Origin of the sequence: Escherichia sp. SCLE84 (genome assembly GCF_012584495.1) — a bacterium.
GTDB lineage: Bacteria > Pseudomonadota > Gammaproteobacteria > Enterobacterales > Enterobacteriaceae > ECMA0423.
The window spans coordinates 4030409-4088079 of record NZ_CP051430.1 but is presented as its reverse complement, the minus strand read 5'-3'; the positions used below and the strand labels follow the sequence as shown (position 1 = coordinate 4088079).

The following is a 57671-nucleotide window of genomic DNA, read 5'->3' as shown; positions in this document are numbered from 1 at the left end:
CGCCACAAACAAATTAAAATCATTAATCCGCAACAAATCCCGCCAGAAATCGCGGCGTTAATTAATTAGGTATCCTATGCAAAAAGTTGTCCTCGCAACCGGCAATGCCGGTAAAGTGCGTGAGCTGGCGTCGCTGCTTAGCGACTTCGGTCTTGATATCGTGGCCCAAACAGACCTCGGCGTAGATTCCGCTGAAGAAACCGGCCTGACCTTTATCGAAAACGCGATTCTGAAAGCGCGCCATGCGGCAAAAGTGACCGGTTTACCGGCAATTGCCGACGACTCTGGTCTGGCGGTAGATGTGCTTGGCGGCGCGCCGGGCATTTACTCCGCGCGTTATTCCGGTGAAGACGCGACCGATCTAAAGAATCTGCAAAAACTGCTGGAAACACTGAAAGACGTACCGGATGACCAACGTCAGGCGCGTTTCCACTGCGTGCTGGTATATCTGCGTCACGCGGAAGATCCGACTCCGCTGGTATGCCACGGTAGCTGGCCGGGCGTGATTACTCGTGAACCAGCGGGCACTGGTGGCTTTGGTTATGATCCAATCTTCTTCGTACCTTCCGAAGGGAAAACCGCCGCCGAACTGACCCGCGAAGAAAAGAGCGCCATTTCCCACCGTGGTCAGGCATTGAAACTGCTGCTGGACGCTTTACGTAATGGTTAAATTACCGCCGCTGAGTCTCTACATTCACATCCCGTGGTGCGTGCAGAAATGCCCGTACTGCGATTTCAACTCTCACGCGTTGAAAGGAGAAGTGCCGCACGACGATTACGTTCAGCATCTGCTTTGCGATCTGGACAACGATGTGGCTTACGCTCAGGGCCGTGAAGTAAAGACAATCTTTATTGGCGGTGGTACGCCGAGCCTGCTTTCCGGCCCGGCGATGCAAACGCTGCTGGACGGCGTGCGTGCGCGTTTGCCGCTGGCAGCGGATGCAGAAATTACTATGGAAGCGAACCCTGGTACGGTAGAAGCCGATCGCTTTGTCGATTATCAGCGTGCTGGTGTGAACCGCATCTCTATTGGTGTGCAGAGTTTTAGCGAAGACAAGCTGAAACGACTTGGGCGTATTCATGGCCCGCAAGAAGCGAAACGCGCGGCAAAGCTGGCGAGCGGGCTGGGGCTGCGTAGCTTTAACCTCGATTTGATGCATGGACTACCGGATCAATCACTGGAAGAGGCGCTTGGCGATCTACGCCAGGCCATTGAACTGAATCCGCCGCATCTTTCCTGGTATCAACTGACCATCGAACCTAATACGCTGTTTGGTTCACGCCCGCCGGTACTGCCGGACGACGACGCGCTGTGGGATATATTCGAACAGGGGCATCAGTTATTAACCGCAGCGGGTTATCAGCAATATGAAACTTCCGCTTACGCCAAACCCAGTTATCAGTGCCAGCACAATCTCAACTACTGGCGCTTTGGCGACTACATCGGTATTGGCTGCGGCGCGCACGGCAAAGTGACCTTCCCGGATGGGCGCATTCTGCGTACCACTAAAACGCGTCATCCGCGTGGTTTTATGCAAGGAAGGTATCTGGAAAGCCAGCGTGATGTCGAAGCCGCAGATAAGCCGTTTGAGTTCTTTATGAATCGCTTCCGTCTGCTGGAGGCCGCGCCGCGCGTGGAGTTTATTGCGTATACCGGGCTTTGCGAAGATGTGATTCGCCCACAGTTAGACGAGGCGATTGCCCAGGGTTATCTCACCGAATGTGCGGATTACTGGCAGATAACGGAACATGGGAAGCTGTTTTTAAATTCGCTGCTGGAGCTTTTTCTGGCTGAGTAAACTTGTATTGCCGGATGCGGCGTGAACGCCTTATCCAGCCGACATGTGGCAGCGGTTGTAGGTCTGATAAGACGCGCAAGCGTCGCATCAGACGTTGATTGCCGGATGCGGGGTCAACGCCGCATCCTGCTACAAATCGTGCACTATATCAAACTTACTTAATCACCCCATTGCGCCGCAGTTGTTCGGTATCTTTTTTCCAGCGTTCATTAGCTTGGTTGATATCGTCAATTTTCATCAAAATCACGACTTTTTTACTGTTTATTTCTGAAACTTTCATCGTTAACGGATATTGCCCTTTTTCGAGCGTTACCCAGTCATCCTGCAATTTACGGCTGAGTTTTTGTGATTGCAGAAAAGTCTGTCGCCGTTGTTCGTTGATATCGAAATCTCGTTTCTGCTGAATCGGCACTTCATAACACTCTTCACTCTGTTTATGACATGCCGCAATCGCCGGTTGATAAACCTCTTTGTCATATTTAACCGCGAACGCCTCGCTATCGTTCTGTTTATTAAACTCATCACGCTGTTGGTGAATTTTTTTAAAGGCTTCTTCGCGGGTCATTTGCTTACCGTTTGCATCTTTTCCCCAATATGCATCCGCTGCTTTCTGCGCCGCCACCATTTGCTTATCAAGCGCTTTCACTTCCTTTTCCAGCGCAGGAATCGAGTTCTTCTGGGTATTCAACGCAGATTCAAGCTGACTAAAGCGATAATTGAAATCTTCGCTATTCACGATCAGATATTTATTATTCGTTTTGATATCGTCGACCACCCGCCCACGATCGCTGGCTGCCGCCTGAAAAGAGTAAAAGTTCACCGACCAGCCAGACGCGGGCGTTCCTTTACTGGTTAACATCGCCGAGAATTTTACCGGTTTATCTTTCGTCCAGGTCTGTTCGAGCAGTTCGTAATCTGCCAACTGACCGACCCAGGTATAGAGATCGTCACTGGAAGAGACATCGCCTTCCGCTGACCAGGTGGCCTGATTACCCTTAGCATCAAGATTTTTTAAGGTGATAGCATCAAGCTTGAGAATGCCGTGATACTGCTTTTTGAATTGATCTTTTAAGATATTTTCAGTTGGCGGTTCGCCATCTGCCCAGGCATTACCAGTCATCAACATAAGCAGTGCCGTGCCAACAATCCATTGCTTTTTCACCCGAAAAACCTCACGCGGAATAATTTATTCCGGTGATTATCATTAGGGTAATGAAAATTGGCAATGGACGTAAGTCTGAAGTGAAAAAGCCCCGGCACGATACCGGGGCGAGGTGATTAGTACTGATTGAAGATCTGCTGGATCTGCTGCGGATCTTTGGTTTGCGTCAGAGCCAGTTGCAGCAGAACGCGCGCTTTTTGCGGGTTCAGCGTGCCAGAGGCGACGAAGCCGTATTTCGCATCATCCACTTCGGCATCCTGAGTGGTAGCGCCCGTCGGTACGCGGGAAGAACGCACGACTGCAGTACCGTTTTTCGCGGCGGTCGCCAGCGTGTCGAACACAGATTTATACAGGTTGCCGTTACCCACACCAGCGCTAACGATGCCATCATAGCCCGCATCTACCAGTGCTTTAGCCGGAAGATCGGATGCGTTAGCGTAGTTATAAACAATGCCGACTTTCGGCAGTTCATTCAGCTTAGAGACATCGAATGGCGTGTCGCTGGTATGCTTACGTGCCGGGGTACGCTGGTAGTCAATCTTACCGTTGTGAATGTAACCCAGAGGACCGTAGTTAACAGACTTGAAGGTCGCTACGTCGGTGGTGTTGGTTTTGGTGACGTCACGGCCATCAAGCACGGTGTCATTCATCACTACCAGCACGCCACGGTTGGCGGAGGCTTTATCAGCTGCGGTCACTACCGCGTTATACAGGTTGAATGGACCGTCTGCGCTCATAGACGTGGACGGACGCATTGCGCCGACCATCACCACCGGTTTGTCGCATTTCACCGTCAGGTCGAGGAAGTAAGCAGTTTCTTCCATCGTGTCGGTACCGTGGGTAATGACGAAGCCGTCGGTCTTATCGCAGTCGGTGTTAATTTTTTTCGCCAGTGTCAGCCAGACATTATCGTTCATGTCCTGGGAGCCGATATTCACTACCTGCTCGCCTTTAACGTTCGCAATGTCCTTCAGTTGCGGCACCGCATTAACCAGATTTTCTACGCCAACTTTACCCGCTGTGTAGTTAGATTTGGTTGCGGAGTCACCACCACCGGCAATGGTCCCGCCGGTTGCTAAAATGGTGATATTGGGTAATGCCAATGCTGCACCACTAAAACCCATAACCAGTGCGGCAAGTGCCGTCTTTTTGAAAAACTCCATTTCATTCCTCCAGTTACGTGAACGCTACGCATTATCCCTTAGCTTTGTATGGGAAATTTGACGTTAAACAATTTACAACGTGAATATATTTTGGAGATCTACAAAGTTAGAGGCAGGTAACAAAACGAAGAATTAAACGGCATAAAAAAGTATTATACCGTCTTAAAATAGAGGATTATTTTAAATTCCCGACCAGGGCTTTGCGGCTATCTTCCAGAGTCACAACACGGCTACAAACATCTTTGCCAAACTGCTGGAAATCTTTTTCCTGCTTTTTCCACTCGGTTTGGATTGAGGATTGCAGCCCCCCCAGGCTTCCCAGCACATTCTGTAATGGGTTACCGCCGCTTTTCAGCACCGCTTTCGCGCCCATTTCATTAATGCTGTCCTGTAAAATTCCGCCCATTGCCTGATTCACTAATTGCTGGCCTTCGGCGCGAACCTGATCAATGGCTTTATAGTGAAACGTCAGGCCATCGCTGCGCGTTTCGATAATGCGGTTCATCTGCTCTTTCAGCTGCGCATCAAGTTTGGTCAGACGGCTGCGCATTTTGCTGCTTTCGCCCATCTCCTGAACGATAATTTTATCCAGAGCAATACGGGCTTTCTCGACGCGGCTTTTCGCGCCTTCATCAATCCACGGCAGCGTGCTACGTAGTTCAGCCTGATAATCCTTCGCCTGCTCGCGCTGGGCGGCATTCAGGGAATATTGCTTACCGTTATACATCACGTTGCCGTCTGGCGTGATCACCAGATTGCCGTTTTCGCCCTTCACCTGCACGGTTTGCGGGCTGACAATCACATCGTCACGCGGCGTGACGCTGCACTGGTAGTCGGCGTGAGCGGTCATTGCCGTCACTGAAAGTGCTGCCGCCAGCAGCATTTTGCGCATCATAGTCTTCCCTCAAGAACAAATCAGGCCAGCATTTGCTGGCCCCAGATTGATAACAAAGTACGCGTTTTCCATGCCGGATGCGGCGTAAACGCCTTATCCGGCCTACTCGATCGTGCATCTTTCCAGGCATGATAAGCGTAGCGCATCAGGCAGTTTTGCATTTGTCATCGCCCGTATGCTTTCTTAGTCCCACCAAACGTCGAAAAGTTCGCTGGTGCGTACCTCATCCAGTTTGCGCTCTTCCAGCCACTTACGCACAATTGCCTGATGTTCTTCGGTGCATTTGCCGATTTCCTGCATGCAGATCAGACCTTCCCAGGCCAGATAACCGCTGCCGTCAAAGGCCAGTTTGTTCGGTTCGATAACCTCGTTAATAAAATCATCAACGGTTTTATCAATCTGTTCTTCCGATGTACCTTCCGGGAATCGCCATGCCACCGAAAATCCTAATTCCTGGAATTCGTCGATGTGCATTTTTTTACGCAGACGACGGCTACGGTTCTTTGCCATTATTTCACCCTCTCGAACATTAAGTCCCATACTCCGTGACCAAGACGATGACCACGTTGTTCAAATTTCGTCACTGGACGTGATGCCGGACGCGGTACGTAATCATTGCTCTCTGACAGGTTTTTATAACCGTCAATAGAAGACATCACTTCAAGCATATGTTCCGCATAAGGTTCCCAGTCGGTCGCCATATGGAATACGCCCCCCAGCTGCAGTTTGCTTTTTACCAGTTCGGCAAACGGCACCTGAACGATACGGCGTTTATTATGGCGCGCTTTGTGCCACGGGTCAGGGAAAAAGAGCTGCACCATGCGCAATGAATTGTCAGGAATCATTTTATGCAGCACTTCAACCGCATCGTGACACATCACGCGCAGGTTGCTTAAGCCCTCTTCATGCGCAGAAGCCAGGCACGCACCAACGCCCGGTGAATGCACTTCAATGCCGAGGAAGTCCTGCTCGGGGCGATCTTTAGCCATTGCCACCAGCGACGCCCCCATGCCAAAACCAATCTCAAGCGTCACCGGCGCTTCACGGCCAAAAAGCGCGGGGAAATCCAGCATATCTTCGCTGAACTCAACGCCCATCACCGGCCAGTAGTTTTCCAGCGCATGTTCCTGGCCTTTGGTCAGTCGCCCCTGGCGGCGCACAAAACTACGGATACGGCGCAGTGGGCGGCCGTTTTCATCAAATTCCGGTGAAATGACGTCGTTTTTCATAAAGATTTAGTCGCTTGTGAAAGTGTTCTGAAAACGGGCATTATCCAAAGTTAGTTGCCGGATGCAAGCATGATAAGGCCGTGGCTGCGGAAAGTTCCGGTTTACACCCTGCCGTCGCTGTGCTGCAATCTTGCCCCCAACAACAGTGAATTCGGTGACCATGCAAGCGTCGCAATTTTCAGCCCAGGTTCTGGACTGGTACGATAAATACGGGCGAAAAACTCTGCCCTGGCAAATTGACAAGACGCCCTACAAAGTATGGCTCTCAGAAGTGATGTTGCAACAAACTCAGGTTGCGACCGTTATCCCCTATTTTGAACGCTTTATGGCGCGCTTCCCGACGGTGACCGATCTCGCCAATGCGCCGCTCGACGAAGTTCTCCACTTGTGGACCGGGCTTGGCTATTACGCCCGCGCGCGCAATCTGCATAAAGCGGCACAACAAGTGGCGACCTTACACGGCGGTAAATTCCCGGAAACCTTTGAGGAAGTTGCAGCACTGCCGGGCGTCGGGCGTTCCACCGCAGGCGCGATTCTCTCGCTTTCTCTGGGTAAGCACTTTCCGATTCTCGACGGTAACGTCAAACGCGTGCTGGCGCGCTGCTATGCTGTAAGCGGCTGGCCTGGGAAAAAAGAGGTCGAGAATAAATTATGGAGTTTAAGCGAGCAGGTGACGCCCGCGGTCGGCGTGGAACGGTTTAATCAGGCGATGATGGATTTGGGCGCGATGATTTGTACGCGCTCGAAACCGAAATGTTCGCTCTGTCCGCTACAAAACGGATGTATTGCCGCCGCCAACAATAGCTGGTCGCTTTATCCGGGCAAAAAACCGAAACAGACGCTGCCGGAGCGCACCGGCTACTTTTTGCTATTACAGCACGAAGATGAAGTATTGCTGGCGCAGCGTCCGCCGAGCGGATTGTGGGGCGGTTTATACTGTTTCCCGCAGTTTGCCGACGAAGAAAGTTTGCGGCATTGGCTGGCGCAACGGCAGATTGCTGCCGATAACCTGACGCAGCTGACCGCGTTTCGCCATACCTTCAGCCATTTCCACTTAGATATTGTGCCTATGTGGCTTCCCGTGTCGTCATTCACCGGCTGCATGGATGAAGGCAATGCGCTCTGGTATAACTTAGCGCAACCGCCGTCAGTTGGCCTGGCGGCTCCCGTGGAGCGTTTGTTACAGCAGTTACGCACTGGCGCGCCGGTTTAGCGCGTGAGTCGATAAAGAGGATGATTTATGAGCAGAACGATTTTTTGTACTTTCCTGCAACGTGAAGCAGAAGGTCAGGATTTTCAGCTGTACCCCGGCGAGCTGGGAAAACGCATCTATAACGAGATCTCCAAAGAAGCCTGGGCGCAGTGGCAGCACAAACAAACCATGCTGATTAATGAAAAGAAACTCAACATGATGAATGCCGAGCACCGCAAGCTGCTTGAGCAGGAGATGGTCAACTTCCTGTTCGAGGGTAAAGAGGTGCATATCGAGGGCTATACGCCGGAAGATAAAAAATAAAAACAGTGCCGGAGCACGCCTCCGGCAACTTGCATAAAAACAAACACAACACGCACCCGGAATGATGAAAAAATATCTCGCGCTGGCTTTGATTGCGCCGTTGCTCATCTCCTGTTCGACGACCAAAAAAGGCGATACCTATAACGAAGCCTGGGTCAAAGATACCAACGGTTTTGATATTCTGATGGGGCAATTTGCCCACAATATTGAGAACATCTGGGGATTCAAAGAGGTGGTGATCGCCGGTCCTAAGGACTACGTGAAATACACCGATCAATATCAGACCCGCAGCCACATCAACTTCGATGACGGTACGATTACTATCGAAACTATCGCCGGGACAGAACCTGCCGCGCATTTGCGCCGGGCAATTATCAAAACGTTGCTGATGGGTGACGATCCGAGTTCGGTCGATCTCTATTCCGACGTTGATGATATTACGATTTCGAAAGAACCTTTCCTTTACGGTCAGGTGGTGGACAACACCGGGCAGCCGATTCGCTGGGAAGGTCGCGCAAGCAACTTCGCGGATTATCTGCTGAAAAACCGTCTGCAAAGCCGCAGTAACGGGCTGCGTATCATCTACAGCGTCACCATTAACATGGTACCGAACCACCTTGATAAACGTGCGCACAAATATCTCGGCATGGTCCGCCAGGCGTCACGGAAATATGGCGTTGATGAGTCGCTGATTCTGGCAATTATGCAGACCGAATCTTCCTTTAACCCGTATGCGGTCAGCCGTTCCGATGCGCTGGGATTAATGCAGGTGGTACAACATACTGCCGGGAAAGATGTGTTCCGCTCGCAGGGGAAATCCGGCACGCCGAGCCGCAGTTTCTTGTTTGATCCTGCCAGCAATATTGATACCGGCACCGCGTATCTGGCGATGCTGAACAATGTTTATCTCGGCGGAATTGATAACCCAACATCGCGGCGTTATGCCGTCATCACCGCCTATAACGGCGGCGCAGGCAGCGTGCTGCGAGTCTTTTCGAATGATAAGATTCAGGCTGCCAATATTATTAACACCATGACGCCGGGCGATGTTTATCAGACGCTGACGACCCGCCATCCCTCTGCGGAATCTCGCCGTTATCTTTATAAAGTGAATACCGCGCAAAAATCCTACCGCCGCCGATAATTCCATTAACCGCCCCTGACGATGCTCAGGGGCAAAAATGTTATCCACATCACAATTTCGTTTTGCAAATTGGGAATGTTTGCAATTATTTGCCACAGGTAACAAAAAACCAGTCCGCGAAGTTGATAGAATCCCATCATCTCGCACGGTCAAATGTGCTTTTTCAAACACTCATCCGCATCACGATGTGAGGAAATTAACATGAATCTTAAGCTGCAGCTGAAAATCCTCTCTTTTCTGCAGTTCTGTCTGTGGGGAAGTTGGCTGACGACCCTCGGCTCCTATATGTTTGTTACCCTGAAGTTCGACGGTGCTTCTATTGGCGCAGTTTATAGCTCACTGGGTATCGCCGCGGTCTTTATGCCTGCGCTGCTGGGGATTGTGGCCGACAAATGGTTAAGTGCGAAATGGGTATATGCCATTTGCCACACCATTGGCGCTATCACGCTGTTCATGGCGGCACAGGTCACGACACCGGAGGCGATGTTCCTTGTGATATTGATTAACTCGTTTGCTTATATGCCAACGCTTGGGTTAATCAACACCATCTCTTACTATCGCCTGCAAAATGCCGGGATGGATATCGTTACTGACTTCCCGCCAATCCGTATCTGGGGCACCATCGGCTTTATCATGGCAATGTGGGTGGTGAGCCTGTCTGGCTTCGAATTAAGCCACATGCAGCTGTATATTGGCGCAGCACTTTCCGCCATTCTGGTTCTGTTTACCCTGACTCTGCCGCATATTCCGGTTGCTAAACAGCAAGCGAATCAGAGCTGGACAACCCTGCTGGGCCTCGATGCATTCGCGCTGTTTAAAAACAAGCGTATGGCAATCTTCTTTATCTTCTCAATGCTGCTGGGCGCGGAACTGCAGATTACCAACATGTTCGGTAATACCTTCCTGCACAGCTTCGACAAAGATCCGATGTTTGCCAGCAGCTTTATTGTGCAGCATGCGTCAATCATCATGTCGATTTCGCAGATCTCTGAAACCCTGTTCATTCTGACCATCCCGTTCTTCTTAAGCCGCTACGGTATTAAGAACGTAATGATGATCAGTATTGTGGCGTGGATCCTGCGTTTTGCGCTGTTTGCTTACGGCGACCCGACTCCGTTCGGTACTGTACTGCTGGTACTGTCGATGATCGTTTACGGTTGCGCATTCGACTTCTTCAACATCTCTGGTTCGGTGTTTGTCGAAAAAGAAGTTAGCCCGGCAATTCGCGCCAGTGCACAAGGGATGTTCCTGATGATGACTAACGGCTTCGGCTGTATCCTCGGCGGCATCGTGAGCGGTAAAGTTGTTGAGATGTACACCCAAAACGGCATTACCGACTGGCAGACCGTATGGTTGATTTTCGCTGGTTACTCCGTGGTTCTGGCCTTCGCGTTCATGGCGATGTTCAAATATAAACACGTTCGTGTCCCGACAGGCACACAGACGGTTAGCCACTAATTACGCAAAGAAAAACGGGTCGCCAGAAGGTGACCCGTTTTTTTTATTCTTACTTCAACACATAACCGTACAACCGTTTCATGCCATCCGCATCGGTTTCGCTATAAACACCTTGCAGCTCCGGCGAAAATCCCGGCAACAAATTCACCCCTTCTTCCAGTGCAAGGAAATAACGTTGAACCGCCCCACCCCAGACTTCCCCGGGTACCACGCAAAGCACGCCAGGTGGATAAGGCAACGCCCCTTCTGCCGCAATTCGCCCTTCGGCATCACGAATCCGCACCAACTCCACTTCACCGCGAATATAAGCGCTATGCGCATCCTGGGGGTTCATCACCACTGACGGGAAACTCTGCTGGCGGAACATCGCTTTTTGTAGGTCTTTGACGTCGAAACTGACATACAGATCGTGCATCTCCTGACACAACTGGCGCAGGGTGTAGTCGCGATAGCGCACCGGATATTTGTTATAAACGCTCGGCAACACCTCAGCCAGCGGCGAGTCATCCTCAATATGCTGTTCAAATTGCGCCAGCATCGCCACCAGTTGTGCCAGCTTCTCGTGGCTTTCCGCCGGAGTTAATAAGAACAGAATGGAGTTGAGATCGCACTTCTCCGGCACAATGCCGTTCTCACGCAGATAGTGCGCCAGAATCGTCGCCGGAACGCCAAAGTCGCTATATTCGCCAGTTTCGGCATTGATACCTGGTGTAGTGAGTAACAGCTTGCACGGATCAACAAAATACTGATCCGCGGCATATCCTTCAAAGCCGTGCCACTTCGCCCCCGGCTCAAAACTGAAAAAACGGCGGTCGCTGGCTAACACAGATGTCGGATAATCCTGCCACAATTTGCCATCAACAACGGGCGGGATAAACGGGCGGAACAGCTTACAGCGCGCAAGAATAGCCTTGCGCGACTCAATACCCAACTCAACGCACTCAGCCCACAGCCGACGCCCACTCTCCCCTTCATGAATTTTGGCGTTAACATCCAGTGCAGCAAACAGCGGATAGAAAGGGCTGGTAGAAGCATGGAGCATAAAGGCGTTATTCAACCGCTTATGCGGGCAAAAACGCGCCTGTCCGCGGATATGGTTATCTTTTTTATGGATCTGCGACGTCTGTGAGAATCCAGCCTGCTGTTTGTGCACCGACTGGGTCACAAAAATCCCCGGATCGTTTTCGTTAAGTTCTAACAGCAGCGGCGAGCTATCCGCCATCATCGGGATAAATTGTTCGTAACCGACCCACGCGGAATCAAACAGAATGTAATCACACAGATGCCCAACGGTATCGATCACCTGACGGGCGTTATAGACAGTTCCGTCATAGGTTCCCAGCTGAATAATCGCCAGGCGAAACGGGCGCGGCAGCTCGGCTTTTTCTGGCGCAACGTCGCGAATTTGCTGGCGCAGATACTCTTCATTAAAACAGTGCGCATCAATACCGCCAATGAAACCAAACGGGTTGCGTGAAGCTTCCAGATAGACCGGCGTCGCCCCCGCCTGAATCAGCGCGCCGTGATGATTCGACTTATGGTTGTTACGGTCGAAAAGCACCAGATCGCCACGCGTTAACAGCGCATTCGTCACCACTTTATTCGCTGCCGATGTGCCGTTCAGCACAAAATAGGTTTTATCGGCATGAAAGACTTTGGCTGCGAATTTCTGCGCATCTTTCGCCGATCCTTCATGAATAAGCAGATCGCCCAATTTTACGTCAGCGTTACACATATCGGCGCGAAAGACGTTCTCACCAAAGAAATCGTAAAAATGGCGTCCGGCAGGATGCTTTTTAAAAAACGCACCATGTTGATGTCCAGGGCAAGCAAAGGTGCTGTTGCCCATCTCAACGTACTGCGTCAGCGTGTCATAAAACGGTGGCAGCAAATTCTCTTCATACTGACAGGCTGCGGATTCCAGCTCCAGCCACTGCTGCTCGTTGCCGTTGATTACCGCCGTAACGCCCGCAGGTAATTCAACAGCATGTTCGGAATACAAAAACACCGGTAGATGAAAACCGGTGCGCTTAAGCAACGCAAGAATGCCACTGCGACTATCCGCAGCGGTAATGACGACTGCCGCGACGTCCGTAAAATCAGTATCTCCCAACGCCACCACGCGACGATGAGAAGAAAGTCGGGATACCAGTTCACTACTGGCGGCAATATTCATTGATTTCATAAGCGCAAACCCGTTTCGGGGAAGTAAGAATACCGGACAAGGTGGAAAACCCTGCCCCATGAGATATGGGTCAAACTGGTCACCAGCTCCGACCGCCAGACATCAGTAAAAGCAGAAACGCTCTGATTTTACTGTTGTCCTGCAGTGAGCGTGCGTTAACTTCACCGCATGAGCAGTAACATAGAAAGGGAAACGTTTCGCGCGAAACGGCGATAAGCGAGAGAATGTAAGGAGATGGCGTGCATCGGGCAAACTCCGTACAGAGAGGAGAAAATTCGCGCAATCATGGCACCTTTCGCTAAAGCGTGCAAGCCAGGACTTTGCGACCAGACAAGCCATCAACAAGGCAAAAAGTTCATAATAAGAAAATCAAACAATACAGCTAACAGGAACTCTTGTGGTCATCGGCCCTTTTATCAACGCTAGTGCAGTCTTACTGGGTGGCGTTCTCGGCGCACTGCTCAGCCAACGCTTACCGGAACGTATCCGCGTCTCCATGACATCTATTTTTGGTCTGGCATCGCTGGGGATTGGTATTTTACTGGTTGTGAAATGCGCCAACCTTCCAGCGATGGTTTTAGCTACGCTACTTGGCGCTCTAATTGGCGAAATTTGTTTGCTGGAGAAAGGTGTCAATACAGCAGTCGCCAAAGCACAAAATCTGTTTCGTCACTCACGTAAGAAGCCAGCGCATGAATCTTTTATTCAGAATTATGTCGCGATTATTGTCCTGTTTTGCGCCAGCGGCACCGGGATCTTCGGGGCGATGAACGAAGGGATGACCGGCGATCCGAGTATTTTAATCGCCAAGTCATTTCTTGATTTCTTTACGGCGATGATCTTCGCCTGCTCGCTGGGTATTGCGGTGTCGGTAATTAGTATCCCATTACTGATCATCCAGTTAACGCTGGCGTGGGCTGCCGCGCTGATATTACCGCTGACCACACCGTCGATGATGGCAGACTTCAGCGCCGTAGGCGGTTTATTGCTGCTGGCAACCGGATTACGCATCTGTGGCATTAAAATGTTCCCGGTGGTCAACATGCTTCCAGCACTCCTTCTGGCAATGCCGCTTTCCGCCGCCTGGACCGCCTGGTTTGCCTGACAATGCGTGCAATAGCGGCAAAGTGATGATAGATTGTGCAGTCTGCAGTAAATTGAAGAAATTTGATTGACGAGACGAGGCGAATCAGGTTTAATGCGCCCCGTTGCCCGGATAGCTCAGTCGGTAGAGCAGGGGATTGAAAATCCCCGTGTCCTTGGTTCGATTCCGAGTCCGGGCACCACTAATTCTTAAGAACCCGCCCACAAGGCGGGTTTTTGCTTTTGGATCTGACAATAACCTTCACGAAAAAAGTTTGCTTATAAAGTCTGGGGGAATTACTCTCGCCACGTTAACGAGAGTAATTTTATTGATACTAATCTCCTGATACTTTACCCCCGTCCAAACTCCAGCCGCTGCACATTCACCATCCCAGTCTTCTCAGCAGCACTGGCATCAATTTGTGTCACCCGCAGCGCATACTTTTCATCCAGCGCGTTTAACCAGTTCAGCAGGTCATTAAACACCACCGGATCTATCCAGACCTGAATATTCTCCCCACGCTCGGCTATCCGCTTGATGACTACCGAGTGCGCGGAAGCGCTGTCACTGATAACCCGCGATACCTGCGCAGGCGTTGTTGTGGCGGATTTTCGCGCCGCCATAATATCCGGCGCGGCGCTCCTCAGTCTGGTGTTCATCGCCACCAGTTGCTGCAACATTGTCTCCTGTTGTTCTATCCGTTCGCTCAACGGCTGCCAGATGAGGACGTAATATCCGACGCTAAACAGGAACACCACCGCTGCCAGTAACATGCCCTTTTCACGCGGAGAACGCCCCGCCAGGTGTTGTGCCAGCCAGTGTTCGCCACGGCTTAACTGGCGTTCACGCCATTGCTGAAAATAGTGAATAAATTTATCGCGTAACATGTTATTTCCTCCGCAACGTTACGCCGCCGGAAACCGCATCACCCTCTTTCTGTAATGCGTCCTGTTGCACAACATAATCGGTTGCCAGTGCACTACGCAGTTTGTCGAAACTGGCAAAGTTAGCAGCCCGCAACTGGAGGTGAAGCGTCTGGCGTTTTTGATCAAAGGTGAAACCACGCATTTCGATGTCGGAAAGTGACGCTGATTTCAGGGTGCTGGCTATCGCTGACAACTCGGCGAGCAGCCGGGTATCGTCGGCCTGTGGGCGATATTTTTTCAGCGCCATCGTCACCTGAGAGCGTAAATTCACAATCCGCTTCTGCTCCGGGAACAACGTTAAGAACTGTTCCTCCGCCTGGGTGCGGCTTTGCGCCACCTGTTCGCTGACGCTCCATAACGTCACGCCCCGCTCCACTGCCAGCGCAACCAGAATCAGCAATATCGGCAGAATCATCACCCGCCAGCGCGCCCACTGTTTTCGGTAGCTGACGCGAGGCTGCCACGGCCCTGTCAGCAGGTTCCCTTCCGGTTCGCCATAAGTGGTAATGGCGGGCAGAGCTGTAACGGTCAGGCGTTCAGCGTCTGCGCCAGCCCATGCTGATAGCTTTTCCGGTGCAATGCCGACTACGGTTAGCGAAAGCGGTAAATCCTGCTCATTGAGCTGGGCGCGGAACATGACCGGAGCCAGCGCCAGCCCGGCGCTCCATCCCCGGCATTCATCGATGCGGCAGATAACCCGTTGCGCATCGCAAGCTATAAACCCACAAGGAATGGACATCCAGTCCGGCGCGACGGTAGCGCGGGTGATGCCGTTTTCCTGCAACCACTGCGCAATGTTGCGCATATGCTGTTGGTGAATCACTGCTACGGTTGCCAGTTGCTGGTCGATATTCAACGGGGCGAAATGCAGTTCATCGATATCCTGGTTCAGCTCTTCTTCCAGTAAGGCGGGCAGAATGGTCGGTATCTGCTTACGGGCGACATCAGGCAGTTCAACCTGCCAGACGCTGATCCATTCGCCGGGAATGTAGAGTCGAATCGCATCGGTTTGCAGCCATTGCTGGAGCTGTTCGTTAGCAACGTCAGACCAGATACCGTGCTCCACATCGGGTGTACGGCGCTGCCAATGGATGGGATCAGCGGCGCAAAGCGGGAAAAAAATCTCAAGGATGGAACTCACTCACTTTCTCCTGTCTGATGCCAGAGAACCGAAAAGTGTTGTGGGCCCATGCGGACAATTAACGAGTTCATCGTCAGTTCAATCTCATTCACGGTGATATCTGAACGCAGCCAGAAGTAATTGCTGTCCACGCTCAGGACGGTTTTTAGCTGTTTTTTAGTACGCTCATCGACGTCAGCAAGTAGCGGCTGTGCAAGAAACTGATCGATATCTTCCCAGCCCTTCGCCGGACGTTGTTGTAATAACGCCCGCGCCTGAACAGGGCTTAACCACGGGTCAAACAGCGCCTCAAGAATCACACTTTGCGTGACGTCTAAAGTATTGATGTTGATTTGCTGGCGGGTCATCGGCAGCGCACAGACCAGCGGTTTCAGTTTTTGATAAAGCCCGGCGTCCATTCCCTGCACCACGCGCATCTCACTGATATCAGCCAGCGGTTGATTCGCGGCGTAGAAAGGCACCGAACGGGCGAGATACTCGCTGTCTTCACGGCCCAGACGCGTCTGCACGCTGCGGTCCTCGTCAATAAACTCCCACAGGCTTTCGGCTATCAGTTCGGCCCGATAAGCAGGCACATCCAGGCGCGAGATCAGGGCAATCAACTGTTGTACCGCAAGCGGACGCGACGCCGTTGTCGGCTGAGCAAGGGCATTCAGGTTAAAGCAAGCCTGTGCGTCACGCAGGGTGACCGCAATTTGCCCCTGCGGCAGAGGGAAGAAACGAGGGCCGGATGCCCACGGCTGTGCCAGATGCACGCGCTTTTCATTTTTCAGGCTCAGACTGAGCGCGCTCAGCGCCAGGCTTTCCGCACTGGCGCTGTACCACAGCGCCTGCTGGTACTCCTGCTGGCTGCGCGTTCGCCCAAGTTGTTGCTGCATCCGCCCGGAAAGCGTGATGGTTACCAGCATCATAACCGCCAGCAATACCAGCACCACGACCAGTGCCATTCCGCGTTTTGGTGGTGAGGTGATCATGATAATTGCGGCCCGCGTAACAACCAGATGCGTTCAATCTCGCCCCATTGCGGCGAATGCAGAGTCATGCGCACTGCCACAGGGATCGCCTGTACTGACGACCAGCTCTCCTGCCAGCGCGTACCATCATAGAACTGCAAACGGAGCGAATCCGCCGGAATCAACTTTTGCATTGTCGGCTTCACGCTGCCTGCGGCATCGGTCAGCGGCCAGGCTAACCGTTCGAGATAACCGTCATGAATGCGGTAACCGACGGTGAGCAGATTGCTGCGTGGCAGACGCATCAACGGGTTAACCACGCCGCCGCGCACAAAGCGCATGCCTTCACTCTCAGACGCCAGCACGCCAGCGCCCGCCAGTAACGCTGGTTCACGCTGGCCCTGTTCGCCTCTTACCGGACGCGGCATCATTTGTGTCAGATCGTGGGTCAGAAAACTCATCGTTTGCTGCATGAGGTTTAGTTTTTGATCATGTCCGGCGACGGCGTTATTCACGCGTGTGACACCGTTTGTCACCTGCTGCGCCATCAGTACCAGCGAGGCAAAAATGGCAATTGCCACCAACATTTCCAGTAACGTGAAACCAGCGCGAGCCCTTCTCACTGTTGGCCTCCCACGGCGCTAAACCAGGCGCGTCGTGACTGAATCACCGACGAAAAGTCTTCGTGAAGGCTGACTTCAATATCCACCGCCTGGAGCAGCGCGTTGCCTGTATTCAATGGGATTGTTCGCCAGTACCAGCGGCTTCCTGCCATATCGCTCTCGCCCTGATGCCTGACCGCCCGCTGCTCACGGGTCATCAGGTAGAGCAGCGCAGTCTGGTTTTCAGCTACCCAGCCCGCTACCGTTTTTTCCTCAAGAACGTGCTGATTACTCAGCGCACCGCTGGCAATCTGTAACACCGCCGTGGCAGCCAGCGCAAAAATCGCCAGCGCGAGCATCACTTCCAGCAAGGTAAATCCGCGCTTCATGGCATCCTCTCATCACATTGATTGAGGGATAACGCGCCATCGTGTGCCAGCTTTACCGCCCAACATGCGTTTTGCGCCGCCGAGTAGAAGCGCAGCGTAAACGGCGTGGCGGGTTCAAAAGGCGAAAAACGGATCTGCGGCGTCTTCTTTTTCGCCTCTTTTTGCAGCTCCAGTTCAATATCGTGCAGCGTCAGGCGACGACGTTGCAGCTCCAGCGCATACTCCTTCTGCCAGATATCACTTCCGGGTTGTAACAGCATCTGCACCTGTTTTGGCACCGTAACCTGTGCCGATAACCGGGTCGCGGAAACGGGCAACCACTGCCCCTGACGACGCTGCATAAACTGATAGCCAGGCGCGTCGATTAGCACACCGAGTGTCTGCCCTTCAATCACTGCCCTGTCCTTAAACTGCGCAAAGCGAGTCAGAAAATCCTGTGCCGCTTTTTTCGCGGGCGGTTCAGAATCGGTCGCAAACGTCTGTACCACGCCCGAACTGGCAAGGCCGATAAGGAAAATCACCAACATGATTTCCAGAAGTGTGAATCCGCGTTCAGGCACTGCTTACTGAAACTCCTGCAAATTCCAGTTACCGATATCTGCGCCAGCGCCTTCCCCGTTTTCCTGACCATCCGCCCCCAGGGTATAAACATCAAACAGTCCTTTTTCACCCGGGCTGAGATACTGATAATCATTGCCCCACGGATCCTTTGGCAGTCGTTTGATGTATCCACCAGTACGGTAGTTGCGGGAGTCCGCCATATTGGCTGGCTGCTGGATCAGCGCCTCAAGCCCCTGTTCTGTGGTCGGATAACGCCCGTTATCCAGTCGGTACATATCCAGCGCATTCTCCAGCGCCACGATATCGCTGATGGCTTTTTGCCGATCCGCTTTCTCTTTATTGCCCAACAGGTTAGGCACCACCAGACTTGCCAGGACGCCAAGAATAACAATCACCACCATCACTTCCAGCAGGGTAAAACCTGCCCGTGGTTTTTGTGTGCGGGATAACGAATACATGTGATAACTCCGTAAATTACATTCCAACCATATTGTTCAGTTGCAGCATCGGCTCAAGGATGGCGATGACGATAAACAGCACCACGCCCGCCATCATCACCACCAGCGCCGGTTCAAACAGCCCTAACGCCAGCCCCACCTGGGTATCAAATTCCCGTTCCTGGTTGACTGCGGCCTGCTCAAGCATGGTTTCCAGTTCGCCGCTCTGTTCGCCGGAGGCGATCATGTACAGCATCATCGGCGGGAACAGGCGCAACTCCGCCAGCGCGGCGCGCAGACTGCTTCCTTCGCGGACGCGATCTGCCGCCAGCAGTAGTTGTTGTTCGACATAGCGATTTGCCGACACGGCGGCAGCGGTCTGAATACCTTCCAGTAGCGGAACACTGCTGGCGGTGAGGATGCTTAAGGTGCGGGAAAAACGCGCCGTATTCAGCCCGCGCGCAACACGCCCCGTCACAGGCAGGCGCAGCACGGTTTGATCCCAGCGCAGGCGCATAGCAGGATTTTTAAGTAGCCGTTGCCCCAGCACCAGAAGCCCCAGCAAACCCGCCAGCCAGTAAACGCCGCTGGCCTGTAACGCGTCGCTCATGGCAATAAGCGTGCGGGTGGAGGCGGGCAGCGCGTGTCCGAGATGATCAAACTGTTCGATGATTTTCGGCACCACTGCCGTCAGCAAAATAGTGACTACGCCCGTTGCCACCACCAGCAGAACCAGCGGATAGAGCATGGCCTGCAACAGACGTGATTTCAGGCGCTGTCGCTGTTCGGTGTAATCTGCCAGGCGATTGAGCACCACGTCGAGATGCCCGGATTTTTCTCCGGCAGCAACCATCGAACAAAACAGGGAATCAAAGACGCGGGGATGTTCGCGCAGGCTGTCCGACAGGGTGTAACCTTCCTGAATCCGGCTGCGCAGCGCCATTCCGAGGCTTTTTACATGCAGTTTTTCACTTTGCTCACTGACCGCCTGTAAGCAGGTTTCCAGCGGCATTGCTGCCTGTACTAACGTTGCCAGTTGGCGCGTGAACAGCGCCAGATCTGCCGCCGCCACGCGACGATGTGCGTGCCGCCGACGCTGCAACATCCCCCCTGACGAAGTATTCATCCGGGCTTCAATATGCACGGGGATAAGCTCTTTACCGCGCAACAACTGGCGGGCATGACGCGCGGAATCCGCCTCAATCATACCTTTGGTTTTGCGACCATTACGCTCCAGCGCCTGATAGTAAAACAGTGCCATTACGCCTCCATGGTTACCCGCAGAACTTCATCGAGAGAGGTTTCTCCGGCGAGCACTTTCTCAATGCCGTTGCTGCGGATACCCGCAGAGTGTTGTCGGACATAACGTTCCAGCTCCAGCTCCCCGGCCTGACGGTGGATCAAATCACGCAATGTGGCATCCACCACGATCAGCTCATGGATGGCAGTCCGTCCGCGAAAACCTTTGTGATTACAGGCGGGACAGCCCTGTGGATGGTACAGAGTGACGGTACGGGCGTCGGTAATTCCCAGCAGGCGTTTTTCTTCGTCAGTGGCTGGTGCGGGCTGGCGGCAGTCGGGACACAGCGTGCGAACCAGTCGCTGCGCCATCACGCCCGTCAGACTGGAAGAGAGCAGGAAAGGCTCCACGCCCATATCCTGCAAACGTGTGATCGCCCCCACCGCTGTGTTGGTATGCAGCGTGGAAAGGACCAGGTGTCCGGTAAGTGAAGCCTGGACGGCGATTTCTGCGGTTTCGGTATCGCGAATTTCACCGACCATCACCACATCCGGGTCCTGACGCAAAATCGCGCGCAGCCCACGGGCAAAGGTCATGCCGACGCGGGTGTTAACCTGCGTCTGACCGATCCCTTCAATCATGTATTCGATGGGATCTTCAACCGTGAGAATGTTGCGCGAATGGTTGTTCAGCTCCTGCAATCCGGCGTACAGCGTGGTGCTTTTGCCGGAACCCGTCGGCCCCGTCACCAGAAAGATGCCGTGCGGTTTGTGTAACAGCTGGCGCAACTGCGCGGTCAGTTGCTGGCTAAGCCCCAGACGCTCCAGCGTCAGGCGGGCCTGGTTTTTGTCCAGCAGTCGCAGCACCACGCGCTCGCCCCAGGCAGAAGGCATGGTGGAGACACGCACGTCAATCGCCCGGCCGCCCAGCAACAGCGCAATACGTCCATCCTGCGGCACGCGCTTTTCGGCAATGTCCAGCCGCGCCATCACCTTGATACGCGACACCAGCAGCGAGGCCAGTTTGCGCCCCGGGCGCAGCATTTCATGTAATGTGCCGTCAACGCGAAAACGGATCACCAGACTCTTTTCAAACGTCTCGATGTGGATATCCGAAGCGCCTTCTTTAATCGCCTCTGCCAGCATGGCGTTGATCAGTTTGATGATCGGCGCATCGTCGTCACTTTCCAGCAGATCTTCCGTTTCTGGCAGTTCTTCCGCGAGAGTAAAAAAGTCCTCAGCAGAACCGAGATCTTCCATCAGCTGGCGAGCCTCGGAAGAGTCCCGCTGCCAGACCGCATTCAGCCGCTGTTCAAATTCGGCCCCGTCGATTTGCCGCAGCGTAAAGGGCGCGTTCAGCCCCCGCTGCAGCTCCTGCAAAACAGAGAGCGACAACGGATGCACATGGAGGATCTCCAGCGACGCTTCGCACCATGCCACCAGGCTAAACCGACGGCTGAAACTGTAGGGCAGACGCACGGTGTTAGCGGTGGTTTCCTGTGCTACAGGCACCATTAACGCGTTCTCCCGGCATTAAGGAATGCACGTACTTCCGGCGGTAAGGCCTGGTTTTGCGCTGGCAGTACCGGCTGCGCGGTGTGCGGCATCAGGCTTAAGCCTTGCTCATCACGATAGATCTGTTCGGCGCGCATATAGTTATATTTGCGCTGCGACACGCCGTCTGCCGCCATACCGTCACGCAGAATGGTCGGACGGATAAACACCATCAGGTTACGTTTTTCTTTTTTATCCGCCGTCGATTTAAACAGGTTACCAATCAATGGGATATCGCCAAGCAGCGGCACTTTCGCCACGCTTTCTCCCGCCTGGTCGTCCATCAGACCGCCAAGCACAATCAGCTCACCATCGTTAGCCAGCACGGTGGTTTTCAGTTTGCGCTCACCAAACACCACGTCGAGGCTGGTCTGTCCTTCCACCTTCGAGACTTCCTGCTCAATCACCATCTGTACCGCGTTACCTTCGTTAATCTGCGGCGTGACTTTCAGCATGATGCCGACTTTTTTCCTTTCTACTGTATTGAAAGGATTGCTGTTATTGGAGCCAACGGTAGAGCCGGTTAATACCGGAACGTCCTGGCCCACCATGAAGAAGGCTTCCTGGTTGTCCAGCGTGGTGATGCTCGGCGTGGAGAGCACGTTAGAGCTGGAGTCGTTTTTAACCGCCTGCACCAGCGCCATCCAGTCGCCTTTCACCACACCAACCGCCGTACCGCTAAAGCCGGAAAGAAGCTGGGCGAGTGTGGAGAGATCGCCGTTGGTATCCGGATTAATGGTGGTAGCGCCGTTTTCACTGATCACCGTCGAGCCTTTCTGCGGTTTCGCCTGAGAAATGGCTGCCCCCAGCGTACCGATAGGGATCTGCGTACCATTAGCAAACTGCATTAATCCGGCATCTTTCGACGCCCACTGCACGCCGAAGTTGATATTGCTACCTTCGGCAACTTCCACGATCAACGCCTCGACGTGCACCTGAGCACGGCGAATATCCAGTTGTTCAATCACGCTTTGCAGCGACTGCATGATGTCCTGCGGTGCGGTTACAATCAGGGCATTACTGTGTTTGCTGGCGGCGATGGATACAATCTCACGCCCGCTACCGACCGTGCCTTCCGCCTCTTCTTTAGCCGCCGTGAGCGTGCCGCTGACCTGCTTCAGCACATCGACCAGATCTTCGGCTTTGCTGTATTTGAGATAGAACACCTGGCTGTTGCCGCTGCGTTCCATTTCTGAGTCCAGCCGACGGATCAGGCGGCGCATTTTGTCCCGCGTGGCCGGGTCACCACTGACAATCACACTGTTGGTGCGTTCGTCGGCGACAATTTGAGATTTCAGCGTCGCAGGCTGGTTCTCGCCGCTGTTTTTCGTCAGGCTTTCCAGCACGCGGGCGATTTCCGAAGCCGAGGCGTTATCCAGCGGGATCACCTCTTCGGTGCGATTACCCGCGTGATCCACGCGCTGGATCACTTCTGTCAGGCGCTCCACAACGGAGGCGCGTCCGGTGAGCATAATCACGTTGGAGGGATCGTAATTAACAACATTGCCTGAGCCTGCGCTGTCGATCATCTGGCGCAGAATCGGTGCCAACTCGCGTACCGACACATTACGTACCGGCACTACTTTGGTGACCATTTCATCGCCCGCGTAGTTGTCGCTGCCTTCACCGACCAGCGGCAGCGGCTCGACTTTCGCAGCGCTGGATTTCACCACCTTCAGCACGTCGTTTTCCATCGGTACGACGGCATACCCCTGTGCTTCCAGCAGGTTAAGGAATAGCTGGTAATACTGGCGTTCATTGAGCGGGGTCATGGTGCGAATACTCACTTTCCCCTGTACGCCCGGCCCCATAATGATGGTTTTATTAAGGTTAGCGCCGACGGTTTCGATGAACGATTTCAGGTCGGTATCTTTAAAATTAGCGGTGAAAGTGGCTTCTTCCGCCCAGACCGGTGAACTGCATAATGCCGCTGCCAGCACCAGCGGCAGTAAACGCTTTTTTGTTTTGAGGCCAGTTGTCTTCTTACGCCAGACCGACAACGTAATATCACGCCAAAACACGATGAATGATTCTCCTGGATTAAATGCGGTTAGCGCAGCGCGATGGAAATGTCGTGGCGCGCACCCTTGCGTAAAACCGTAAGTTGAATGGAATCCATTGAAGGTAACTGCCGCATCAGAGCAATCATTGCTCGTGGATCAGTGAAATCCTGCTGATTTAGCGCAATGGCGATATCGCCTTCCTTGAAACCGCTGGCATCGAACAGAGAACGATCTGCCCCCGGCTTCACTGCATAACCGACAATCCCCTCCTTACGCACAGGCGTAAGCTGGATATAGTTAAAAATTTTCTGCGGATCTTTCGCCAGTGCCTGACGCACGGCAGTCGGGATCTCAACTGGCGCACTGGCAGCAGGCTCAGCAACAGCTTGCTTTGCTTCGTCACTGACAGCTTTTTTGTTGGTCACGGCAACAGTGGAACGCTCCTCTTCAGCCAGGCTCAGGCGCTCTATTTTTCCCTGATAGCGCAGCATCACATGGTCGCGATTGATTTCCTCAATCACCGCATTGTGCGAGCCAAGCGTTTCACCCTGCAAATAGACCTGCTGTTTACCGCCTTCTTCAATAACCGCGCCGGGTCTGGCACCAAAGGCAATCCCGCGCAGCACCACATTAAGACGCGTTTCTGCCACAGGCACAGGTTCGGGTTGTTTTACCGGCGTGGCGACGGGCTGATATTTGCCAAACCAGTTTTGCTGGCTGATTAATTGCACGTCATTTTTATCGAACGTTTTTGCATCCGCACGGGGCGGTTTATTCGCCGATGGGGAAACAGCCGTATATTCCGCAGAAAAGGAGAAATAGCGCCAGAGTGAATGCGCCACTTTTGCAGAAATAATAAGCAGCATCAGCCAGAACATCCCGCGTACAATTTTTCGCAGATGCTCTTTGTCTGTATTAAAAGATTGTCTCTGGTTAAGAGTGTGACGAATTTTTGTCAGCCATTGAATGAGATAAATTCGTGCGTCACGAAAAACAACCCGCGCCAATTTATATCTACCCGACGTTATGCTTTGACTATTCCACAGGTGGTACGATCCAGTTTCCGCTGATACTGGTTACCTGTACGTGTATCATTAATCGTTATGCTGTAATTAATTCCCTCAGTGAGCATTAATTTCACTGTTGGGTCAGTGCACATTTGTCTTTGATAGCTGGTTAAAAAGGCGTCAGGCGTCTGCGTGGTCTGAGTCCCCGCTTCGCTGATAATGGTCATTTTTACCGTCGTGCCGCTACTTTGTGCCAGCACTAAGGTATATCCCGCAGATTTAATCGGCAGGTTTTGGCTGATATTTTGCGCCTGTTTTTTCGCCAGTAAACTGGCATTTTCATTATGGCTGGCACAGCCACTTAATAATCCTGTAACGCTCAACAATAGCGATATTAATACCCTCCCTGGCATTTGTTTTATCGACATAGTAAATAATCTCTAAGGTTATTAATAAGAGTTAAAATGTCACTTTGATAATGACGTGGTTATCATTAAAACAATGCCTGTAGATAAAGTGTTGCTATACCGCCCAGACTTAAACACGGTCCAAAAGGCAGTGTGGTTGATCCTCTTTTTGTAATAATGGCATATATCAGGCCGCAGCATGATGCGATTAAAGCAACATTGGGCAGTGATAACGGCCCCACCCAGCCACCTAACGCAGCGAACAATAATACGTCGCCCATGCCTAATGCTTCTTTACGCAGAACTATTCCGGCTATCCAGCGCAGGGAGTAAAAAGTGATAAACCCCACCAGGACGCCGGTAACTGCGTCTTGTAGCGTTAACGGACTCTGTTGCGCCCATGCCGCAATCAGTCCTGTCCACAATACGCCCTGAGTAAAAACATCGGGCAGCCATTGGTGATCGAGGTCGATGATGCTCGCGGCAATCAGCCAGGCGGATAATATCATCACCGCCAGCGCCCATCCACTTTCCGGCCAGACCAGACTCGCCAGCAAAAAAGCGAGTGCCGTCAATAACTCCACCAGCGGATAACGCTTGCTGATTTTCGCCTGACAGTCGCGGCAGCGCCCTTTGAGCATCAACCAGGAGAGCAGCGGAATATTGTCACGAACGCGGATGGTCTGCTGACAATGTGGGCAGTGCGAACGCGGTAGCGCAAGGCTTATTTTTGACTGCGCACTCGACATTTCACCGTGAAACTCCGCCATTTGTTGGCGCAGCATGATGGGGTAACGCCAAATCACCACATTCAAAAAACTGCCGATGATCAATCCTCCGACGGTTGCCAGTATGGGCATCGCCGCGGGGTATTGCTGAAAAACATCAAAAAGCATGGTTAAAGGTTGTTTGTTGTAACTTGCTGGATGCGGGCCTGCAAGTGTATGCCATACGGCTTTCCTCCAGGCCCGATAAGCTGGCGCAACCCGGTGCGCCTTATTTCATGCCGGATGCGGCGTGAACGCCTTATCCGGCATACAGGATTACTCGACAGACATCTTATGCTCGGTAACCTTGTTAATGTTTTCCGGTCCCTGTTCCGGTTTCGGCAGCTTGAGTGACGCCAGCGTGTTGTACGCCGACTGGCTCACACCGCCCTCGAAGCTCATCTCGCTCGCCCCCGGCAGATGGTAAGCATTCGCACCCGGATTCCATTTCTTAAAGAACTCCGAAAGATCCGTCTGGGCGACCCAGGAGGCACACAGCATCAGCGTGTCCGCAGCGTTACCGTTGGATTCAGCACAGTAATTTCTTTCGCCAAACTTGGTTTTACCAACCTCATCGCCGCGTGCTTTACGATGCATCAACTGGAACAGATTCCAGCCTTTCATCCCTTCACGCTCGCTGTAGAACGCTGGCAGAGAGCCTTCTGGATACCATTTCTTGATATCAAAGTTTTTCTCTGCCCATTCCTTCAGCTGCGCGTACATCAGCAGACGGTCACCCGCACCGCCGCGTGCCCATGCCTGACCGTTGCTCTCCTCCAGATATTCCGGCGCAACGGTAATATCGTCAGCGACACGGTTCATCTTGCCGAGATAACGATCCTGCATGTACAGCGCCAGCACGTTGTTAGCGACTTCAGTTGCACCCGGTACAGTCAGCGGCGTTTCTGCGGCGTTGTGCCCTACTTCGTGCCAGATCAACCAGTCGTTCAGCGGCGTCGTCGGCAGCGTGGTGCTGTTCGTCGAGAAGCTGCTGTTCATTACCGGATAACCCGAGTGCGCATCACCGATGGAGATCTGCACATCGTTTGTGAAACGATGTTTATGTCCCGTCAATGCTTTATAGGTAAACATCCGGTGCTTACCGCTCGTTTCATCACGACCGTAGAAGTCATTCATCGAGCTGGCAAAGGTGTCCAGATCGTTAGCGAATTGCTTCAGTCCGCCAGTGTAATTGCTGGCATTCAGGTTCTTCTTCGGTGCGGTATAAACGAAAGCGTCTGATTCCAGCTCACCCAGCGGAGCCGGTGAGTTCAGATCGTTTTTCCATGCGCCGTCTTTATAGAACGGTGCTTTTACCACACCAGTAAAGGTGAAGCTGGCAGATTCATTGGTAGAGCTATTGCCCTTGATATAAATCAGGCCACCGTAAGGCACCTTGAACTTCACCGTACCGCTAGCGTCCAGAGAGTACGTTTTAGTCACTCTTGGCGGACGGTTCAGCGCAACTTCATGCTTCTCTCTTCCGGTCAGGTCGTCAGCCAGCGCCACGGTGACGGTCACAGGAACGTTCGCATTGGACTTAATGGTGACCTCTTTCTGAGCCGGTGCCCACAGGCCAGTTGACTGCATGTTACCTGCAAACCATTTGGTCGGATTCGAGTACAGGCTGATGGTTTCAGTAACGTTCTGTCCCTCTTCCGATAGTGCTCCCGGATACTTCTCGACATCAACTTTGATGTTCAGATCCCACCAGGAACGGCCCAGCATCAGGCGTGTCAGCGGTTTTTCCATATAGTTGAGCGGGTAGCTCGGGTTCATCATGCCCGCTTTGCTGCTACCGTCACCGTAGATCATGTTGTTATCGACCAGCGATTTTTTCAGATCTGCAGAACACTTGGTGCCGCCTGCATAGGCATCATTGGCGTAGCAGTTCAGGAACTCGGTGAACGTTTTAAAGCCCAGCTCGTCATTTTTGCCTTCTTCATAACGATAGCTCGTATCGTTCCACAGCCAGACCGACATGTTCTGGTACAGACGTTCCAGATCGACGCTGCTCAGACGCTCACCTTTGCGACCATTGGTCCGGAAGTAGAGCTCATGCTGATACAGACGCTGAATGTTGGTGCCTAAATCCGCAGCCTGCACCATCGCTTTTGCAGTGTCGGCGTTAAGGCTTAGTTGCGTATACTGTGGAACATACATGCCACCAGTAACCGGAACCCCCGTGCCAGGACGATATTCCAGGCAGTTGACCTCATAGTGATATGCCGGATTAGTACACTCTTTCAGCCCCGGGAACGCGGCGAAAATTTTCTCCTTCGCAGCCTTCAGAGAATCCTCTGTTTTATGATCGGCCTCATCAATAAAGGCATAACGCGTTTCCTGTTTGCCATCTACATCTTCCAGCCAGCTGGCAACTTCCAGCTTCGGTTTGTCATCAGGTTTGTTTTCTACCTGATATTTCCACTTAACTTCCCCTGTCTTACTATCGATGGTGTACGGCAGCGCACCATCTACGGCAGGATAACGTTCATAGACCCAAATGCCCGTTGCGCGCTGCTGACGAACGCGGTTCGGATACCCTTGCGGATCGTTATTTACTACCGACTTGTTCAGTGCCATCGACAGACCTGCGGCATCCAACAGACGCACAAAACCAGACGCGCTCTCTTCCTTAAGATTGCTCATCACGTTTTCCATGATCAGCACCGATCCACCTTTGTTCAGATAGGCGATCAGATCGGTCACATCCTGCTGAGTCAGCTTCGGTTTGCTGGTATCTGCACGCAGCGGGATTGCATAAGGATCGTTACCCACCTGAGCCACATATTCAAAGCCGTTAAGGATCAGCAGCGGCATTTCCTGCGGATCGAGATCGCCATAGCTACTTAAATGCTCAACAGAGATGCCCGCAAAATCCGGATGGAAGTCGAACGCAGCGCTGTTTCCTGTAACCTGACCATGACGTTTAAAATAGACAGTATCCAGGTTGGTGCCTACGGTCATGCTGGCTTTCGCGTCCGGCGTCCATTTATCGTCGGACAGATAGCGCAGCACGTTCTCCATGAAGTTCTTCATGTCATCCGGGTCGCTGTTGAGCGTACACTGCCCATCTTTATTAACGCCCCCGTTCCAGCTGTAACCGTTCGGGCAACGCAAAATGCTGTTGTAGTGTGGGTTACCGATAACCATCAGTTTGCCCTCACCGACTTGCCCCAGCGAAATAAACGGCAGGTTGAAAGTGGCGGTATCGCGCGTAACGTTTTCCGGCTCAACAAGAGAAGGCGCTTCCGTAATGTACGCCAGCTCATTTTTATCCCAGGCGCGTTTTTCGCCAAACGCCAGCCAGTAGTTTTTATCATTACGCGCCATCAGAATCGGGAAGGCCGCGTTGGAGATATTCACCACCGCCTGACCGCGCGCATTACCCGTGCTGCCATAGAAGTTGGTAGAGTCATGGAATACATGGAACTTACTGACAGATTTGTAGTTCGTATCCACGCCCCACAGCTTGTTGATAACGCCCTGAATCTGGCCGTCATTAACATTGCGCGTTGTCAGCGAGAACCAGCGAGCCTCGTTACAACCGTCGGTTTTCGCACAAATCGCGGTATCGATCTCTTTGGCCTGACCCGTCTTAAACTGCTCGATAAATTCGTTTGGCAGATTAACAACTTGCTCACCTTCATCCAGCGTCGCACCGTTGGATAACGAGAGATTGATAATCTCGTTGATCACGTTGGGATATTCGGCAAAGACCTTGCGTACATCATCCGGAACAACACGGGTATTATTTTGCCCGGTCGTCGAATAGCGATGAATAAGCTGATCGATATTCGCCCCGCGAACTTCATCACCCAGTTCAGTCAGCGCAATGGTCGACTTATTGCCGCGCACTGAACCCAGTTCAAAGGTATCGATACCAAAGGAGATGGTTTCGCCCCAGCTAAAAGAAAATTCACCATTTTCCCCTGTCACGCCACGGCCTGAATTGGTGTAGTAGTTGACGCCAGCAACACCATATCCCTGGCTATCCACCAGGCGACCTTCTGAGAGAATGATTTCCGAAGGTTGATACTGATAAAACTGTTCCGCGTTAGCCGACACGAAGGAGGCGTTCAGATCCGGTTTTGTTCCCGGAGTCGTGACGGGGACTACCGGTGAAGTATGAGTGGATGGCGCTTTATCAGTCGCGGCATTGTTTTCCACCTCTTCATTGACCAGCTTTTTGAACTCTTCCGGTGCCAGATCGATTTGCTTATACAGCGAGTCGAAACGTTTACTCTCGATCACCGAGGAGAACTCCAGGCACACCTGTTCTGTATTCGCCGGGCAACTGTTCATGGAGGTGACCAGCGAGAGCGCATTGCTTTTCTTGTTGTCGGAACCCGCCAGTTCTTGCGCGTCCTCAAGACTAAACGACACTTTTTCAACCGCACGCAGGCTACGCGCAGCTTCTGACTGGGTGTCGAAGGTAGCAATTGTCGTGTTGTTCCCTGCCACACAGGTGACTTTGTCGCCTGGTGTAAAGGTAAAGCCATCGCTGGATTCATCATTACAGGTGATATCACCAGTTACCCGCAGGCTTCCGCCCAGGGTCAGATAACCCGTTTTCGTAGGAACAGGTTCTGGCTCCGGTTCTGGTGTTGGCTCAGGATCAGGTGTCGGTTCCGGCGTAGGTTCTGGGTCCGGCGTTGGCTCAGGCGTCGGCTCCGGGTTTGGTGTTGGATCAGGTTTCACTTCCGGCAAAGACCCTGTTCCAGAATCTACAGGCGGCGTATCGGAGGAAGATCCGGAGCCACCGCCATCACAACCGGCTAACAGGGTTGCACTCAAAATAGCCGCTAAAAGCGATTTCTTATATTTAAATTTCTTATTCATTAATAACGCAAGTGACAAAACAATGTTAAAAAATTCGTAACTGGGAGAAATAGTTTTATGCTTTATCTTCTTTAATAATTTCCTCCATTCTTAAGAAAACGACATCATTGATAGAAAACAGGTGAAATTTATAAGAATAACCCCTATTTGATGTCTGGCTGGCTATTTTTACGAAATTTCAATAAACAAAAAATTAACAACATTTCACAACGCAACTATATAAATTCGTTGGTAGTTTTAACGATTAAGATTGCAAAAGCAACAGATAGAACGGTGTTTGCTCATCAAGCGAACATAATTAATACAGACTTGTTTTGCGTGATAAAAAAATAGATGTTCTCACGCTCTTAATTATTTAGCAGGTTATCTGAACACAAAACATTATTGCCGCATGGATAATAAAGCGAGAAATAATTTTCAATTAATAAGACAGAATAATGTAAATGAAGCCGGATGATATTAACGATCATCCGGCATTATTGATTTACGAGACCAACATTCCAGTAAACACATACGCCTGCAACAACGTGATAACGCCGATAACGCTGGCAAAAATCAGACTGTGCTTCACGGTGTAGCGGAATAGTTCAGATTCTCGGCCCACCATGCCCGTCGCGGCGCAGGCCACGGCGATAGATTGCGGGGAGATCATCTTGCCAGTTACGCCGCCGCTGGTATTTGCTGCCACCAGCAGAGTGTCAGAGACGTTGATTTGCTGCGCCGTGGTCGATTGCAGTGAACCAAACAGGGCGTTTGAAGAAGTGTCCGAGCCGGTAAGGAATACCCCCAGCCAGCCGAGGAACGGTGAGAAAAACGGGAACATCACGCCTGTACCTGCCAGTACCAGCGCCAACGTGGTGGACATGCCGGAATAGTTGGTGACGAAGGCGAACGCCAGCACCATGCCAATCGACAATATCGGCCACTTCAGACTAATTAGCGTTTCGGCAAAGACGCCAATCCCTTTCTTGATGCCCACGCCGAGGATGAAGATAGAGATAATCGCCGCAATAAAAATAGCGGTGCCGCCAGCCGAGAGAGGGTCGAATTTAAACACCGCATCCATTGGCGTTGGTTGGGCGACAATGGGTGCCGCTTTCAACACTTGTTGATGCAAATGAGGGATCTGGAAATTAATCACCAGTGAATAAAACGCGCCGCCCGGAGCAAATAACGCTTTAAACGGCTTCATGGTCCAGATGGTGACCAGCACCGTTAAGATTAAAAACGGTGACCACGCACGAATGATTTGCCCCAGACTATATTCTGAAGGCACGGGACCGCCAGAAGATGGCTTATTTACCACCATCGCACCTGCGGATTGCCCCATGCTGATTGCCGTTTCGGTATTTTTCGGCCGCCAGACTTTAAGGAATAAAGCGAGTGAGACGATACTCACCAGCGCCGAAGTAATATCCGGCAGTTCCGGACCAATATAGTTAGAGGTAAAGAACTGAGTGACAGCAAAGCTTCCCCCAGCAACCAGCGCCGCTGGCCACGTCTCTTTCACCCCTTTCCAGCCGTCCATCATTGCTACCAGCCAGAACGGCACAAGAACCGACAGGAACGGTAACTGACGTCCCGCCATTGCGCCAATGTGGAACGGATCGATTCCCGTTACCTGACCGGCGACCAGAATCGGCACGCCCAACGCACCAAACGCCACTGGCGCAGTGTTGGCAATCAGACACAGCCCCGCCGCGTATAACGGTTTGAAGCCCAGGCCCACCAGCAGCGCACCGGTAATCGCCACCGGCGCACCAAAGCCAGCCGCTCCTTCCAGTAACGCACCAAAGGAGAAACCAATCAGTAACACCTGCAAACGCTGATCGTCGGTGATGGAGATAACCGAGCTGCGGATAATATCGAACTGACCGCTGGCAACGGTTAATTTATAGAGGAACACCGCCGCGACAATAATCCACGCAATAGGCCATAATCCATAAATAAAGCCATAGCCCGCAGCAGCAAAAGCCATATCAATCGGCATTTTAAAGGCGAATATTGCAATCAGGATAGATAATATAAGGGTTATTGCTCCAGCGACATGTCCTTTCAGACGTAATACCGCGAGTGCAACGAAGAAGAATATTATCGGGATCAGGGCGACCAGAGCGGATAGCCCCAGTCCTCCCATCGGCATATACATTTGGGTCCAGGTAACCATATTGTTCAGTCTCTTATTATCTTTATATGCTTGATATACTTAAGGTTGTAATAAGCAAAAGAGGACTGAACTGTAAAATATAGGCGTTATACTTTACAGCAACAGTACGCCGCTAACGCAATTGCTACCTCTGGCATAACAAGTATATCGGGTAAGGGTTTCTGTTCTGCACACGCAGGCGCAGAGTATAGTTAAGATGTCCATATTGTTGTTATAGGCCCGCTAGTAATGCGCTACGGGTATTTAATATTGTTAAACCCTGATAATCGCTCCGGTTATTTCCGGGATAAATGTACTACCGCAGTTACTATCATAGCCCCGACAATAAAACTTGCCGGGGCTTTTTTTGACGCTATTAATGACTTTCTTTTTCGCGTAAACGCCAGGCGTGTAATAACGGTTCGGTATAGCCGTTTGGCTGTTTCACGCCGAGGAAGATTAAATCGCTGGCAGCTTTAAAAGCACACGAGTTAGCGAAATTCCCCGCCATCGGACGATAAGCCGGATCGTCAGCGTTTTGCTGATCAACCACTTTCGCCATATTCTCCAGCGACGCCTGCACCTGTTCTTTGGTCAGAATACCGTGACGTAACCAGTTGGCGATATGCTGGCTGGAGATACGCAGCGTTGCGCGGTCTTCCATCAGCGCCACATTGTGAATATCCGGCACTTTTGAACAACCAATCCCCTGCTCCACCCAGCGCACCACGTACCCCAGAATCCCCTGCACGTTGTTATCCAGCTCTTGTTGGATCTCTTGCGCCGACCAGTTAGCGTTTTCAGCAACCGGAATAGTCAGCAGATCGTCCAGCAGCGGTTCAAATTCAGCATTGAACTCGGTCTGGGCAATGTTGGCTTGTACGCTCTGTACGTTGGTTTGGTGGTAGTGCAGCGCATGGAGCGTAGCAGCGGTTGGTGACGGAACCCAGGCTGTGTTTGCCCCGGCACGCAGTTGGTCGCCCTTCTGGCTGTACATGTCTGCCATCAGGTCCGGCATTGCCCACATGCCTTTACCAATTTGCGCTTTACCGCGCAGCCCACAGAACAGACCGGAAAGCACGTTATTACGCTCGTAGGCTTTGATCCAAGGCGTCGATTTCATCTGATTTTTACGCAGCATCGGGCCAGCTTCCATCACCGAATGCATTTCATCGCCGGTACGGTCGAGGAAACCGGTATTGATGAACGCCACGCGGTTGCGCGCCTGAGCGATACAGCTACGCAAGTTCAGCGAGGTCCGACGTTCTTCATCCATAATGCCCATTTTCAGGGTATTCGGTGCCATACCGAGCATTGTCTCAATGCGGGTAAACAGTTTGTTGGCGAACGCCACTTCCTGCGGACCGTGCATTTTCGGTTTCACAATATAGACGCTGCCAGTGCGCGAGTTTTTCTGCACTTTTAAATCATAGAGGGCAATCGCGCCAGTCATGACGCCATCAAGAATGCCTTCCGGGATTTCATTGCCTTCGCTGTCCCAAATCACAGGAATGGTCATCAAATGACCCACGTTGCGGATAAACAGCAGCGAGCGTCCGTGCAGAGAAATTTCAGAGCCATCGGCGGCGGTGTAATGACGATCGTCATTCAGTTTACGCACGATTTGCTGACCGTTTTTCTCCATTTTCTCTTGCAGAGTCCCCTGCATCAGGCCCAGCAGGTTGCGGTACAGCAGGATTTTATCTTCCGCATCAACCGCCGCGACCGAATCTTCGCAGTCGAGAATGGTACTGATGGCCGCTTCGACGATAACATCGTTGATGTGCGCCGGATCGTCTTTGCCAATCCGCCCGTTGGCATCAATTTGCAGTTCAATATGCAGGCCGTTATTTTTCAGCAAAATGCAGGTCGGCGCAGCGGCATCGCCACGGTAACCGACAAACTGCGCCGGGGTACGTAACGTGGTTTCTTTACCATTTTTCAACTGGATGCGTAATTGTTTATCGACCACCTTAAACGCCACCACATCCTGATAGCTGCCGTTTTCCAGCGGTAGAGATTCATCGAGGAAACGCCGAACCCAGGCGATAACCTGCGCACCGCGTTGCGGATCGTAGCCGCTGACCATCGCCCCTTCCTGCGGGATGATGTCGCTGCCGTATAACGCATCGTACAGTGAGCCCCAGCGAGCGTTCGCCGCGTTCAGCGCGTAGCGGGCGTTCATTGCCGGAACCACCAGCTGTGGCCCCGCCTGACTGGTGATTTCGCTGTCAATGCCCGTGGTTTCCACCGTCACGCGCTCCAGTTGCGGCACCAGGTAGCCCAGTTCACGCAGGAAAGATTTATAGGCCGCTTTATCTTTTACCGGCCCCGGATTGCTGCGATGCCACTCATCAAGCGCCGCCTGAATGCGATCGCGTTCTGCCAGCAACTGACGATTTTCTGGTGCCAAATCGTGAACGATTTCATCAAAATTGCGCCAGAACGCCGCAGCGTCCAGCCCTGTTCCCGGTAAAACTTCTTCATCCACAAAACGTTTAAAATTGGCGTCAATGCGTAAACGGCCCTGGGTTATGGTTTGACTCATTGTTTATCTCCTCGTTTTCGCTTATTTCGCCAACACCGCTGCTGCCGCTTTCGCGACCTGCGCATCCTGTGCTCCGGTTAAACCAGAAACGCCCACGGCACCAATAATTTGCCCATCCACAACAACTGGTACGCCGCCTTCCAGCGACGTCAGTAACGGCGCAGTCACGAACGCGGTACGTCCGTTGTTCACCATCTCTTCATAGCCCTTAGTTTCACGACGCCCCAGCGCGGCGGTACGCGCTTTCTCCTGGGAGATGTAAGCCGCAATCGGCGCGCAATCGTCCATGCGACTTAACGCCAGCAGATGACCGCCGTCATCGGCAACAGCAATGGAAACCGACCAGTTATTTTTCTGCGCCTCTTCCTGACCTGCGGCAATAATTGCACTCGCCATTTGCTGGCTAAGAATGACTTTAGTTTTCATTTTGTTATTCCTTTTCAAGGGCTTGTTCTACAATTTCAATCCAGTGACGCACAGAGGTACGACCGGCGCTCGCCAGATGCGTCTGGCAACCAATGTTGGCGGTGACGATCATTTCCGGTTTGCCGCTTTCCAGCGCATTCATTTTGTTATCCCGCAGCTGGCGTGCCAGATCGGGATGCGTTAACGCATATGTTCCCGCTGAACCGCAGCACAGATGGCTGTCGGGAACGTCCGTTAAGGTAAATCCAAGACGAAGTAACACTTTTTCCACTTCGCCGTTCAGCTTTTGCGCATGTTGCAGGGTACACGGGCAGTGGAAGGCCAGTTTTTTATCGCCGCGAATTGCCAGTTTTTCCAGCGGTTCCTCGCGCAGAAGTTCGACTAAATCGACCGCCAGTTCACTGACTTGACGCGCTTTATCGGCATATAACGCATCGTTTTTCAGCATCTGCCCATACTCTTTGACGAACGCGCCGCAACCGCTGGCGGTTTGCAAAATTGCCTCGGCACCTGCTTCAATCGCGGGCCACCAGGCATCAATATTATTTCGCGCCCGTGCCAGCCCTTTCTCCTGCGCATTAAGATGATAGTCCACCGCGCCACAACAGCCTGCTTCGTTAGCTGACATGACGCTGATCCCCAGACGATCCAGCACTCGCGCAGTTGCCGCGTTGGTGTTGGGCGAAAGCGTAGGCTGGGCGCAGCCTTCCAGCATTAAAACCCGACGCTTATGGCGCAGCGGCGGACGCGGTTTAGCTTTCACAGTTTCAGCAGGCAGTTTTGCTCTGACCTGTTCCGGTAAAAACGGTCGCAGCACCAGCCCTACCTGCGTCAGCGCACGGAAGACCGCCGGACGCGGCACTAACTGGCGCAATCCTTCGCGCAGTATTCGCTCCGGCAGTGGGCGTTTCACTTTCTGCTCGACAATATCACGCCCGATATCCAGCAAATTGTGATAGCGCACACCAGAAGGACAGGTGGTTTCACAATTGCGGCAAGTGAGGCAGCGATCGAGATGCTCCTGTGTTTTAAGCGTGACTTCGTTGCCTTCCAGCACCTGTTTAATCAGATAGATGCGCCCGCGCGGCCCGTCCAGTTCATCGCCCAGAAGCTGATAGGTTGGGCAGGTTGCGGTACAAAATCCGCAGTGAACACAGGCGCGCAGGATGCTGTCGGCTTCCAGCGCGCGCGCGTTCTGCCGCATCTCTTCAGTTAATTGGGTTTGCATAGCCTGCTCCTCAAAGTTCCGCGTACATGCGACCGGGGTTAAACACGCCGCAAGGGTCGAGCTGCTGTTTAAGCTGCTGGTGATAGCGGAATAAAGGAGCCGATAGCGGGGCAAAGCCACCATCTCCGGCACTAAAGCGGGTCGCATGACCGCCAGCGTTGCGGGCGATGCGATGGATTTGATTGTCCTCGGCTGTCGATTTCAGCCAGCGTAACGCACCGCCCCAGTCGATCAGTTGCTCGCCGGGTAAATCCATCATCGGCGCATCGCTGGGTAATGAAATGCGCCATAAGGTACCTGGTAACGAGAAGAACGGCAGTTGTTGTTCACGCAATTGCTGCCAGAACTGACCCGCAACCTCTTCGCCCCCCAGCAGTTCACGCGCCGCTTTTACCGATCCTTCGCCGCCCTCAAGGCGGATCCACAACGCATTGTCGAAGTAACATAAGCCACTAATAGGTAGCGGCTGGAGTTGCCACTGGGCGATTTCGTTCATGGCTTCTTGCAGGCTGATTTCCCGACGCAGGCTCAGGGAGGCGCGCGGTCGCGGTAACACTTTCATCGAGATTTCAGTGAGCACGCCAAGACAACCGTAGCTTCCGGCCATTAACCGTGAGAGATCGTATCCGGCAACGTTTTTCATCACTTCGCCACCAAAACGCAGATGTTTTCCAGCGCCGGTAATGATGCGCGTGCCGAGGACAAAATCGCGGACCGAACCGCTCCACGGGCGACGCGGCCCCGCCAGCCCGCAGGCGACCATCCCGCCCCAGGTGGCTTCTTCACCATAATGCGGCGGCTCGCAGGGAAGCATTTGCCCGGCGCTCTCCAGCGCCGCTTCAATCGCCACCAGCGGCGTTCCGGCACGCGCGGTTATCACCAGCTCGGTCGGGTCGTAATTAACAATGCCGCGATGACAACGCACATCCAGCGTTTGCCCGGTGACAGGGCGACCTAAAAAGGCTTTGCTATTGCTGCCCTGAATCACCAGCGGCGTTTTATCGCTAATTGCCTGATTCACCTGCTCCAGCAGCGCCTGGCTGTAATCACACTCGCGTAGCATCAGAAACGCTCCAGTTCAGGGAAAGGTAAATGACCGTGATGCACATGCATGGCACCAAATTCAGCACAGCGGTGTAGCGTGGGAATGTTTTTCCCAGGGTTCAGCAAACCATCGGGGTCAAACGCCGCCTTGACCGCATGGAAGGTCGTGATTTCATCGCTGTTGAACTGGGCGCACATTTGATTGATTTTTTCTCGCCCGATGCCATGTTCCCCACTGATGCTGCCGCCAACTTCAACGCAGAGTTCGAGGATCTTCCCACCCAGCTCTTCCGCGCGGGCAAATTCACCGGGTTCGTTGGCATCGAAAAGGATTAACGGGTGCATGTTGCCATCTCCGGCATGAAAGACGTTGGCAACACGTAAATCATATTGCTGCGATAAACGGGCAATGCCTTCCAGTACGCCAGGCAGGGCGCGACGCGGGATGGTGCCATCCATGCAGTAGTAATCCGGGGAGATACGTCCTACCGCCGGGAACGCATTTTTGCGACCGGCCCAGAAACGTACGCGCTCTGCTTCGTCCTGTGCCAGACGGACGTCAGTCGCGCCCGCTTTCAACAAGATGTCGTTAACCCGCTCGCAGTCTTCCTGTACGTCAGACTCCACGCCGTCCAGCTCGCATAACAAAATTGCTTCGGCGTCGACGGGATAACCGGCATGAATAAAATCTTCCGCCGCGCGGATCGACAGGTTATCCATCATCTCCAGCCCGCCGGGGATAATGCCATTGGCGATGATGTCACCAACTGCAAGTCCGGCTTTTTCTACCGAGTCAAAGCTGGCTAACAGAACCCGCGCCACGGGCGGCTTCGGCAGCAGTTTTACCGTCACTTCGGTGGTCACGCCGAGCATACCTTCCGATCCGGTGAACAGCGCCAGCAGGTCAAAACCAGGTGAATCCAGCGCGTCCGATCCCAGCGTCAGCGCCTCGCCGTCCAGCGTTTGCACTTCAATTTTCAGCAGGTTATGTACGGTCAGACCATATTTCAGGCAGTGGACGCCGCCGGCATTTTCTGCCACGTTGCCGCCAATGGAACAGGCGATTTGTGAGGAAGGGTCCGGTGCGTAGTAGAGATTATGCGGTGCAACGGCCTGGGAGATCGCCAGGTTACGCACGCCTGGCTGCACGCGCGCGCGGCGACCAACGGGGTTAATGTCGAGGATCTCTTTAAAGCGCGCCATCACCAACAACACACCTTTTTCCAGCGGCAGCGCGCCACCAGAAAGCCCGGTGCCTGCACCACGGGTCACCACCGGTACACGCAGGCGATGGCAGACAGCAAGAATCGCTGTCACCTGTTCCATTTGCTTAGGCAGAACAACCAGTAATGGACGCGTGCGATACGCGCTCAACCCGCCACACTCGTAAGGAATGATCTCCTCATCGGTATGCAGGATCTCAAGTCCAGGGACATGCTCACGCAGTGCCATCAGTACCGATGTGCGGTCGACATCGGGTAAAGCGCCATCAAGACGCTCTTCGTACAAGATGCTCATGAGTAGGCTTCGCTTTGTTGTGTTGTGTGGCAGCTGATTTTTGCGCGCTGCTTCTGTGAACAGTTATTAAGCGGGCTTTTCGTTTTCGTCTATCTCTTTAGCTACCGGTCAGACCATTTTTTTTCCAGCTCTGTGACCTTGCCTTGGTTAACTCAATGTTAAATTGATGTAACATAATCACTTACGTGATGTGCGTGTTTTGCGAGTTAAGAACAGAAAAATTGGTCCTACCTGTGCACGAGGTCCGGGAATGAAAGATGAACGTCGCCCTATTTGCGAAGTGGTTGCAGAGAGTATCGAACGGTTAATTATCGACGGCGTACTGAAGGTCGGTCAGCCACTTCCCTCGGAACGTCGACTGTGTGAAAAGCTCGGCTTCTCACGCTCCGCACTGCGTGAAGGGCTGACCGTGCTGCGCGGGCGCGGGATTATTGAGACGGCGCAGGGTCGCGATTCTCGTGTCGCACGGCTTAATCGGGTGCAGGACACCAGCCCGCTGATCCATCTGTTCAGTACGCAGCCGCGAACGCTGTACGATCTGCTCGACGTTCGCGCATTACTGGAGGGCGAATCGGCAAGGCTGGCGGCAACGCTGGGAACGCAGGCTGATTTTGTTGTGATAACCCGCTGTTATGAAAAAATGCTCGCCGCCAGTGAGAACAACAAAGAGATTTCGCTGATCGAACATGCGCAGTTGGATCACGCTTTCCATCTCGCCATTTGTCAGGCTTCTCACAATCAGGTGCTGGTGTTTACGCTGCAATCATTGACCGATCTGATGTTTAATTCAGTGTTTGCCAGCGTAAATAATCTCTACCATCGACCACAGCAAAAAAAGCAGATCGATCGCCAGCATGCGAGGATCTACAACGCGGTGTTGCAGCGGCTGCCGCACGTCGCCCAGCGCGCAGCACGCGATCATGTGCGGACCGTGAAAAAGAATCTCCACGATATCGAGCTGGAAGGCCACCATTTGATTCGCTCGGCGGTGCCGCTGGAGATGAACCTGAGTTAGCTGGTATTAAATCTGCTTTTCATACAATCGGTAACGCTTGTACGGCTCCGCCCCAATGCGTTCCAGCATGTTATTCATGCCTGTATTGGTTTCGAGGATCCATGACATCTCCAGCGCATCGATCTTCCGGCGGGCAAACGGATCGCGTAAGGCTTCAATCAATAACAGCGCAATCACCGGGCCGATGCGGCTGAACTGATACTCGTCGCGCACGCCCATCAGCGGTACTCGCGCAGTTCGCACACCGCTGACTTTCAAACGCCACAGCAATTTTGCCCAGCCGAAGGGAAAGAGCGATCCGTTCAGATCGGCAATCGCCTCGTTGATGTTCGGCAAGCCGACAATAAACGCGCAGGGTGCAGAATCAATCTCAGCGATATAGATCATATCGTCCGGCACCAGATATTTAAGTTGATCGCCCATGGTCGCGAATTCATGTTCGGTAAACGGCACAAATCCCCAGTTGTGCTGCCAGCCAGAGTTGAAAATCTCACGCAGGATCTGCATTTCTTCGGCAAACCGCTGACGATTGATGCAGCGAATGGTCACCTTTTTGCGCACCTGATCCATCAGTTTTTTTAGCGCCGGAGAGAAAGTGAGATCGGTTCGCTGCATCCACCACGCCAGTAAATCAATGCCTTTGTGATAACCCAGTTGTTCAATATGCGCGGCATACCACGGTTTGCCGTGTGGCATCATCGCACAGGGTGGTGTGTCAAAACCTTCAATCAGTAATCCGCTTTCCTGATTGATATTCAGGCTGAAAGGACCGCTGATCTTACTTGCACCTTGTGACTTCAACCACGCTTCCGCTGCGCCAAACAACGCGGCAAAAACCTGCGGATCATCAATGGCGTCAATCATGCCGAAATGACCGGTATCTTCACCGTAACGCTCACGGTGCAAGGTATCTATTTGCGCGGTAATACGCCCAACTATCTGCCCCGCTTTTTTTGCCACCCACGCCTGCCAGATGATATGGTCCGTCCCCGGATTTTTCGCAGACAAATGCTCGTTGCGTTCTATGAATAAAGGGGGTATCCAGTTTGGATCGTCGGGATAAAGTGATGACGGAAAAGCGATAAATGCCTTAAGGTCATTTTTATTAATTACTTTTTCAATTTTAATCATCAGCAGATCGCATTCCATATCTCTGTGGATAACAAATAATTAACGGTGAAAAACAGGTTGCAACAGCAACGAACGACACCTTAATAATCAACCCAATGAATACAAACAAAGAATAAATAGTATTTATTAATGATTATGATAAGGTTAGAGACTACACAGAAGCGCCTCAATGCCTTTTGTCGATTTAAGGCGACCGGACAAGGCTTCTTCTTAATATATTCATAAATTAAATATCATTCACAATAAAAACAAAAAACTTAAACTCATTATTTAAATCAATGTTCATTTTCACACCGATGAAAATACTATCTCATTTATCTTTTATGCCTATATAATCCACCGCATTATTGTCATTTTATTTTTGATATCCAATTTTTTCGTGGTGTATATGTCTAATAAAATCTTTACGCATTCCCTACCTATGCGCTATGCCGATTTTCCAACGCTGGTTGATGCTTTGGACTACGCCGCTCTGAGTAGCGCCGGAATGAATTTTTATGACAGACGTTGCCAACTTGAAGATCAACTGGAATATCAGACGTTAAAAACGCGTGCCGAAGCTGGTGCGAAGCGGTTGTTATCGCTGAACCTGAAAAAAGGCGAACGCGTGGCGCTGATTGCCGAAACGAGTAGCGGGTTTGTAGAGGCTTTTTTTGCCTGTCAGTATGCTGGCTTAGTCGCCGTCCCGTTGGCGATTCCAATGGGCGTCGGTCAGCGGGATTCCTGGAGCGCCAAACTCCAGGGTTTACTGGCAAGTTGCCAGCCCGCAGCCATTATCACTGGTGATGAGTGGTTGCCACTGGTCAATGCCGCGACGCATAACAACCCCGAATTACATGTTTTAAGCCACGCCTGGTTTAAGGCATTACCGGAAGCCGATGTTGCGCTCCAGCGTCCAGTTCCGAACGATATCGCCTACCTCCAGTACACCTCCGGCAGCACCCGTTTTCCCCGTGGCGTCATTATCACCCATCGCGAAGTGATGGCTAATCTACGTGCTATAAGCCACGATGGCATTAAATTACGCCCTGGCGACCGCTGCGTCTCCTGGCTGCCTTTCTACCATGATATGGGACTGGTCGGCTTTCTCCTGACCCCCGTCGCCACGCAACTTTCAGTAGATTATTTGCGCACTCAGGATTTTGCCATGCGTCCTTTGCAATGGCTTAAATTGATCAGTAAAAATCGCGGCACCGTTTCCGTTGCGCCGCCGTTTGGCTATGAATTGTGCCAACGCCGCGTGAATGAAAAAGATCTCGCTGAACTGGATCTTTCCTGCTGGCGCGTCGCTGGTATTGGTGCTGAGCCGATCTCCGCAGAACAACTCCATCAATTCGCTGAATGTTTCCGTCAGGTTAACTTTGACGATAAAACGTTCATGCCGTGCTACGGACTGGCAGAAAATGCGCTGGCTGTCAGCTTCTCTGATGAAGGCTCTGGGGTTGTGGTTAACGAAGTGGATCGCGACATCCTCGAATATCAGGGTAAAGCCGTCGCGCCGGGTGCAGAGACACGCGCCGTATCGACTTTCGTCAACTGCGGCAAAGCGTTGCCGGAACATGGTATTGAAATCCGCAATGAAGCAGGTATGCCGGTCGCGGAACGTGTGGTAGGCCATATTTGCATCTCCGGCCCCAGTCTGATGAGCGGTTACTTTGGCGACCAGGCTTCGCAAGACGAGATTGCCGCGACGGGCTGGTTAGACACCGGCGACCTCGGTTATCTGCTGGACGGTTATCTGTATGTCACCGGACGCATTAAAGATCTGATTATTATTCGTGGCCGTAATATCTGGCCGCAGGATATTGAATATATAGCGGAACAGGAACCGGAAATTCATTCTGGCGATGCGATTGCTTTTGTTACCGCCCAGGAAAAAATCATTTTGCAGATCCAGTGTCGGATCAGCGATGAAGAACGTCGCGGACAGCTTATCCACGCGCTGGCAGCACGGATCCAAAGCGAATTTGGCGTAACAGCGGCTATCGATCTGTTGCCGCCCCACAGCATTCCCCGAACGTCCTCCGGCAAGCCTGCCCGTGCGGAAGCGAAAAAACGTTATCAGAAGGCTTATGCTGCAAGCCTTCATGTGCAGGAATCCCTGGCATGAATCAAACTGTCGCGGTGACGGGCGCTACCGGGTTTATCGGTAAATATATTATCGATAACCTGCTCGCCCGCGGCTTTCACGTTCGCGCATTGACGCGTACTGCCCGCGCTCACGTCAATGATAATCTTACTTGGGTGCGCGGTTCGCTGGAAGATACACATTCGCTTAGCGAACTGGTTGCCGGAGCCAGCGCGGTGGTCCATTGCGCCGGGCAAGTGCGCGGACACAAAGAAGAGATTTTTACCCACTGTAACGTTGACGGCAGCCTGCGCCTGATGCAAGCAGCAAAAGAGAGCGGCTTTTGCCAACGTTTTCTGTTTATCTCTTCGCTGGCGGCGCGCCATCCCGAGCTCTCCTGGTACGCAAATTCCAAACACGTCGCCGAACAACGTCTGACTGCAATGGCTGACGAAATTACGCTGGGCGTTTTTCGCCCGACAGCCGTGTATGGTCCCGGCGATAAAGAGTTAAAACCGCTGTTTGACTGGATGCTGCGTGGCCTGCTGCCACGACTTGGTGCGCCAGATACACAGCTCTCTTTCCTGCACGTCACCGATTTCGCGCAAGCAGTGGGTCAGTGGTTAAGCGCCGAAACTGTACAGACGCAAACCTATGAATTATGCGATGGCGTCCCCGGCGGCTATGACTGGCAACACGTACGACAGCTTGCCGCCGACGCCCGTTGTGGTTCCGTGCGAATGGTTGGTATTCCTCTGCCGGTACTCACCTGCCTTGCGGATATCAGTACCGCGTTGAGTCGCCTGGCAGGTAAAGAACCTATGCTGACCCGCTCGAAAATTCGTGAATTAACCCACGCCGACTGGTCGGCAAGTAATAACCGTATTTCTGAAGATATTAATTGGTTTCCCGGGATTAGCCTGGAACAAGCATTACGCAACGGGCTATTTTGATTGTCTTGTTTAAAGGTGTGTTAACGTTTCTATGGTAAATCGTGAAATAGTAATGGATTACATCCTTTCCTGTTTACAGGATTTGGTCGAAAACGGTGTGGAAATTAAGCCCGACAGCGATCTCGTCAACGATCTTGGCCTGGAGTCGATCAAAGTGATGGATCTCTTAATGATGCTGGAAGACAGATTCGATATTTCCATTCCTATTAATATTCTGCTGGATGTCAAAACCCCTGCGCAATTAATGGAAACTCTACTTCCATGGCTGGAGAATAAATAATGGGGCTATACGATAAATATGCGCGCCTTGCTGGCGAGCGTCTGCAATTTAGTGACAACGGGTTAACACCGTTTGGCACCTGTATTGATGAAGTGTATTCCGCCACCGAAGGCCGGATCGGCAATAAAAAAGTGATTCTGGCCGGGACCAATAATTATCTCGGTTTAACCTTTAATCATGATGCCATCAGCGAAGGTCAGGCAGCGTTAGCGGCCCAAGGCACCGGCACCACCGGTTCTCGTATGGCAAACGGCAGTTATGCGCCGCACCTGGCGTTAGAGAAAGAAATTGCCGAGTTTTTCAAGCGCCCTACCGCTATCGTTTTTTCAACCGGTTATACCGCTAATTTAGGCGTCATCAGCGCACTTGCCGACCATAACGCCGTGGTGTTACTGGATGCCGACAGCCACGCCAGTATTTATGACGCCTGTTCTCTCGGTGGCGCGGAAATTATTCGTTTCCGCCATAACGATGCTAAAGATCTGGAACGGCGCATGGTTCGCCTCGGTGAACGGGCGAAAGAGGCGATTATCATCGTTGAGGGCATCTACAGCATGCTCGGTGACGTTGCGCCGCTGGCGGAAATTGTTGATATCAAACGTCGTCTCGGTGGTTATTTGATTGTCGATGAAGCGCATTCGTTTGGCGTGTTAGGCGCAACGGGGCGCGGACTGGCTGAAGCTGTCGGCGTTGAAGATGATGTGGATATTATCGTTGGTACTTTCAGTAAAAGTCTGGCCTCGATTGGCGGTTTTGCTGTCGGTTCGGAAGCGATGGAAGTGCTGCGCTACGGCAGCCGCCCGTATATTTTTACCGCCTCTCCTTCTCCGTCCTGCATTGCGACCGTGCGCTCGTCGTTAAGAACTATTGCCACACAACCAGAGCTGCGGCAAAAGCTGATGGATAACGCCAACCATCTGTATGACGGTCTGCAAAAACTGGGTTATGAGTTAAGTTCACATATTAGCCCGGTAGTGCCAGTAATAATCGGTTCGAAAGAGGAAGGTTTACGCATCTGGCGCGAGCTTATCTCGCTGGGCGTGTATGTGAATCTTATCCTGCCGCCTGCCGCGCCTGCAGGCATCACGCTGCTGCGCTGTAGCGTAAATGCTGCCCACAGTCGTGAGCAAATCGATGCCATCATTCAGGCATTTGCTACTCTGAAGCAGTAATGTGAGCCCGCCGTGGTGTTTGCGCCACGGCGGGTTTAATGTTGTCTGTCATACCAATACACCAGGCTCAACGCCACCAACACAAACGCTACCGGTAAACCGAGCGCGGTAACAGGTGCGCTTAACGCAAATAGCAATCCCAGATTAACCATGATTTGATAGCTGATCCAGGTGAGTAAGCCCACGATGACGCCTACAGCGAGACGGCTACCCATCCCAGGCGAACGCGGGGCAGTAAAGGTAAACGGCACAGCCAGCAAAATCATCGCCAGGGTCAGGATGGGTTGCCCCAGTTTTTCCCACAGTGCAAGGCGGTATTCGCTGCTGGGTTGCCCGGTTTCCTGCAAATAATGGATGTAATGATTAAGCTGACGGACAGAAAAAGTATTCCCCGGCATTGATAACTCTTCAAGATTCATACTGGTGAAGGCCGATTGCCAGGCAAGATTATCTAATGTTTCCAGCGTTTCTTTGCCATTCAGCCATTTTTTATGATTCACACCATGCAGGACCCACGTTTTGTCGTCTTTAATGGTGGCACTGCGTGCATAAATGTAGGATTCAAGCGAGAGATCGTCGCGATAATGAAATATCTCCACGCCCACCGGCTGGCCCTGCTCGTTCAGCGATTTCACCGTCACAAATTCATTACCACGCCTGGCCCACAGCATATTGCCGGTAATGTCATCGTCCTCCCCCAACGCGGTGGCGGTCGATTTGATTTGCAACGCCTGTTGCTGCAATGGCGACGCCACCCACTCATCTATCGCGCCTAACGAAACAGTCCACAATATCCCGGCAACCAGCGCCACCAGTGCAATACGGAAGATAGAAAACCCCGTGCTGCGAATGGCGGTAAGCTCACTGTTTTTCGATAACTGCCCCAGTCCAACAATACCACCCAATAACGCGATAAACGGCGAAAGTTCGACCAGTGTGCGCGGTAAGGTCATTAGCACCACCAGCACCGCCTGAGTCCAGCGATAACCGCCCGGGCTGACATCATCCAGTTCGTTAATCAGGTTGAAGGTGGTAAAAAGCGGCAGCAATAGCCCTGCGGCGGCGGCAAAACCGAGAAAGAGATGACGGATTAAATAGCGACTGAAAACATTCATCGGGAAAATTTCTGCAGCAAAGAGAAGTCGCGTGCGACCAGCATCAGCAGGCCCATTAGCATGAGTCCGGGTACTAACCACAAACCAGGAATGAGGGGAATCGCGCCGTTAGCCACCAGCGTACGGCAGACGTCGCCGCCATAAAAAATGGCAATAAACAGCAACGTCAGTGGCAATAATGTTGAAAATCGCCCTTGCCGCGGTTTTACCCGACTTAATGAAATGGCCAGCAGCGCCATCAACAATGCTGTCAGGCCACGGCTTTGTCGCCATTGCAGTTCGGCATGATCGGCAGGAAAGGCGGAGCGCGCCAGCTCCGTGACCGATTTTGCTTTGCGTTTGACGTTAGGGCTTTGATCCAGCGGATTCAGATGTAATTGCAGATTACGGTAGATCTGTTCGTTGTCGTCACGCCCCTGATGATCGAGAAGATAGGCAGTGCCGTTGTGCAACATAACGGTCGGTTTCTCGGGTGATGGGTCAACCACATCAACCGAACGGGCGCGGAAAATGCGGGTTCGATTGGCAGTAGAAGTATAAATCAGCGCGTCAGTCAGGCGATTATTATCCTGATCAACCGTCTGCGAAAGGATCATTCGTCCGTTATCGTTAGTGTTAAATTTCTTTGCCCGCAACTGGCGAACATCCAGCTCCGACTGCGACTGCTGCTCCAGTTGATAAATCTGCGTATAAGCCCACGGACGACCATACATCGACAGAAGGGTGACAAAAATACTTAGCGGTATCGCCAGATAAAGAACGGCTTTGTACAAGCGTCCCGGACTGCCCCCCGCCGCAGAGATAGCGGTAATTTCCGAGTCGGTATACATCTGCCCTAGCGTCACGCCAACTGACACATACAGACCAACAGGTAACAACATCTCCAGTGCAATCAGCACTTTGTAGAAAACGATATCCAGCACAACATCAAGAGCTAATGTCCCATTTGCCGCTTCGGTCAGATAACGCTGTGCGGAGTAGCTGGCGAAAATAAAGATCAGAAAACCGACGATAATCAGCACCAGACGGCGCGTACCACGCATGATGTAGTGTTCAACCAGCTTCATCTCACTAACGCCCTCAATCCTTTGAATTTTTTATTCATTGATCAGTTTCTGCGCCAGCGCAATGACATGATCTACCTCTTCCGGCGTCAGGCTGCCGTCCTTTGCCCACTGAATTTGCCCGGCTTTATTCAGCACCAGAATGGTTGAACTCTGCTCCGGCAAGCGCCAGGCAACGCGTCCCTGTCCATTGCCGTCAATAATGAATTGCGCCCACGGATAGCGGCGTTTATTTTTTTCGATTTTGCCAACAACAAAATAGCCAGTACCAAAGATGGCATCATCGGTGTTCACAATGGTGGTGGGCTGAAAACGATCCTGCGGAAAGTTTGCCGCTTCAACCGCTTTAATTAACAGTGAGTTCTTTTTCTTCGCCGACTTACGCCCGGCGATATACTGAATAATGCGGACTTTTCCCGCTAATTGTGTGCTGTTCCACTTTTGGTAGTGAATTTCGTCGTCGCTATTCAGAAGCAGCTCGCCGCCTTCCTGGATATAAACAGGGGTAACCGTTTTGCCAGTGACGAAATTGTGTGCCTGCACACCCGGGGCTAAAAGCATGATAATCAGCGCAATAATCAAACGAGATGACATCATTGCTCCGGTTATAGCGGAAAACGCGAAATCAGCAGCTCTAAGCGCTGGCGAATATCGCTATCCAGCGCCACCGGTGCATCATACGACTGGCGGTTTTCCATATCATCCGCCACCATGTCGTCGTGTTTATCTCCCATCAGGCCATTAATGGCGGCGAGGAAACGGGAAATCTGTAACGCCTCTTTATTTTCAGGATCAAGCGATCTTAAGGTGTCGTAATAAGAAACCTGTTGGCTGATGATTTTTCGCACATCATGAAATTCCCTGCCGGTTAGTCGCGGTTTGGCAATAATCTCTTTCAGGGTATGCATTTGCTTTTGCCGATAGGCAATAAAACCGCTTACGCTTTCTAACTGGCTATGGCGTAATGAATAGTTCACCAACGACCAGACCGGAGAGCTTAAATAAATCCGTAACAGGTTGCCGTAATACGACACAATATTTTTCTTACCGTTACGAAAGCCGTCCTGAAAACGCCCCAGAAAAACGGTCGTTTTGCCGAATAAAAATCCGGCCTGATGCTTCTTTAAATACAGCCGTTGCGCAAAACGCAGGTGCTTGTAGCGCGCTCGCATGTATTTAAATTGTTTGCGCTCATCAGCAGTCAGCTCATCGCCTTTGGCTTGTTTGCGAACTAAACGCAGTAACTCCTGACGATTAACGCCATTGAGCCAGAATTGCAGGCATAACGCGTAATTATCATGAATGATTTCGGTGGTACAACTTAGTGCAATAGTCGGCGGCAAACTAACCTGTGCATCAACGACATCATCTTCTTCAATCGCAACAAATAGACGCTCGCTCGCCTCAAGCGGGAAATATTTTCTCATCATCAGGATTTCTCTCCGGCTGCGTTATAAAGCAAGGAATGGCGCTGAAAAAATGCCTTTAAGGTTGGAATTAACGAGAGCGCCACGTCCAGACATTGCCCACCGAAGTAAGCAAACGCTGCTCCCAGCACACCAAACAGATGACAGAACATGAACAGCAATACGATGTAGCCGATTGAGGCGATGGTTTGCGCCACGAGAAAAGCGCGCTGTTTTCCCGCCATCAATAGCAATGACTCCTGAGGGAAGCCCAGCATCGAAATCACAATTGCGCCCAGCATCACCTGAATCAGGTCATACGCTTCGAGATACTTAACGCCAAACACCAGCGAAATGAGCGGCTTGCCGACGATCAACACCGCGAGCGCCACCAGAATACCGATTCCGCCCGCCAGTAAACCGGACTTCACACCTAACAACCACGGTCTGGTGGTGCGCGGATCTAAACGCATCACCTCTGGGTAAAAACTTTTACCCAGCAAACCCGCTGGCGTTCCGGCGGCGTCGAAGAATGTCATGGCGATTTTAAATAACCCGGCGGCAGCGGGTCCTAACACGATCCCCACCAGCACTGTGCTGCACGAGTTACGCGCCGACCAGATGGAGTGGGCAATGTTGGTTGACCAGACAAAACTCCACGCGCCTTTAATGTGTCGGGCAGACTCAAACAGATTCAATTTGAAGGCGTTATGGATATTTCGGCGGCGTAATTCGCGCGCGGCAAACCACCAGTACATGGTGCCGCCAACCAGATTCGACACGTACCAGGCAATAACAAAACCCGCAAAACCAAAGTCAAAATACCAGGCTACGACGCTCCCCGCTGCGCGCAGAAAAGGTTTCGTCGCCTGCTGTACAGCAATTAAATCGAAGCGATCTACCGCACGCAGAATGCCGGTCGGCGTGGAGGAAGCCATTGAAGGAATGAGCGTGCAATAGAGCGCTGCCAGCCAAAAACTTTGGTCATCCAGACCTAATGAATGGGAAAGGAATGGCAGTAAGGCAATGCCACCGACAATCGCCACCGCGCCGCTGACGATATCCAGCGAGAAGGAAAATGAGACGACATTGCGGAATTGCTGCGGATTATTGTTGGTTAATGCTGGTGTTCCGTACTGAACCACCAGTTGCCATGTCTGAAACTTAATAAAATCGCTGATCGACTTGGCGTACGATTGCACAATCACCAGTACGCCAAACATGGCGGGCGTCATCCCTTTACCGGCACACGAGAGCGCCAACAGACCCAGCAAGGCGCTCACGACATTACTGGAGCCTAACCAGGCGCTATTGCGAATAATGGTGCGAAACGCGCCATCTGCAAACCAATGTTTGATGTTAAAACCCGCCAATTCAGCCTGACCTTATCGTTGATAGTAAAAAGTATCCCGCCAGCCTTAAGTTAAACTTCGGCGGTCAGAAACGATGGCAACCAGAGAAACCGCCTTCTGTACCTGTTCCAGCACTTCGCTGTAGGGCGCTCTGGAATCAATCTCAAGAATTTTTGTGCCGTTATAGCCAATCGTCGACATGACGCCGATTTTGTCCTGCAGCTCGGCATAGTCATGGTCAGGCTTGCGGGAGATGGCAGTCTCAATATCAATGCCCAGGCGAATAATTAATTCCGGGCGATATTGCGCCATTTGTTGGTATAAACGCCGTTCGCGCTGCGCCAGAAACATGCTGATTTTCCCGGTCGCACGTTCGACGCCAATCCCCGGTCCATCATAATAAAAGCCCGAAATTTCAGCCTGCGGGAAGCGATCGCTGACCACCAGAACGCCACTTTGCGCCAGTCGCTGAACCTTGCGTAGATTCGCCATTCTTCGCAGCGAGAAGCAGTACATAATCACCGCCGCCCATAGCGCAGGAGATTTGGTTTTCATGCTTTGGGTTTTCGAGGATTTGGCCGCCAGTCGCCGTTCCAGCCAGACGCCAACCAACGGCAATCGTTTGATTTTGTCGCCGTCTTCGCCGGAGAGCAGCCCCAGATAGCGCCGCTCGGTTTGCCAGTGTTGTTGCAGCGATTTCACCAGGTCGGTGGTCAGTGTGGATTTACCGGTGCCATCACACCCGACCACCGCAATTAGCCCCGGAATGTAGCTGGGCTGCGGCGCGGTTGTACTAATAACAGTTTGTGTTTGTAGTGCATCCATTCGTTAAATCATCCCCTATCCATTTTGGTGATCAGGAAAGCGCGGCGTGAATTGCGCGTAGTGACGCTTGCAGAATTTCATCGGCTGGGTGTCGCCCATCCAGTTCAAGGATCTTTGCACCATTGAATGTCAGTTGCGGCGTAACGGCGATTTTTTCCTGTAACGCTGCCAGTTGGTGGTCAGGTTTACGCGCAAACGCCGTTTGTTCATCAATGCCAAGACGAATCAACAATACGGGCAAATAAGATGCCATCCATTGGTACAGCTTCAGCTCGCGCTGCCTTAACATTTTTATCCAACCGTTACCGCCCGTGGTTTTTGCCAATTGCGGGCCATCAAAGCGAAAACCCGGCACTTCAACCTGCGGGTAGCGGTCGGTGATGAGCAGAAAGCCTTGCTGGCTTTTACACAACATTTTGCGAAACTTGTACGCCCGCCAGCAGGAAAGCAGATAGATAACCAGAGCAGTAATATTGCCAGGCGGTGTTGAGGGTTTTTCGTGCACATGTGCCGCTTTACTTCGCAGATAACGCCCAAAAGGTGCGCCAATAACAGGGAGCTGTGAAATCCATTCGCCAATTCGCCCGGACGATTGCCCGAGATAAATGTGTTCTGCTGGCATTCTTGCTGCCAGTTCATTTACCAGGCTTGCCGTGAGGGTCGATTTACCTGAACCATCACATCCTACAATGGCAATAACACGCACTGGCGTGGAATTAATTATTGACATATTACGTTGATTCACGAAAAACCCGGCAGTAAATAATGTATTGAATATTACGTGGTCCGTGCTCAGAATATCCGTTCAACCTTATTGTGACAATGGTTAATTGTGACATTGACCTGAATTACGCTTTCATAAAAACATATTAACCAAATAAATATTTTGGATGGATATTTAAATTTAAGGATATATTCATGCAGTCAATAACACCTCCATTAATTGCCGTTATTGGTAGCGATGGTTCAGGCAAGTCAACGGTGTGTGAACATCTCATTACCGTTGTCGAAAAATATGGTGCTGCCGAAAGAGTTCATTTAGGAAAACAAGCCGGAAATGTCGGTCGTGCAGTGACAAAATTACCGTTGATGGGAAAATCCTTACATAAAACAATTGAACGAAATCAGGTGAAAACAGCAAAAAAATTGCCAGGACCAGTTCCGGCGCTGGTAATTACAGCGTTTGTCGCCCGTCGCTTACTGCGCTTTCGTCATATGCTTGCCTGTCGTCGTCGCGGGTTAATTGTTCTAACCGACCGTTATCCTCAGGACCAAATTCCTGGCGCTTACGATGGTACGGTGTTCCCACCTAACGTTGAAGGTGGTCGTTTTGTCTCATGGCTGGCAAGCCAGGAACGTAAAGCGTTTCACTGGATGGCGAGCCATAAGCCTGATCTGGTCATCAAACTCAATGTCGATCTAGACGTGGCCTGCGCGCGTAAGCCTGACCACAAAAGGGAATCGCTGGCAAGAAAGATAGCCATAACGCCACAGTTAACCTTTGGTGGTGCACAACTGGTTGATATCGATGCCAATCAGCCACTGGAACAGGTGTTGGTTGATGCAGAAAAAGCGATTACGGATTTTATGACCGCGCGTGGTTATCACTAGTCAAAAATGGAAATGCCCGATCGCCAGGACCGGGCATTTTCAGGAAGGTTAAATCAACTGCAATGCTATCCAGTACAGCCCACCAGAAAGAAAAATTGCCGCCGGTAAAGTAAACACCCACGCCATCAGGATGCTGGTTACCGTTTTACGCTGTAACCCACCGCCGTCCACCACCATCGTCCCTGCTACCGCAGACGAGAGGACGTGTGTTGTGGAGACAGGCATCCCAATATAACTGGCAAGGCCGATAGACACTGCCGCCGTCATTTGTGCCGCCATGCCTTGCGCATACGTCATGCCGCGCTTACCAATCTTCTCACCGATGGTCATCGCTACACGACGCCAGCCAATCATGGTGCCAATGCCGAGCGCCAGTGCTACCGCCATGATGATCCACACCGGAGCGTACTCAATGGTGCTTAACATATCGCTGCGCAGTTTTTTCAGCAGGTTCTGGTCTTCTTTACTGACGCCTGGCAGTTTCGCCAGCTTCGCGGAGGTATCAGAGATGCACAGCATAATGCGGCGCAGCTGGCTGCGCTGACTCACGGTTAACGGCTCGTAACTTTCCATATTGCCTGGCAGCATCGTTTTAACGCGCGCAATCGCATCAAAGGTATTTGCCGGATGACAGTGAAACTCTGTTACTTGCGTGCCATCAGTCGATGCTGCAGGCAATGGAGGTTCCATCGCAATCAACTTCTGCGGCAGTTCAGGATGCTGTTGCAGGTAGTGTTCGAAGTTGGTGACGGCATCGCGGGTACGGGTAATTTCATAGCCGGACGCGTTCATATTGACGACGAAGCCAGCAGGGGCAATCCCCACCAGTACCAGCATCACCAGGCCGATCCCTTTTTGTCCGTCGTTCGCGCCGTGCGAAAACGCCACGCCCACAGCGGAAACAATCAGCGCAATACGCGTCCAGAATGGCGGTTTACGTTTGCCTTTTTTCTTTTTGCGATCTTCCGGAATGCGGTGAATACGGTCACGCTTTTTCGTCCCGCTCCAGTAGCGTCGCAGCAGGAATATCAGGCCTCCCGCAATGACCAGGCCGACGATAGGGGAAACAATCAGCGAGGAGAAAATTTTGGTCACTTCACGCAGGTTTAACGCATCCATCACCGATGAGCCGGTTAACAGCGCGTTGGTTAAACCGATGCCGATAATCGCACCAATCAAGGTGTGCGAACTGGAGGCCGGTAAACCGAAGAACCACGTTCCCAGGTTCCAGATAATCGCCGCCAGCAGCATGGAAAAGACCATCGCCAGGCCGTGGGTTGACCCCATATTCAGCAACAAATCGGTTGGCAACATATGGACAATGGCATAGGCAACGCTAAGTCCGCCCAATAACACGCCAAAAAAGTTAAAAAATGCCGCCATCACCACAGCAAGTTGTGGTTGCATGGCACGAGTATAAATAACGGTTGCCACCGCATTCGCCGTGTCATGAAAACCATTGATTGCTTCGTAGAACAACACAAATGCCAGAGCAAGCAATAACAAAAGCCCTGTGTATATATCAAGGCCAACAAATAAATTTAGCATATATTAGATTACGCCATTTTGAATTTACGAACGGACGCATTATCAGTGACTTTAACGGCATGGGCAAAGTGAAATATCATTTTTTAACGATAAAAAGAGTGTTATTTCTTGTGTATCAGACAATAAGCATTCATTCAAAACCTTTAGAAATAATCAAAACACAGGTATTCCACTGGTTAATATATTCACATATGAAATGAATAAATATTGGAATATATAAATATTGAATATTTTGATTAATCCCCGTACTGATTATTCTTCATAATCAGTACGGGGTTGCTACAACATGTATTACTTTTTCACCACAATTAACGGTTCAATATCACTCTCTTTTTTGATGACCAGTGATTCATCACCGCGCAAACACGTCCCACCGTAGTTGCCGCCAACGGTGAAGGTACATACCTGAATGTATTTACCGTCCACTTTCGGCAAACACCACAGTTGCTGATAGATGTTTTTCTGCTCGGCAAATTTACCGCTGGTTTTGTCCAGCACCTCTTCATGATGGCTGACCAGGTCGATATTGCTACCACAGCGACCGGCAATCGGTTTCACTGCGTAACCTGTTTTCACCAATTCATCATTAACAGTGAAATCGGTATCCAGCAGGTAACGATGGTGCGGGAACAGCGACCAGAGGATCGGCAGAATCGCTTTGTTGCCGGGGATCACCGTCCACAGCGGCTCAAAGACTAGCACTTCCGGGCGCAGCAATACGTCGATAAGACGCACTTCGTTTTGCGGATGACCGGTACGGATTGGCACCGCAGCAAACTCACGGTCGCTAACTTCACGAATCTGATCAAACGCGGTTTCCCACGCCCAGGTTTTCCACACGCAGTTAACCAGTCGCCCTTCCCCATCAATCAGTTGCCCGGCAGCATCCCAGCCCAGTTCATCCAATCCACGCAAGATACGCGTTTCAAAGCCCGCCTGGTGCAGCGCCTGCTCCATAAACTGCGCGTGATAGTTTTCCTCGATATCTTTGTCCTGCATGATATGGACAAACGGACGTGCACGACTGTGTTTCCAGGCACCAGCCAATTCGTTAATCAGCCCTTCCGCCGGATTGAAGCCGTTGCCTTTATAGCCCTGCTCCGCCCAACGTTCGAGGATCAAGCCAGCTTCGGTATGACAGGAGGCGGAGTCGGCGTTGTATTCGTAAACCTTCAGGCCACGCTCATCCATGCAGAAATCCATACGACCAGTGATCATATGGTGACGGCGACGCTGCCAGGAGAGACGCAAACGTGGCCAGAGGATTTTCGGGATGTCGAACAGCGCCAGCAGGTTGTCATCTTTCAGCACCTTGTCGGTCGCGTGAAGATACATCAGATGCAGCTCGTTGGTGGCTTTAATTAGCTCCTGCTCGGCACTCTCGGTAATGGTGTAGTAATGATAAGGATCCTGATTGATCACCTGACCGTTGGCCTGCACATAGGCGTTTTGCAGCGGATCTTTTTCATCCAGCCATTTACCGTCAAACTGGCCTTTGTTTTCCAGGCGCGCTCCGCTGATTTTCAGCAGCTCGCCTGCAATTTCCGGCTGCGGTAAGCTGTATTCAGTATCTTCCGTCTGGATCATCCAGCCCAGAATGGTGGTGTCATCAAAAGTGTCTTTCAGGGTATAGCAGCCGTTTTCGACCACCATCTCCAGCTCACGCGTCCACTGTTGCCCTTGCGGCAACGGGGAATGAATCACGTTCTGTTCCGCAATACGGACTTTGTTGCCATGCAATTGGGTAATGATGGCGACATGGCCAGTGTCTTTAAATTCACCGCCTTTATCCCAGATAAGAAGCGCACCCGCGACCGGCGCACGCGGCGAGCCGTTAGGAAATGCCTGCAATGGCAGGATGTTGTCATTAACCACTTCTCGCAGGAAGCGCAGCGAGAAAATCTCCCACGCCATACCCACGTCAGTAAAGACCACACCGTAATTCAGAAAGAGAAAACGGCGAGCAAATTCAACGCATTGCCACTTGTGGCCCATATATTCGTCGTCGATATAGCTACGGAATACGGCGTCATCTTCGTATTCCTGCGGATCGAGAGAACTGTAATCTGAAGAGTAGATTGCTACCCCACCTGGGGCGTAGCCCAATAATGTCCCGAACGGGGCATCCTGGCTGGTCGTTCCTTTGCTCATCACTTTACCTTTAACAATACAACCTAAGCAGTTGGCGTAATTGTTGTGCTCTGATTACCTGCTCAGCGACATTAACCGGACAGAGGTCAGACTAATCATACACCTCATCGCAGCGGCTGGCGCAAAGGGTTAAAAAATTCACATTCTGTACAGCAAGTGACCTGCTACACTGCTTCAACACTACCACTCAGAAGGCAACTCACTATGACAGACAATACTTATCAGCCCGCGAAAGTCTGGACGTGGGATAAATCCGCTGGCGGCGCGTTCGCCAATATCAATCGCCCGGTTTCTGGTCCGACGCATGAAAAAACGCTGCCCGTTGGCAAACACCCATTGCAACTTTATTCGCTGGGAACGCCGAACGGTCAGAAAGTAACGATTATGCTTGAGGAGCTGCTGGCGCTGGGCGTTACTGGTGCAGAGTACGACGCCTGGCTGATTCGTATTGGCGATGGCGATCAATTCTCCAGCGGCTTTGTCGAAGTGAACCCAAACTCGAAGATCCCGGCGCTGCGCGATCATACGCATAATCCGCCGATCCGCGTGTTTGAATCTGGTTCGATCCTGCTTTATCTGGCGGAGAAATTTGGCTACTTCCTGCCGC

Annotated in this window: 52 protein-coding genes and 1 tRNA gene (2 of these 53 running past the window's edge); 16 read left to right on the top strand and 37 right to left on the bottom strand. The window is 52.0% G+C overall.

Translation table 11 applies throughout. From position 1 onward, the window contains the following. The 3 genes in view from yggU to hemW are tightly spaced (at most 7 nt apart) and all read left to right on the top strand, a layout consistent with a single transcriptional unit that may run on beyond the window. On the top strand, positions 1 to 69 hold the final stretch of the coding sequence (gene yggU / locus HGD79_RS19815) for a DUF167 family protein YggU (RefSeq protein ID WP_001277222.1). Its footprint begins 222 nt before the window's first position; only the last 69 of its 291 coding nucleotides appear in the window; the start codon falls outside the window, past its left edge; its stop codon occupies positions 67 to 69. Positions 70 to 76: 7 nt separating this feature from the next. Beyond that, positions 77 to 670, top strand: a complete 594-nt coding sequence (locus tag HGD79_RS19810) for an XTP/dITP diphosphatase (RefSeq protein ID WP_001174743.1) — start codon at positions 77 to 79, stop codon at positions 668 to 670. Continuing rightward, a complete protein-coding gene (gene hemW / locus HGD79_RS19805) occupies positions 663 to 1799 on the top strand; it encodes a radical SAM family heme chaperone HemW (RefSeq protein ID WP_000239917.1) in 1137 nt (378 codons plus the stop codon). The genes HGD79_RS19810 and hemW overlap by 8 nt, the downstream gene beginning before the upstream one ends. 154 nt (positions 1800 to 1953) lie before the next feature. Here the strand turns inward: hemW and HGD79_RS19800 are convergent, their stop codons facing one another. From HGD79_RS19800 to trmB, 5 genes are all read right to left on the bottom strand, one after another. Beyond that, entirely contained in the window at positions 1954 to 2961 is a 1008-nt protein-coding gene (locus HGD79_RS19800; protein WP_168848482.1) for a DUF1202 family protein, read from the bottom strand. Positions 2962 to 3077: 116 nt separating this feature from the next. Continuing rightward, a complete protein-coding gene (ansB, locus tag HGD79_RS19795) occupies positions 3078 to 4124 on the bottom strand; it encodes an L-asparaginase 2 (protein ID WP_000394125.1) in 1047 nt (348 codons plus the stop codon). Positions 4125 to 4299: 175 nt separating this feature from the next. Continuing rightward, a complete protein-coding gene (locus HGD79_RS19790) occupies positions 4300 to 5019 on the bottom strand; it encodes a DUF2884 domain-containing protein (RefSeq protein WP_000984796.1) in 720 nt (239 codons plus the stop codon). Between the two features lie 183 nt (positions 5020 to 5202). Next, a complete protein-coding gene (locus tag HGD79_RS19785) occupies positions 5203 to 5529 on the bottom strand; it encodes a YggL family protein (RefSeq protein WP_001107564.1) in 327 nt (108 codons plus the stop codon). Then, a complete protein-coding gene (trmB, locus tag HGD79_RS19780; protein WP_000786911.1) occupies positions 5529 to 6248 on the bottom strand; it encodes a tRNA (guanosine(46)-N7)-methyltransferase TrmB in 720 nt (239 codons plus the stop codon). Before trmB ends, HGD79_RS19785 begins: the two co-directional genes overlap by 1 nt. A 160-nt stretch (positions 6249 to 6408) precedes the next feature. On the opposite strand from trmB, the gene mutY reads away from it, so the two are divergent. The 4 genes from mutY (at position 6409) to nupG (ending at position 10366) form a co-directional block, all read left to right on the top strand. Further along, the gene (mutY, locus tag HGD79_RS19775; RefSeq protein WP_001297399.1) at positions 6409 to 7461 is read left to right on the top strand and encodes an A/G-specific adenine glycosylase; all 1053 of its coding nucleotides are present in this window, start codon (positions 6409 to 6411) and stop codon (positions 7459 to 7461) included. A gap of 27 nt (positions 7462 to 7488) precedes the next feature. Next, positions 7489 to 7764 (top strand): oxidative damage protection protein, encoded by a 276-nt coding sequence (locus HGD79_RS19770; protein WP_000091700.1) that lies wholly within the window; start codon positions 7489 to 7491, stop codon positions 7762 to 7764. Positions 7765 to 7828: 64 nt separating this feature from the next. After that, on the top strand, positions 7829 to 8908 hold the full coding sequence (mltC, locus tag HGD79_RS19765; RefSeq protein ID WP_001298916.1) for a membrane-bound lytic murein transglycosylase MltC: 1080 nt from the start codon (positions 7829 to 7831) through the stop codon (positions 8906 to 8908). A gap of 201 nt (positions 8909 to 9109) precedes the next feature. Continuing rightward, positions 9110 to 10366, top strand: coding sequence for a nucleoside permease NupG (gene nupG, locus HGD79_RS19760; protein WP_001049791.1), 1257 nt, complete (start codon positions 9110 to 9112; stop codon positions 10364 to 10366). A gap of 49 nt (positions 10367 to 10415) precedes the next feature. On the opposite strand, the gene speC is transcribed toward nupG, so the two are convergent. Next, positions 10416 to 12551: an ornithine decarboxylase gene (gene speC / locus HGD79_RS19755; protein ID WP_000839764.1), complete on the bottom strand. Its 2136-nt coding sequence runs from the start codon at positions 12549 to 12551 to the stop codon at positions 10416 to 10418. Between the two features lie 161 nt (positions 12552 to 12712). Next, on the bottom strand, positions 12713 to 12796 hold the full coding sequence (gene yqgH, locus HGD79_RS26735) for a protein YqgH (RefSeq protein WP_211180506.1): 84 nt from the start codon (positions 12794 to 12796) through the stop codon (positions 12713 to 12715). A gap of 152 nt (positions 12797 to 12948) precedes the next feature. Here yqgH and HGD79_RS19750 point away from each other — a divergent pair, with 152 nt between their 5' ends. Then, complete coding sequence (locus tag HGD79_RS19750) at positions 12949 to 13656, top strand: DUF554 domain-containing protein (RefSeq protein ID WP_000234514.1); 708 nt, start codon at positions 12949 to 12951, stop codon at positions 13654 to 13656. 105 nt (positions 13657 to 13761) lie between these two features. Further along, positions 13762 to 13837: transfer RNA gene (locus tag HGD79_RS19745), tRNA-Phe, on the top strand. Positions 13838 to 13985: 148 nt separating this feature from the next. Here HGD79_RS19745 and yghD read toward each other — a convergent pair. From yghD to glcD, 20 genes are all read right to left on the bottom strand, one after another. Next, positions 13986 to 14522 carry a GspM family type II secretion system protein YghD gene (gene yghD, locus HGD79_RS19740; protein WP_000942795.1) on the bottom strand — a complete coding sequence of 179 codons (537 nt, stop codon included), beginning with the start codon at positions 14520 to 14522 and terminating at the stop codon, positions 13986 to 13988. A gap of 1 nt (position 14523) precedes the next feature. Next, the gene (gspL, locus tag HGD79_RS19735; RefSeq protein WP_168848481.1) at positions 14524 to 15702 is read right to left on the bottom strand and encodes a type II secretion system protein GspL; all 1179 of its coding nucleotides are present in this window, start codon (positions 15700 to 15702) and stop codon (positions 14524 to 14526) included. Next, complete coding sequence (gene gspK / locus HGD79_RS19730; RefSeq protein ID WP_000633208.1) at positions 15699 to 16676, bottom strand: type II secretion system minor pseudopilin GspK; 978 nt, start codon at positions 16674 to 16676, stop codon at positions 15699 to 15701. The genes gspL and gspK overlap by 4 nt, the downstream gene beginning before the upstream one ends. After that, a complete protein-coding gene (gene gspJ, locus HGD79_RS19725) occupies positions 16673 to 17278 on the bottom strand; it encodes a type II secretion system minor pseudopilin GspJ (RefSeq protein ID WP_139496486.1) in 606 nt (201 codons plus the stop codon). Before gspJ ends, gspK begins: the two co-directional genes overlap by 4 nt. Next, positions 17275 to 17646, bottom strand: a complete 372-nt coding sequence (gene gspI / locus HGD79_RS19720; protein WP_000820104.1) for a type II secretion system minor pseudopilin GspI — start codon at positions 17644 to 17646, stop codon at positions 17275 to 17277. Before gspI ends, gspJ begins: the two co-directional genes overlap by 4 nt. Beyond that, the gene (gene gspH, locus HGD79_RS19715; RefSeq protein ID WP_001115154.1) at positions 17643 to 18206 is read right to left on the bottom strand and encodes a type II secretion system minor pseudopilin GspH; all 564 of its coding nucleotides are present in this window, start codon (positions 18204 to 18206) and stop codon (positions 17643 to 17645) included. Before gspH ends, gspI begins: the two co-directional genes overlap by 4 nt. A gap of 3 nt (positions 18207 to 18209) precedes the next feature. Continuing rightward, positions 18210 to 18665: a type II secretion system major pseudopilin GspG gene (gspG, locus tag HGD79_RS19710; RefSeq protein ID WP_000287130.1), complete on the bottom strand. Its 456-nt coding sequence runs from the start codon at positions 18663 to 18665 to the stop codon at positions 18210 to 18212. A 16-nt stretch (positions 18666 to 18681) separates the two neighbouring features. Continuing rightward, positions 18682 to 19905, bottom strand: a complete 1224-nt coding sequence (gene gspF, locus HGD79_RS19705; protein ID WP_001173453.1) for a type II secretion system inner membrane protein GspF — start codon at positions 19903 to 19905, stop codon at positions 18682 to 18684. After that, entirely contained in the window at positions 19905 to 21398 is a 1494-nt protein-coding gene (gene gspE, locus HGD79_RS19700) for a type II secretion system ATPase GspE (RefSeq protein WP_000249368.1), read from the bottom strand. Before gspE ends, gspF begins: the two co-directional genes overlap by 1 nt. Next, a complete protein-coding gene (gene gspD, locus HGD79_RS19695; protein WP_000498824.1) occupies positions 21398 to 23458 on the bottom strand; it encodes a type II secretion system secretin GspD in 2061 nt (686 codons plus the stop codon). Before gspD ends, gspE begins: the two co-directional genes overlap by 1 nt. 29 nt (positions 23459 to 23487) lie before the next feature. Continuing rightward, the gene (gene gspC, locus HGD79_RS19690; RefSeq protein WP_000135063.1) at positions 23488 to 24447 is read right to left on the bottom strand and encodes a type II secretion system protein GspC; all 960 of its coding nucleotides are present in this window, start codon (positions 24445 to 24447) and stop codon (positions 23488 to 23490) included. 17 nt (positions 24448 to 24464) lie between these two features. Then, a complete protein-coding gene (gspS2, locus tag HGD79_RS19685) occupies positions 24465 to 24875 on the bottom strand; it encodes a type II secretion system pilot lipoprotein GspS-beta (RefSeq protein ID WP_001298744.1) in 411 nt (136 codons plus the stop codon). A 65-nt stretch (positions 24876 to 24940) separates the two neighbouring features. Further along, positions 24941 to 25750, bottom strand: coding sequence for a prepilin peptidase PppA (gene pppA / locus HGD79_RS19680; RefSeq protein WP_000895870.1), 810 nt, complete (start codon positions 25748 to 25750; stop codon positions 24941 to 24943). A 147-nt stretch (positions 25751 to 25897) separates the two neighbouring features. Then, positions 25898 to 30463: a lipoprotein metalloprotease SslE gene (gene sslE / locus HGD79_RS19675; protein ID WP_168848480.1), complete on the bottom strand. Its 4566-nt coding sequence runs from the start codon at positions 30461 to 30463 to the stop codon at positions 25898 to 25900. Between the two features lie 484 nt (positions 30464 to 30947). Then, positions 30948 to 32630 (bottom strand): glycolate permease GlcA, encoded by a 1683-nt coding sequence (gene glcA / locus HGD79_RS19670; protein WP_000259303.1) that lies wholly within the window; start codon positions 32628 to 32630, stop codon positions 30948 to 30950. Between the two features lie 355 nt (positions 32631 to 32985). Then, complete coding sequence (gene glcB / locus HGD79_RS19665; protein ID WP_021564869.1) at positions 32986 to 35157, bottom strand: malate synthase G; 2172 nt, start codon at positions 35155 to 35157, stop codon at positions 32986 to 32988. A 21-nt stretch (positions 35158 to 35178) separates the two neighbouring features. Continuing rightward, positions 35179 to 35583: a GlcG family protein gene (locus tag HGD79_RS19660; protein WP_000853256.1), complete on the bottom strand. Its 405-nt coding sequence runs from the start codon at positions 35581 to 35583 to the stop codon at positions 35179 to 35181. A gap of 4 nt (positions 35584 to 35587) precedes the next feature. Further along, entirely contained in the window at positions 35588 to 36811 is a 1224-nt protein-coding gene (gene glcF, locus HGD79_RS19655) for a glycolate oxidase subunit GlcF (protein ID WP_001194655.1), read from the bottom strand. Between the two features lie 10 nt (positions 36812 to 36821). Further along, a complete protein-coding gene (glcE, locus tag HGD79_RS19650; RefSeq protein WP_000943059.1) occupies positions 36822 to 37874 on the bottom strand; it encodes a glycolate oxidase subunit GlcE in 1053 nt (350 codons plus the stop codon). Continuing rightward, the gene (glcD, locus tag HGD79_RS19645; protein WP_168848479.1) at positions 37874 to 39373 is read right to left on the bottom strand and encodes a glycolate oxidase subunit GlcD; all 1500 of its coding nucleotides are present in this window, start codon (positions 39371 to 39373) and stop codon (positions 37874 to 37876) included. The genes glcE and glcD overlap by 1 nt, the downstream gene beginning before the upstream one ends. A gap of 250 nt (positions 39374 to 39623) precedes the next feature. Here glcD and glcC point away from each other — a divergent pair, with 250 nt between their 5' ends. Continuing rightward, positions 39624 to 40388 carry a transcriptional regulator GlcC gene (gene glcC / locus HGD79_RS19640; protein WP_001297764.1) on the top strand — a complete coding sequence of 255 codons (765 nt, stop codon included), beginning with the start codon at positions 39624 to 39626 and terminating at the stop codon, positions 40386 to 40388. Between the two features lie 6 nt (positions 40389 to 40394). Here the strand turns inward: glcC and yghO are convergent, their stop codons facing one another. Further along, positions 40395 to 41537: a protein YghO gene (yghO, locus tag HGD79_RS19635; protein WP_000388786.1), complete on the bottom strand. Its 1143-nt coding sequence runs from the start codon at positions 41535 to 41537 to the stop codon at positions 40395 to 40397. Between the two features lie 403 nt (positions 41538 to 41940). Between yghO and HGD79_RS19630 the strand changes: the two genes are divergently transcribed. Genes HGD79_RS19630 through HGD79_RS19615 form a run of 4 tightly spaced genes read left to right on the top strand, consistent with a single transcriptional unit; the run spans position 41941 to position 45992 of the window. Continuing rightward, a complete protein-coding gene (locus HGD79_RS19630; RefSeq protein WP_001345956.1) occupies positions 41941 to 43629 on the top strand; it encodes a fatty acyl-AMP ligase in 1689 nt (562 codons plus the stop codon). Beyond that, entirely contained in the window at positions 43626 to 44540 is a 915-nt protein-coding gene (locus HGD79_RS19625) for an NAD-dependent epimerase/dehydratase family protein (RefSeq protein WP_001077137.1), read from the top strand. Before HGD79_RS19630 ends, HGD79_RS19625 begins: the two co-directional genes overlap by 4 nt. 31 nt (positions 44541 to 44571) lie before the next feature. Next, positions 44572 to 44820 (top strand): acyl carrier protein, encoded by a 249-nt coding sequence (locus tag HGD79_RS19620; protein WP_000248097.1) that lies wholly within the window; start codon positions 44572 to 44574, stop codon positions 44818 to 44820. After that, a complete protein-coding gene (locus HGD79_RS19615; RefSeq protein WP_000524966.1) occupies positions 44820 to 45992 on the top strand; it encodes an aminotransferase class I/II-fold pyridoxal phosphate-dependent enzyme in 1173 nt (390 codons plus the stop codon). Before HGD79_RS19620 ends, HGD79_RS19615 begins: the two co-directional genes overlap by 1 nt. Before the next feature lie 35 nt (positions 45993 to 46027). Here the strand turns inward: HGD79_RS19615 and lptG are convergent, their stop codons facing one another. The 7 genes from lptG to HGD79_RS19580 are packed head-to-tail and all read right to left on the bottom strand — an operon-like array spanning position 46028 to position 52499. Further along, the gene (gene lptG, locus HGD79_RS19610; RefSeq protein WP_001299429.1) at positions 46028 to 47107 is read right to left on the bottom strand and encodes an LPS export ABC transporter permease LptG; all 1080 of its coding nucleotides are present in this window, start codon (positions 47105 to 47107) and stop codon (positions 46028 to 46030) included. Further along, the gene (lptF, locus tag HGD79_RS19605; RefSeq protein WP_000779661.1) at positions 47104 to 48174 is read right to left on the bottom strand and encodes an LPS export ABC transporter permease LptF; all 1071 of its coding nucleotides are present in this window, start codon (positions 48172 to 48174) and stop codon (positions 47104 to 47106) included. The genes lptG and lptF overlap by 4 nt, the downstream gene beginning before the upstream one ends. A gap of 30 nt (positions 48175 to 48204) precedes the next feature. Then, on the bottom strand, positions 48205 to 48765 hold the full coding sequence (locus HGD79_RS19600) for a YtfJ family protein (RefSeq protein ID WP_001299422.1): 561 nt from the start codon (positions 48763 to 48765) through the stop codon (positions 48205 to 48207). A gap of 11 nt (positions 48766 to 48776) precedes the next feature. Further along, positions 48777 to 49601, bottom strand: coding sequence for a hypothetical protein (locus tag HGD79_RS19595; RefSeq protein ID WP_000984998.1), 825 nt, complete (start codon positions 49599 to 49601; stop codon positions 48777 to 48779). Further along, the gene (locus HGD79_RS19590; RefSeq protein ID WP_000896885.1) at positions 49601 to 50950 is read right to left on the bottom strand and encodes a lipopolysaccharide biosynthesis protein; all 1350 of its coding nucleotides are present in this window, start codon (positions 50948 to 50950) and stop codon (positions 49601 to 49603) included. Before HGD79_RS19590 ends, HGD79_RS19595 begins: the two co-directional genes overlap by 1 nt. A 45-nt stretch (positions 50951 to 50995) precedes the next feature. Further along, positions 50996 to 51754: a hypothetical protein gene (locus tag HGD79_RS19585; RefSeq protein ID WP_168848478.1), complete on the bottom strand. Its 759-nt coding sequence runs from the start codon at positions 51752 to 51754 to the stop codon at positions 50996 to 50998. A gap of 31 nt (positions 51755 to 51785) precedes the next feature. Further along, positions 51786 to 52499, bottom strand: coding sequence for a dTMP kinase (locus HGD79_RS19580; RefSeq protein WP_001076228.1), 714 nt, complete (start codon positions 52497 to 52499; stop codon positions 51786 to 51788). A gap of 173 nt (positions 52500 to 52672) precedes the next feature. Here HGD79_RS19580 and HGD79_RS19575 point away from each other — a divergent pair, with 173 nt between their 5' ends. Next, positions 52673 to 53365: a dTMP kinase gene (locus HGD79_RS19575; protein ID WP_001190773.1), complete on the top strand. Its 693-nt coding sequence runs from the start codon at positions 52673 to 52675 to the stop codon at positions 53363 to 53365. Positions 53366 to 53413: 48 nt separating this feature from the next. Here HGD79_RS19575 and pitB read toward each other — a convergent pair whose 3' ends face one another. Continuing rightward, positions 53414 to 54913, bottom strand: coding sequence for an inorganic phosphate transporter PitB (gene pitB, locus HGD79_RS19570; protein WP_096147516.1), 1500 nt, complete (start codon positions 54911 to 54913; stop codon positions 53414 to 53416). 291 nt (positions 54914 to 55204) lie between these two features. Continuing rightward, complete coding sequence (gene gss, locus HGD79_RS19565; protein WP_001297309.1) at positions 55205 to 57064, bottom strand: bifunctional glutathionylspermidine amidase/synthase; 1860 nt, start codon at positions 57062 to 57064, stop codon at positions 55205 to 55207. A 204-nt stretch (positions 57065 to 57268) separates the two neighbouring features. Between gss and yghU the strand changes: the two genes are divergently transcribed. After that, a protein-coding gene (gene yghU, locus HGD79_RS19560) for a glutathione-dependent disulfide-bond oxidoreductase (RefSeq protein WP_001298746.1) crosses the window boundary here: on the top strand, positions 57269 to 57671 show its beginning. Its footprint extends 464 nt past the window's final position; the window shows 403 of its 867 coding nt (coding positions 1–403); its start codon is at positions 57269 to 57271; the stop codon falls past the right edge of the window.

Excerpts from the sequence above, each read along its gene's own strand:
- HGD79_RS19810 (WP_001174743.1), top strand. The coding sequence starts at position 77 with ATGCAAAAAGTTGTCCTCGCAACCGGCAATGCCGGTAAAGTGCGTGAG.
- hemW (WP_000239917.1), top strand. The coding sequence starts at position 663 with ATGGTTAAATTACCGCCGCTGAGTCTCTACATTCACATCCCGTGGTGC.
- ansB (WP_000394125.1), bottom strand. The coding sequence starts at position 4,124 with ATGGAGTTTTTCAAAAAGACGGCACTTGCCGCACTGGTTATGGGTTTT.
- HGD79_RS19790 (WP_000984796.1), bottom strand. The coding sequence starts at position 5,019 with ATGATGCGCAAAATGCTGCTGGCGGCAGCACTTTCAGTGACGGCAATG.
- HGD79_RS19785 (WP_001107564.1), bottom strand. The coding sequence starts at position 5,529 with ATGGCAAAGAACCGTAGCCGTCGTCTGCGTAAAAAAATGCACATCGAC.
- trmB (WP_000786911.1), bottom strand. The coding sequence starts at position 6,248 with ATGAAAAACGACGTCATTTCACCGGAATTTGATGAAAACGGCCGCCCA.
- mutY (WP_001297399.1), top strand. The coding sequence starts at position 6,409 with ATGCAAGCGTCGCAATTTTCAGCCCAGGTTCTGGACTGGTACGATAAA.
- HGD79_RS19770 (WP_000091700.1), top strand. The coding sequence starts at position 7,489 with ATGAGCAGAACGATTTTTTGTACTTTCCTGCAACGTGAAGCAGAAGGT.
- mltC (WP_001298916.1), top strand. The coding sequence starts at position 7,829 with ATGAAAAAATATCTCGCGCTGGCTTTGATTGCGCCGTTGCTCATCTCC.
- nupG (WP_001049791.1), top strand. The coding sequence starts at position 9,110 with ATGAATCTTAAGCTGCAGCTGAAAATCCTCTCTTTTCTGCAGTTCTGT.
- speC (WP_000839764.1), bottom strand. The coding sequence starts at position 12,551 with ATGAAATCAATGAATATTGCCGCCAGTAGTGAACTGGTATCCCGACTT.
- yqgH (WP_211180506.1), bottom strand. The coding sequence starts at position 12,796 with ATGCACGCCATCTCCTTACATTCTCTCGCTTATCGCCGTTTCGCGCGA.
- yghD (WP_000942795.1), bottom strand. The coding sequence starts at position 14,522 with ATGTTACGCGATAAATTTATTCACTATTTTCAGCAATGGCGTGAACGC.
- gspK (WP_000633208.1), bottom strand. The coding sequence starts at position 16,676 with ATGATCACCTCACCACCAAAACGCGGAATGGCACTGGTCGTGGTGCTG.
- gspI (WP_000820104.1), bottom strand. The coding sequence starts at position 17,646 with ATGAAGCGCGGATTTACCTTGCTGGAAGTGATGCTCGCGCTGGCGATT.
- gspG (WP_000287130.1), bottom strand. The coding sequence starts at position 18,665 with ATGTATTCGTTATCCCGCACACAAAAACCACGGGCAGGTTTTACCCTG.
- gspF (WP_001173453.1), bottom strand. The coding sequence starts at position 19,905 with ATGGCACTGTTTTACTATCAGGCGCTGGAGCGTAATGGTCGCAAAACC.
- gspE (WP_000249368.1), bottom strand. The coding sequence starts at position 21,398 with ATGGTGCCTGTAGCACAGGAAACCACCGCTAACACCGTGCGTCTGCCC.
- gspS2 (WP_001298744.1), bottom strand. The coding sequence starts at position 24,875 with ATGTCGATAAAACAAATGCCAGGGAGGGTATTAATATCGCTATTGTTG.
- pppA (WP_000895870.1), bottom strand. The coding sequence starts at position 25,750 with ATGCTTTTTGATGTTTTTCAGCAATACCCCGCGGCGATGCCCATACTG.
- sslE (WP_168848480.1), bottom strand. The coding sequence starts at position 30,463 with ATGAATAAGAAATTTAAATATAAGAAATCGCTTTTAGCGGCTATTTTG.
- glcA (WP_000259303.1), bottom strand. The coding sequence starts at position 32,630 with ATGGTTACCTGGACCCAAATGTATATGCCGATGGGAGGACTGGGGCTA.
- glcB (WP_021564869.1), bottom strand. The coding sequence starts at position 35,157 with ATGAGTCAAACCATAACCCAGGGCCGTTTACGCATTGACGCCAATTTT.
- HGD79_RS19660 (WP_000853256.1), bottom strand. The coding sequence starts at position 35,583 with ATGAAAACTAAAGTCATTCTTAGCCAGCAAATGGCGAGTGCAATTATT.
- glcF (WP_001194655.1), bottom strand. The coding sequence starts at position 36,811 with ATGCAAACCCAATTAACTGAAGAGATGCGGCAGAACGCGCGCGCGCTG.
- glcE (WP_000943059.1), bottom strand. The coding sequence starts at position 37,874 with ATGCTACGCGAGTGTGATTACAGCCAGGCGCTGCTGGAGCAGGTGAAT.
- glcD (WP_168848479.1), bottom strand. The coding sequence starts at position 39,373 with ATGAGCATCTTGTACGAAGAGCGTCTTGATGGCGCTTTACCCGATGTC.
- glcC (WP_001297764.1), top strand. The coding sequence starts at position 39,624 with ATGAAAGATGAACGTCGCCCTATTTGCGAAGTGGTTGCAGAGAGTATC.
- yghO (WP_000388786.1), bottom strand. The coding sequence starts at position 41,537 with ATGGAATGCGATCTGCTGATGATTAAAATTGAAAAAGTAATTAATAAA.
- HGD79_RS19630 (WP_001345956.1), top strand. The coding sequence starts at position 41,941 with ATGCGCTATGCCGATTTTCCAACGCTGGTTGATGCTTTGGACTACGCC.
- HGD79_RS19625 (WP_001077137.1), top strand. The coding sequence starts at position 43,626 with ATGAATCAAACTGTCGCGGTGACGGGCGCTACCGGGTTTATCGGTAAA.
- HGD79_RS19620 (WP_000248097.1), top strand. The coding sequence starts at position 44,572 with ATGGTAAATCGTGAAATAGTAATGGATTACATCCTTTCCTGTTTACAG.
- HGD79_RS19615 (WP_000524966.1), top strand. The coding sequence starts at position 44,820 with ATGGGGCTATACGATAAATATGCGCGCCTTGCTGGCGAGCGTCTGCAA.
- lptG (WP_001299429.1), bottom strand. The coding sequence starts at position 47,107 with ATGAATGTTTTCAGTCGCTATTTAATCCGTCATCTCTTTCTCGGTTTT.
- lptF (WP_000779661.1), bottom strand. The coding sequence starts at position 48,174 with ATGAAGCTGGTTGAACACTACATCATGCGTGGTACGCGCCGTCTGGTG.
- HGD79_RS19600 (WP_001299422.1), bottom strand. The coding sequence starts at position 48,765 with ATGTCATCTCGTTTGATTATTGCGCTGATTATCATGCTTTTAGCCCCG.
- HGD79_RS19595 (WP_000984998.1), bottom strand. The coding sequence starts at position 49,601 with ATGATGAGAAAATATTTCCCGCTTGAGGCGAGCGAGCGTCTATTTGTT.
- HGD79_RS19585 (WP_168848478.1), bottom strand. The coding sequence starts at position 51,754 with ATGGATGCACTACAAACACAAACTGTTATTAGTACAACCGCGCCGCAG.
- HGD79_RS19575 (WP_001190773.1), top strand. The coding sequence starts at position 52,673 with ATGCAGTCAATAACACCTCCATTAATTGCCGTTATTGGTAGCGATGGT.
- pitB (WP_096147516.1), bottom strand. The coding sequence starts at position 54,913 with ATGCTAAATTTATTTGTTGGCCTTGATATATACACAGGGCTTTTGTTA.
- gss (WP_001297309.1), bottom strand. The coding sequence starts at position 57,064 with ATGAGCAAAGGAACGACCAGCCAGGATGCCCCGTTCGGGACATTATTG.